This is a genomic window from Streptomyces sp. CNX435, assembly GCF_059570575.1.
The window spans coordinates 226023-283693 of sequence record NZ_JCANTA010000006.1; the positions used below are offsets into that span (position 1 = coordinate 226023).

46 protein-coding genes and 1 tRNA gene (2 of these 47 cut by a window edge) are annotated in these 57671 nt (G+C 73.4%); 21 read left to right on the forward strand and 26 right to left on the reverse strand.

From position 1 onward, the window contains the following. Nucleotides 1-1289, reverse strand: the 5' portion of a protein-coding gene (locus T328_RS13650) for an NsdA family TPR-like regulatory protein (protein WP_496496377.1). 34 nt of this gene lie to the left of the window's left edge; the window shows 1289 of its 1323 coding nt (coding positions 1-1289); its start codon is at nucleotides 1287-1289; its stop codon lies off the left edge, out of view. Nucleotides 1290-1593: 304 nt separating this feature from the next. On the opposite strand from T328_RS13650, the gene T328_RS13655 reads away from it, so the two are divergent. Both T328_RS13655 and T328_RS13660 read left to right on the forward strand, forming a co-directional pair. After that, nucleotides 1594-1968: a hypothetical protein gene (locus tag T328_RS13655; protein ID WP_496496270.1), complete on the forward strand. Its 375-nt coding sequence runs from the start codon at nucleotides 1594-1596 to the stop codon at nucleotides 1966-1968. Between the two features lie 132 nt (nucleotides 1969-2100). Continuing rightward, a complete protein-coding gene (locus tag T328_RS13660; RefSeq protein ID WP_496496271.1) occupies nucleotides 2101-2958 on the forward strand; it encodes a spermidine synthase in 858 nt (285 codons plus the stop codon). Nucleotides 2959-2979: 21 nt separating this feature from the next. Here the strand turns inward: T328_RS13660 and T328_RS13665 are convergent, their stop codons facing one another. Further along, nucleotides 2980-3585: a hypothetical protein gene (locus tag T328_RS13665; RefSeq protein WP_496496272.1), complete on the reverse strand. Its 606-nt coding sequence runs from the start codon at nucleotides 3583-3585 to the stop codon at nucleotides 2980-2982. Nucleotides 3586-3739: 154 nt separating this feature from the next. Here T328_RS13665 and T328_RS13670 point away from each other — a divergent pair, with 154 nt between their 5' ends. After that, nucleotides 3740-4441 carry a response regulator transcription factor gene (locus T328_RS13670; RefSeq protein WP_496496273.1) on the forward strand — a complete coding sequence of 234 codons (702 nt, stop codon included), beginning with the start codon at nucleotides 3740-3742 and terminating at the stop codon, nucleotides 4439-4441. A 7-nt stretch (nucleotides 4442-4448) separates the two neighbouring features. Beyond that, nucleotides 4449-6104, forward strand: a complete 1656-nt coding sequence (locus T328_RS13675; protein WP_496496274.1) for a HAMP domain-containing sensor histidine kinase — start codon at nucleotides 4449-4451, stop codon at nucleotides 6102-6104. Between the two features lie 296 nt (nucleotides 6105-6400). On the opposite strand, the gene T328_RS13680 is transcribed toward T328_RS13675, so the two are convergent. The 4 genes from T328_RS13680 to T328_RS13695 form a co-directional block, all read right to left on the reverse strand. Beyond that, a complete protein-coding gene (locus T328_RS13680) occupies nucleotides 6401-7819 on the reverse strand; it encodes a GH1 family beta-glucosidase (RefSeq protein WP_496496275.1) in 1419 nt (472 codons plus the stop codon). Between the two features lie 127 nt (nucleotides 7820-7946). After that, nucleotides 7947-8840 (reverse strand): carbohydrate ABC transporter permease, encoded by an 894-nt coding sequence (locus T328_RS13685; protein WP_496496276.1) that lies wholly within the window; start codon nucleotides 8838-8840, stop codon nucleotides 7947-7949. A 10-nt stretch (nucleotides 8841-8850) separates the two neighbouring features. Further along, nucleotides 8851-9852 carry a carbohydrate ABC transporter permease gene (locus tag T328_RS13690; RefSeq protein ID WP_496496277.1) on the reverse strand — a complete coding sequence of 334 codons (1002 nt, stop codon included), beginning with the start codon at nucleotides 9850-9852 and terminating at the stop codon, nucleotides 8851-8853. Between the two features lie 11 nt (nucleotides 9853-9863). Continuing rightward, nucleotides 9864-11036 (reverse strand): ABC transporter substrate-binding protein, encoded by a 1173-nt coding sequence (locus T328_RS13695; protein WP_496496378.1) that lies wholly within the window; start codon nucleotides 11034-11036, stop codon nucleotides 9864-9866. Nucleotides 11037-11480: 444 nt separating this feature from the next. Between T328_RS13695 and T328_RS13700 the strand changes: the two genes are divergently transcribed. Beyond that, the gene (locus T328_RS13700; protein WP_496496278.1) at nucleotides 11481-12536 is read left to right on the forward strand and encodes a LacI family DNA-binding transcriptional regulator; all 1056 of its coding nucleotides are present in this window, start codon (nucleotides 11481-11483) and stop codon (nucleotides 12534-12536) included. Between the two features lie 802 nt (nucleotides 12537-13338). After that, on the forward strand, nucleotides 13339-15645 hold the full coding sequence (locus tag T328_RS13705; protein WP_496496279.1) for a glycoside hydrolase family 9 protein: 2307 nt from the start codon (nucleotides 13339-13341) through the stop codon (nucleotides 15643-15645). Nucleotides 15646-15992: 347 nt separating this feature from the next. Here T328_RS13705 and T328_RS13710 read toward each other — a convergent pair whose 3' ends face one another. Next, a complete protein-coding gene (locus T328_RS13710) occupies nucleotides 15993-16166 on the reverse strand; it encodes a hypothetical protein (RefSeq protein WP_496496386.1) in 174 nt (57 codons plus the stop codon). 142 nt (nucleotides 16167-16308) lie between these two features. On the opposite strand from T328_RS13710, the gene T328_RS13715 reads away from it, so the two are divergent. After that, complete coding sequence (locus tag T328_RS13715) at nucleotides 16309-16566, forward strand: hypothetical protein (RefSeq protein ID WP_496496379.1); 258 nt, start codon at nucleotides 16309-16311, stop codon at nucleotides 16564-16566. A 39-nt stretch (nucleotides 16567-16605) separates the two neighbouring features. After that, nucleotides 16606-18420: a glutamine--fructose-6-phosphate transaminase (isomerizing) gene (glmS, locus tag T328_RS13720; protein WP_496496280.1), complete on the forward strand. Its 1815-nt coding sequence runs from the start codon at nucleotides 16606-16608 to the stop codon at nucleotides 18418-18420. A 457-nt stretch (nucleotides 18421-18877) separates the two neighbouring features. Here the strand turns inward: glmS and T328_RS13725 are convergent, their stop codons facing one another. Continuing rightward, on the reverse strand, nucleotides 18878-19399 hold the full coding sequence (locus T328_RS13725; protein ID WP_496496281.1) for a universal stress protein: 522 nt from the start codon (nucleotides 19397-19399) through the stop codon (nucleotides 18878-18880). 864 nt (nucleotides 19400-20263) lie between these two features. Here T328_RS13725 and T328_RS13730 point away from each other — a divergent pair. From T328_RS13730 to T328_RS13740, 3 genes are all read left to right on the forward strand, one after another. Then, complete coding sequence (locus T328_RS13730; RefSeq protein WP_496496282.1) at nucleotides 20264-21574, forward strand: helix-turn-helix domain-containing protein; 1311 nt, start codon at nucleotides 20264-20266, stop codon at nucleotides 21572-21574. A gap of 5 nt (nucleotides 21575-21579) precedes the next feature. Further along, nucleotides 21580-22188, forward strand: a complete 609-nt coding sequence (gene orn, locus T328_RS13735; RefSeq protein ID WP_496496283.1) for an oligoribonuclease — start codon at nucleotides 21580-21582, stop codon at nucleotides 22186-22188. A gap of 81 nt (nucleotides 22189-22269) precedes the next feature. Further along, nucleotides 22270-22342, forward strand: a tRNA-His gene (locus tag T328_RS13740). A gap of 144 nt (nucleotides 22343-22486) precedes the next feature. Here the strand turns inward: T328_RS13740 and T328_RS13745 are convergent. Together T328_RS13745 and T328_RS13750 are read right to left on the reverse strand one after the other, a co-directional pair. Next, nucleotides 22487-23245 carry a DUF899 family protein gene (locus T328_RS13745; protein WP_496496284.1) on the reverse strand — a complete coding sequence of 253 codons (759 nt, stop codon included), beginning with the start codon at nucleotides 23243-23245 and terminating at the stop codon, nucleotides 22487-22489. Between the two features lie 102 nt (nucleotides 23246-23347). Then, entirely contained in the window at nucleotides 23348-23920 is a 573-nt protein-coding gene (locus T328_RS13750) for a CGNR zinc finger domain-containing protein (RefSeq protein WP_496496285.1), read from the reverse strand. A gap of 80 nt (nucleotides 23921-24000) precedes the next feature. On the opposite strand from T328_RS13750, the gene T328_RS13755 reads away from it, so the two are divergent. Continuing rightward, nucleotides 24001-25305, forward strand: a complete 1305-nt coding sequence (locus T328_RS13755) for an MFS transporter (RefSeq protein WP_496496286.1) — start codon at nucleotides 24001-24003, stop codon at nucleotides 25303-25305. Between the two features lie 186 nt (nucleotides 25306-25491). On the opposite strand, the gene T328_RS13760 is transcribed toward T328_RS13755, so the two are convergent. From T328_RS13760 to glyA, 7 genes are all read right to left on the reverse strand, one after another. Continuing rightward, a complete protein-coding gene (locus tag T328_RS13760; RefSeq protein ID WP_496496287.1) occupies nucleotides 25492-27843 on the reverse strand; it encodes a GNAT family N-acetyltransferase in 2352 nt (783 codons plus the stop codon). Beyond that, nucleotides 27840-29186: a lysine N(6)-hydroxylase/L-ornithine N(5)-oxygenase family protein gene (locus T328_RS13765; protein WP_496496288.1), complete on the reverse strand. Its 1347-nt coding sequence runs from the start codon at nucleotides 29184-29186 to the stop codon at nucleotides 27840-27842. The genes T328_RS13760 and T328_RS13765 overlap by 4 nt, the downstream gene beginning before the upstream one ends. Beyond that, nucleotides 29107-30687, reverse strand: coding sequence for a pyridoxal phosphate-dependent decarboxylase family protein (locus T328_RS13770; protein WP_496496289.1), 1581 nt, complete (start codon nucleotides 30685-30687; stop codon nucleotides 29107-29109). The genes T328_RS13765 and T328_RS13770 overlap by 80 nt, the downstream gene beginning before the upstream one ends. 101 nt (nucleotides 30688-30788) lie before the next feature. After that, nucleotides 30789-31697 carry a siderophore-interacting protein gene (locus T328_RS13775; protein WP_496496290.1) on the reverse strand — a complete coding sequence of 303 codons (909 nt, stop codon included), beginning with the start codon at nucleotides 31695-31697 and terminating at the stop codon, nucleotides 30789-30791. Nucleotide 31698: 1 nt separating this feature from the next. Then, the gene (locus tag T328_RS13780) at nucleotides 31699-32739 is read right to left on the reverse strand and encodes an ABC transporter substrate-binding protein (protein ID WP_496496291.1); all 1041 of its coding nucleotides are present in this window, start codon (nucleotides 32737-32739) and stop codon (nucleotides 31699-31701) included. Nucleotides 32740-32853: 114 nt separating this feature from the next. Beyond that, nucleotides 32854-33813 carry a TAXI family TRAP transporter solute-binding subunit gene (locus T328_RS13785; RefSeq protein ID WP_496496292.1) on the reverse strand — a complete coding sequence of 320 codons (960 nt, stop codon included), beginning with the start codon at nucleotides 33811-33813 and terminating at the stop codon, nucleotides 32854-32856. Next, nucleotides 33806-35170, reverse strand: a complete 1365-nt coding sequence (glyA, locus tag T328_RS13790; protein WP_496496293.1) for a serine hydroxymethyltransferase — start codon at nucleotides 35168-35170, stop codon at nucleotides 33806-33808. Before glyA ends, T328_RS13785 begins: the two co-directional genes overlap by 8 nt. 186 nt (nucleotides 35171-35356) lie before the next feature. Here glyA and T328_RS13795 point away from each other — a divergent pair, with 186 nt between their 5' ends. Further along, a complete protein-coding gene (locus T328_RS13795) occupies nucleotides 35357-36607 on the forward strand; it encodes a PucR family transcriptional regulator (protein ID WP_496496294.1) in 1251 nt (416 codons plus the stop codon). Nucleotides 36608-36632: 25 nt separating this feature from the next. On the opposite strand, the gene T328_RS13800 is transcribed toward T328_RS13795, so the two are convergent. From T328_RS13800 to T328_RS13815, 4 genes are read right to left on the reverse strand one after another with little or no spacing between them, the layout of a single operon-like run. After that, entirely contained in the window at nucleotides 36633-37811 is a 1179-nt protein-coding gene (locus T328_RS13800) for an acyl-CoA dehydrogenase family protein (protein WP_496496295.1), read from the reverse strand. Nucleotides 37812-37817: 6 nt separating this feature from the next. Next, nucleotides 37818-38771 carry a hydroxymethylglutaryl-CoA lyase gene (locus T328_RS13805; protein ID WP_496496296.1) on the reverse strand — a complete coding sequence of 318 codons (954 nt, stop codon included), beginning with the start codon at nucleotides 38769-38771 and terminating at the stop codon, nucleotides 37818-37820. Beyond that, entirely contained in the window at nucleotides 38768-40858 is a 2091-nt protein-coding gene (locus T328_RS13810) for an acetyl/propionyl/methylcrotonyl-CoA carboxylase subunit alpha (protein WP_496496297.1), read from the reverse strand. The genes T328_RS13805 and T328_RS13810 overlap by 4 nt, the downstream gene beginning before the upstream one ends. Before the next feature lie 14 nt (nucleotides 40859-40872). After that, nucleotides 40873-42522 carry a carboxyl transferase domain-containing protein gene (locus tag T328_RS13815; protein WP_496496298.1) on the reverse strand — a complete coding sequence of 550 codons (1650 nt, stop codon included), beginning with the start codon at nucleotides 42520-42522 and terminating at the stop codon, nucleotides 40873-40875. 132 nt (nucleotides 42523-42654) lie between these two features. On the opposite strand from T328_RS13815, the gene T328_RS13820 reads away from it, so the two are divergent. The 4 genes from T328_RS13820 (at nucleotide 42655) to T328_RS13835 (ending at nucleotide 46130) form a co-directional block, all read left to right on the forward strand. Continuing rightward, nucleotides 42655-43257 (forward strand): SACE_7040 family transcriptional regulator, encoded by a 603-nt coding sequence (locus T328_RS13820; RefSeq protein WP_496496299.1) that lies wholly within the window; start codon nucleotides 42655-42657, stop codon nucleotides 43255-43257. A gap of 84 nt (nucleotides 43258-43341) precedes the next feature. Then, complete coding sequence (locus tag T328_RS13825) at nucleotides 43342-43947, forward strand: Uma2 family endonuclease (protein ID WP_496496300.1); 606 nt, start codon at nucleotides 43342-43344, stop codon at nucleotides 43945-43947. A gap of 101 nt (nucleotides 43948-44048) precedes the next feature. Continuing rightward, entirely contained in the window at nucleotides 44049-45206 is a 1158-nt protein-coding gene (locus T328_RS13830; RefSeq protein ID WP_496496301.1) for an acyl-CoA dehydrogenase family protein, read from the forward strand. A gap of 36 nt (nucleotides 45207-45242) precedes the next feature. Continuing rightward, nucleotides 45243-46130, forward strand: coding sequence for an acyl-CoA thioesterase (locus T328_RS13835; RefSeq protein ID WP_496496302.1), 888 nt, complete (start codon nucleotides 45243-45245; stop codon nucleotides 46128-46130). A gap of 35 nt (nucleotides 46131-46165) precedes the next feature. Here the strand turns inward: T328_RS13835 and T328_RS13840 are convergent, their stop codons facing one another. The 3 genes from T328_RS13840 to T328_RS13850 all read right to left on the reverse strand — a co-directional run bounded on the left by T328_RS13840 (nucleotide 46166) and on the right by T328_RS13850 (nucleotide 48424). Then, complete coding sequence (locus tag T328_RS13840) at nucleotides 46166-46987, reverse strand: phosphatase (RefSeq protein ID WP_496496303.1); 822 nt, start codon at nucleotides 46985-46987, stop codon at nucleotides 46166-46168. Between the two features lie 190 nt (nucleotides 46988-47177). Next, nucleotides 47178-48080: a Sco1979 family transcriptional regulator gene (locus tag T328_RS13845; RefSeq protein ID WP_496496304.1), complete on the reverse strand. Its 903-nt coding sequence runs from the start codon at nucleotides 48078-48080 to the stop codon at nucleotides 47178-47180. Nucleotides 48081-48163: 83 nt separating this feature from the next. Then, nucleotides 48164-48424 (reverse strand): DUF397 domain-containing protein, encoded by a 261-nt coding sequence (locus T328_RS13850; RefSeq protein WP_496496305.1) that lies wholly within the window; start codon nucleotides 48422-48424, stop codon nucleotides 48164-48166. Between the two features lie 150 nt (nucleotides 48425-48574). Here T328_RS13850 and T328_RS13855 point away from each other — a divergent pair, with 150 nt between their 5' ends. From T328_RS13855 to T328_RS13865, 3 genes are all read left to right on the forward strand, one after another. Continuing rightward, nucleotides 48575-49126 carry an ATP-binding protein gene (locus T328_RS13855; RefSeq protein ID WP_496496306.1) on the forward strand — a complete coding sequence of 184 codons (552 nt, stop codon included), beginning with the start codon at nucleotides 48575-48577 and terminating at the stop codon, nucleotides 49124-49126. 190 nt (nucleotides 49127-49316) lie between these two features. After that, complete coding sequence (locus T328_RS13860; RefSeq protein ID WP_496496380.1) at nucleotides 49317-53144, forward strand: ABC transporter ATP-binding protein; 3828 nt, start codon at nucleotides 49317-49319, stop codon at nucleotides 53142-53144. 236 nt (nucleotides 53145-53380) lie between these two features. Further along, a complete protein-coding gene (locus tag T328_RS13865; RefSeq protein WP_496496307.1) occupies nucleotides 53381-54793 on the forward strand; it encodes a S28 family serine protease in 1413 nt (470 codons plus the stop codon). Nucleotides 54794-54868: 75 nt separating this feature from the next. Here T328_RS13865 and T328_RS13870 read toward each other — a convergent pair whose 3' ends face one another. Beyond that, nucleotides 54869-55777: a LysR family transcriptional regulator gene (locus T328_RS13870; RefSeq protein ID WP_496496381.1), complete on the reverse strand. Its 909-nt coding sequence runs from the start codon at nucleotides 55775-55777 to the stop codon at nucleotides 54869-54871. Nucleotides 55778-55865: 88 nt separating this feature from the next. Here T328_RS13870 and T328_RS13875 point away from each other — a divergent pair, with 88 nt between their 5' ends. Further along, nucleotides 55866-56822: an EamA family transporter gene (locus tag T328_RS13875; protein ID WP_496496308.1), complete on the forward strand. Its 957-nt coding sequence runs from the start codon at nucleotides 55866-55868 to the stop codon at nucleotides 56820-56822. Between the two features lie 88 nt (nucleotides 56823-56910). Here T328_RS13875 and T328_RS13880 read toward each other — a convergent pair whose 3' ends face one another. Then, nucleotides 56911-57671, reverse strand: the 3' portion of a protein-coding gene (locus T328_RS13880; RefSeq protein WP_496496309.1) for a hypothetical protein. Its footprint extends 220 nt past the window's final position; only the last 761 of its 981 coding nucleotides appear in the window; the start codon falls outside the window, past its right edge — the gene reads right to left on this strand; it ends in the stop codon at nucleotides 56911-56913.

Here is a 57671-nt window from a genome sequence, read left to right on the forward strand (position 1 = left end):
GCGTCCACCTCGGAGCAGCCCGACCAGCGCCGCAGCCGGTCCGCTGTGCCGCCGAGCATGGCCCGTACGCGCGCCGACCGTACCGCGTCCAGGAGCGCGAGCGCCCGCCCGCTGGCCGTCGCCGCCTCGTCGGGCCGGCCGGCGGCGGCGAGGTTGGCGGCCAGCTCCGCGGTGAACAGGGCGGTGTTGCGGGCGAAGTGCGGGTCCTGCAGGAATACGGCGCCGCGGGCGCACTCGGCGGCGCGGCGGTGCTCGCCGAGCGCCGCCCAGCACTGCGCCTCCAGGCCGGTCAGCTCGGCTTCTCCGTAGAAGGACATCCACTCCGGCCCCTCGTCCGCCGCGCCCCGGGAGAACAGGTCGCGGGCGGCGGTCAGCGCCTCGTGGGTCGCGGCGCGGTCGCCGAGCAGCGCCCAGCCGCCGGCCTCGCGGGCGGCGAGCAGCGAGCGCAGCCGGTCGGAGCCAAGTTCGGCGGCGGCGCGGCGGCCGGCCTGGGCGGCGCGTACGGCCTCGTGCGGGCGGCCGGCGTCGCGGGCGAGGAAGGCGGTGTTGGAGAAGGCGTGTGCCTCCAGGGCCGGGTCGTCGGCGAGCCGGGCGGTGGCGAGGGCCTCGGCGTAGTGCGAGCGGGCGTCGGCGTAGCGGCCGGAGTCGTGCGCCAGCCAGCCGACGGAGAGGGCCAGTTCGCCCGCGGCGCTGTGCAGCCGGTCGGCGCCGGCGCCGGGGCGCAGGGCCGCCTCCGGGAGCAGGGCGCGGGCGGTGCGCAGCGTCCGGTCGGCGCGGACGTAGAGGTCGTCGGCGCCGTGCCGGTCGTCGTGCAGCCGGATGCGGCGCACGGCCTCGGCCACGGCGGCCTCGGGGAACCCGGGCGTACGGGCCGGGAGGGGCACGGGGGGCGGGAGAGCCGCGAGGGCGGGGAGAGGGCGGAGGGCCGGGGGCGTCGGCGGGTCGTCGGGCGGGGCCGGCGGCACGGGCTTCTCCGGGTCGCCGGAGGGCGTGGGGGGCATGGACGTGCGCGGGGGCGCACTGCCGGTGCCACGCGCCCTTCGGCCGCGTACCGCCTCCCGCGGCTCGAAGCCGAGATCCGCCAGCGAGCGGCCCGGGAACAGGTGCCGGAACACGCGCTCGTACGCGTAGTTGGGACACCGGATCTCGCCGGACTCGACGCGGCCGACGTAACGCGCGTCACAGGAGACCTGCTCGCCGATCTCCCGCGCGGCCCGCCGCACCGCGGCGGCGAACTCGCCCGGTGAACGGCTGCCGCGCAGTTCGCGGAAGGCGGTGTTGGGGCGCAATCGGCCGGATGGGGCGGCCACGTCCGCTGTCCCTCCCTCGTGTCGCTCTCTTGCTCGTCTCGCTTGTGTCGCTCTGTAACTACTGATCTGCAACTGCCCGGTGCCGCGCGGCGCGGCTCGACCGTACCCACGGTGCGTGCACCGCCACGGAGAGTCTGCCGACATGCGGGACCCGCCACCCCCGATCCGCTATAAACCGCCATCCTTTGCGGCGACCTCACGCCGTGCCGTTGACGCGGGCGGAGCGTTGGATGTGCAGAGGACGGGGGCACGACGAACGGGGACTGGATGAGGAGGGGTTCCTGTGCCGGACACCGGCGGGGAGACCACAGGCGGTACAAGGGCCGCCGCGGACCCGTGTGACCTGGTCACCGTCCCGGCCAGACACGGCCTCGAAGCGGTCGACATCCTCCGGCTGCGCACGGCCGTCGGGCCCGTGTTGCATGACGGCGGCGTCGACACCCTCGGCTTCCTCGTGCCGCCGGGGACGGCGGAGCGCTGGGACCTGCCGGGCAGCGCGTGCGCCCCGACGCTGCGCCGGGGGCCGTCCGTGCCGCCGGTGGCGGGGACGCACTGGCTGGTGCCGCCGGAGGAAGCGGCGCCGGTGACGGACCCGGTGCTGCTGGCGGCGGCGCTGTGCGAGGCGGCCCGCACGATCGAGGCCGCCGACCGCTTCTGAGCCGTCCGCGCCCGGGAAGCCCGCTGCTGGGCCGTCCTTCTGCACTGTCCTTTTTGCGCGGTCCGTTCCCGGGCAGCCCGCCGCCGCTCGACCCGCGCGGCGGGCCCGGCGGGCGCGGGGGATACTGGGCGGGTGGCCAGGCAGAGGTCGCGCGGCGGGCGCAGCCCCGTCGTGGTGGACGTGGACGGCGGCACCGCCGAGCTGCGCCCCGACCCCGACCGCCCGCGCGCCTGGATGCTGCTCCTCGACGGCGCCCCGCAGTCCCACGTCGACCTCGACGACCCGACGCACCTGGAGTTCGAGTACCAGCGCCGCCTCGGCCACGCCGTCGACCTCGTCGCGCCCGCCGGCCGCCCCGTGCACGTCCTGCACCTCGGCGGCGGCGCGCTGACCCTGCCGCGCTACGTCGCCGCCACCCGCCCCCGCTCCGTCCAGCAGGCCGTCGAGGTCGACGGCCGGCTCACCGCGCTGATACGCGCCGAACTGCCGCTGCCCGAGCGGGCCCGGATCCGGGTGCGGAACGGCGACGCCCGCGCGGTGCTCGCCAAGGTGCCGGACGGCTGGGCGGACCTGGTCGTCGGGGACGTCTTCCGCGTCGCGCGCACCCCCGCGCACCTGACCACCACGGAATTCCTCGGCGAGGTGCGCAGGGTGCTGCGCCCCGGCGGCGTCTACGCCGCGAACCTCGCCGACGGGCCGCCGCTCGCGTACCTGCGGGCGCAGACCGCCACCGCCGCCGCGGTCTTCCCCGAACTGTGCGCCATCGCCGCCCCGGCCGTCTGGCGCGGCCGGCGCTTCGGCAACGCCGTGCTCCTCGCCTCCGCCGTCCCGCTGCCGGTCGCCGAGCTGACCCGCCGGGCGGCCACCGACCCGCAGCCCGGCCGCGTCGAACACGGCCGCGGGCTCCGGGACTTCGCCGCCGGCGCCCGGCCGGTGACGGACGCCACGGCGACGGACTCTCCGGCGCCGCCGCCGGAGGTGTTCTCCTAAGGAGAAGGGCGAGCGCGTGCGTTACGTCGCGTACTCGTTCGTCTCCACCCGCGGTGCGCTGTCGTGCCAGGTGCAGATCACCGACGTCCGCCGGTCGCCCGCGAGGAAGTCGACGCGGATCCACGTCGTCTGCTCCCACGTCTGCATCTGCCACCCGGCCTCCGGCGTCGCCGACACCAACTCCGCCGAGCCCGCGGCCATCTCGAACGTCACCCGCCCGCCGGCCACCGGATACGTCCGCACGTCCCCCGTCGCGGTCTCCGCCGGCCGGTCCTGCTGTGCCGCGCCGCCCGCGGCGTCGTCGGAGCTGCCGGAGCTGCCGGAGCTGCCGGAGCTGCCGGAGCTGCCGGGATTGTCCGTACGCTCCGGCTCCGCCGAACTCTCCGTGGCCGGCGGGGCCTCCGACGCCCGTGTCGGCGAGGGCATCGGCCGCTCCGTGGCCGTGCCGACCCACGACGGCGGTTCCGACGACGACTCCCGCGCCGACGGCGCCCGCCCCGACAGCGGCACCGTGTGCGGCCGGTCGGAGGTGCTGTCCAGCACCAGCCGGACCCCGAACCACGACACCGTCACGGCCACCAGTGTCGTCAGGGTCCACGCGAGCGCGTGCACAAACCTTCGACGCATCGGTCATATCCTGCCGCACCCGCCCCCGCGGTGCCGCACGCCCGCCGGAACCGCTTGCCCGCGCGCCCCCCTCGGGTGCGCGCGCGCCCGCCCGACCGGTACCGCGTCGTCGACGGGGCGGCGGGCACCGCGCTTTTGGCGTACGTTGCCGGGCATGGCAAGCGTGCTCGTGGTGGAGGACGACCCGTTCGTGCGCTCCGCGCTGATCAGGCATCTGACGGAGGCCGACCACACCGTGCGCAGCGTGGGCACGGCGCTGGAGGCGCTCCGCGAGGTCGCGCACCACGGCTTCGACGTCGTGATCCTCGACCTCGGGCTGCCCGACCTCGACGGGGCCGAGGCGCTGAAGATGCTGCGCGGCATCACCGACGTGCCGGTGATCGTCGCCACCGCGCGGGACGACGAGTCCGAGACCGTACGCCTGCTCAACGACGGCGCCGATGACTACCTCGTCAAGCCCTTCTCCGTCGAGCACCTGCAGGCCCGCCTCGGCGCCGTGCTGCGCCGCGCCCACGGCCGCGCCGCCGCCCCGCCGCCGCGGGAGCTGCGCGTGGGCGGGCTCGCCATCGACCTGCGGCGGCGCCGGGCGGAGCTGGACGGCCGGGAACTGGACCTGACCCGGCGCGAGTTCGACATGCTGGCGTTCCTCGCCGAGCGGCCCGGCGTGGTCGTACCCCGCCGGGAGCTGCTGTCCGAGGTGTGGCGGCAGTCGTACGGCGACGACCAGACCATCGACGTCCATCTGTCCTGGCTGCGCCGCAAGCTGGGCGAGACCGCCGCCAACCCCTGCTATCTGCACACCCTGCGCGGCGTCGGCGTGAAGCTGGAGCCGCCGGCCGGGATACCGCAGTCATGAGGCAGCCATGAGGTGGGCGCTGGTCAAGGTGTGCCTGGCGGTCACGGTGATGGTCGTGGTCGCCTTCGCCGTGCCGCTCGGCCTCGTCGTCAGGGAGATGGCCCGCGACCGGGCGCTGACCAACGCCGAGCGGATCGCCGCCGGCATCGGCCCGGCGCTGGCGATCACCACCGACGCCGAGCAGCTGGAGCGCGCGGTCGGCAGCACCGAGGCCGGCGCGGACGGGCGGATCGCGGTGCACGTGCCGCGCGGCAGCGCGGCGGGCATGCCGGCGGTACGCCTCGGGCAGCCGCGCGCCGGCGCGGCCGATGTGGAGCGCGCCTCCGGCGCGGGCACGTCGTCGCTGGTGGCCGTCGATGGCGGGCACGCGCTGCTGCAGCCCATCGCCGTCGAGGGCGACCGGGTCGCCGTCGTGGAGGTGTTCGTGCCGGCGGGGGAGCTGACGGAGGGCGTGGCGCTGGCGTGGCTGGTGCTGGCGGGTGTCGGGCTGGCGCTGGTCGCGGGCTCCGTCGTGATCGCGGACCGGCTCGGCACCCGGATGGTACGGCCCGCGCGCCGGCTCGCGGGCGCCGCGCACGACCTGGGGGAGGGCAGACTCGGCGTACGGGTCGAGGAGTCGGGGCCGTCCGAACTGCGCTCGGCGGCCGTGGCGTTCAACTCGATGGCCGACCAGGTCGCGCTGCTGCTGGCCAACGAGCGCGAGCTGGCCGCCGACCTCTCCCACCGGCTGCGTACCCCGCTGACCGTGCTGCGGCTCAACGCCGCCTCCCTCGGCGACAGCGGCGCCGCCGAGCAGACCCGGCAGGCGGTGGCGCAACTGGAGCGCGAGATCGACCAGATCATCGCTACCGTGCGCGAGCAGCGCGGCCGGCCCGCCGGGCAGCAGGCGGCGGCGGTCGTCGGCTGCGACGTCTCCGCGGTCATCAGTGAGCGGATGGAGTTCTGGTCGGCGCTGGCCGAGGACGAGCGGCGGTCCGCGCGGCTGGCCGGGGCCGACCGGCCGGCGCAGGTGCCGGTGGCGCGCGCCGAGCTGGTCGCCGCGATCGACGCGCTCATCGGCAACGTCTTCCGGCACACCCCGGAGGGCACCGCCTTCTCCGTCGACGTGCACCACGCCGGCGACGCCGTCATCGTGCTCGCCTCGGACGCCGGCCCCGGCATCCCCGACCCCGAGGCGGCGCTGGCCCGCGGGCAGGGGCAGGGCGGGCCGGGGTCGACGGGGCTGGGCCTGGACATCGTGCGGCGGGTCGCGGAGTCGACGGGCGGGGACGTACGGATCGGCCGGTCGGTGCTGGGCGGCGCGGAGATCCGGCTCTGGCTGGCGCGGCGGACCGGGCCGGCCGCGGCCGGCGAGCGCCGCCGGCACCGGGTGGTGCGCCGGCGGCGCGGCCGGGCGGGGGCGGGCGCGGGAGCGCCGGGCGCGGGGGACGGGACGGGGGGCGCGGACGGGACGGCGGCCGCGGGGGACGGAGCCGGGACGGCGCGTGCGGGCGGGGGCACGAGTACGGCGAAGGCCAGGGGGACGGCGCAGGGCAGGGGCACGGCGAGGGACAAGGGCCGGGGGACCCGTACGGGCAAGGGGGCCACGGGGACGGATACGGGAGCCCCGGGGACGGGCACGGGGACCGCCGCGGACGCGAGCGCGGGTGCGCGACGCGCATAGCGCGGCGACGGCCCCCGCCCCCTGAAAGGCGCCGGCGCGCCGCGCCGGCCGCAGGCCCCCGCCCGTCACGCGGCGGCCTCCGTCCGGCCTGCGACGGCCGTTGCCCTCCCCGGTGGCGCCCACCGGGTCGCCGTCCGGTGGGCGCCGGTCTCTCGGGCACCCGTCTACCGGGTGCCGGTCTCGCGGGCGCGGTGCTGTCCTGCGTAGTGCTGCCCGGCCCGGGTCCGTCCGGCGGGGATCCGCCCGGCGCCGGTCCGCGGGGCGGCGCGGCGCGGCGCGGCGCGGTGCGGCGCCCGTCAGAGGTCGAGCGCCGGCAGCACCCCCGCGCGGATCAGGTCCGCGTACCAGTTCGCGCTGGACTTCGGCGTGCGCCGCTGCGTCGTGTAGTCCACGTGCACCGCGCCGAACCGCTTGGCGTAGCCGTACGCCCACTCGAAGTTGTCCATCAGCGACCACAGGAAGTAGCCCCGCACGTCCGCGCCCTCCCGCATGGCGCGGTGCACGGCGCCGATGTGCCCGTGCAGGTACGCGATGCGGTCCGGGTCGTGCACCGAGCCGTTGGGCTCCGGCTTGTCGTCGTACGCCGCGCCGTTCTCGGTGATGTACAGCGGCAGGTCCGGCGCGTCCGCCGTGAACCGCAGCAGCAGATCCGTCAGGCCCGTCGGGTCGACGGTCCAGCCCATCGCGGTGCGCTCACCCGGCGGCTGGTGGAAGGCGATGTGGTCCGCGGCCGGCCAGGGGGACTGCGCGCCGCCGCCGTGGCCGTCGGCGCGCTCGGGCTTGGCGTCGCCGGTGACCGCGGAGACGACGGTGGGCGTGTAGTAGTTGAGGCCGATCGAGTCCAGCGGCTGGTTGATGAGCGGCAGGTCCCCGTCCCGTACGAACGACCAGTCCGTCAGCCGCGCGGTGTCGTCGAGCAGGTCCGGCGGGTACGCGCCGTCGAGCATCGGGCCGGTGAAGATCCGGGTGGCGAGTGCGTCCACCTGGCGGGCCGCGTCCCGGTCCGTCTCGGAGTCCGTACGCGGGCGTACGACCGCGGGGTTGAGGCTCACGGAGATCTGGGCGCGGGCAGGCAGCTCGGCCCGCAGCGCGTCGGTGGCGAGCCCGTGGGCGAGGTTGAGGTGGTGCGCGGCGCGCAGGGCGGCGACGGGGTCGGTGCGGCCGGGGGCGTGCACCCCGGCGGCGTACCCGAGGAACGCGCTGCACCAGGGCTCGTTCAGCGTGGTCCACATCTCGACGCGGTCGCCGAGCGCGTCGCCGACGAGGCGGGCGTAGTCGGCGAACCGGTGCGCCGTGTCGCGCTCCGGCCAGCCGCCCGCGGTCTCCAGCTCCTGCGGCAGGTCCCAGTGGTAGAGGGTGAGGACGGGCTTGATGCCGGCGGCGAGCAGCTCGTCGGCGAGCCCGCGGTAGAAGTCGAGCCCGCGCTGCACGGCGGGGCCGCGGCCGGTGGGCTGGACGCGCGGCCACGACACCGAGAAGCGGTACGCCTTGACGCCGAGCCCGGCCATGAGGCGTACGTCCTCGGTGCGCCGGTGGTAGTGGTCGACGGCGACGTCTCCGGTGTCGCCGCCGGCGGTCTTCCCCGGGGTGTGCGAGAAGGTGTCCCAGATGGAGGGGGTGCGGCCGTGCTCCTGCGCGGCGCCCTCGATCTGGTACGCCGCGGTGGCGGTGCCCCACAGGAAGTCCTCGGGGAAGGTGGCGGTGGTATCAGACATCTGGGAGCGCTCCCAATCTCAGCAGTGAAGAACGTCGTGGACAAGGGGGTCGGTCGGGTCGCGAGGGTCCCTGACTGCGGTTGTGGGCGGTCCGGGCGAGGCGCGGGTATGGATGCTCAAAGCCGGCTCAGCCCTTGACCGCGCCCTGCATGATGCCGCCGACGATCTGCTTGCCGAACAGCAGCAGGAGCAGCAGCAGCGGCAGCGTACCCAGCAGGGCACCCGCCATGATCACGGACTGGTCCGGGTTGTGGCCGCGGGGCAGGCCGGTGAGCGCCACCTGCACGGTCGGATTCTCCTGGGTGAGCGCGATGATCGGCCAGAAGAACTCGTTCCATGCGAAGACGAAGGTGAGCATGCCGAGCACGGCCATGGCGGGCCGCGCCGCGGGGAAGACCACGTGCCAGATGACGCGCACGCTGCTCGCCCCGTCCACCCGGGCGGCCTCGATCAGCTCGGTCGGCAGCGCCTGGATCAGGTACTGCCGCATGAAGAACACGCCGAAGGCGCTGACCAGGAACGGCAGGATCACCGTCTGCAGCTGGTCGATCCAGCCGAGCTCCGCGATCGCCATGTACAGCGGCACCACACTCAGCTGCGGCGGCACCATCATGGTGCCGATCACGAGCAGCAGCAGCAGGTTCTTGAAGCGGAACCGCAGCTTGGCGAAGGCGAACCCGGCCAGGGTGCCGAAGAGCACGGTGCCCGCCGCGATCGTCCCGGCCACGATGGTGGTGTTCAGCAGCGCCAGGTCCATGTTGGCATCGGTCCAGGCGGTCTCCATGTTGGAGAAGAGGTTGCCGCCGAACCAGAGCGGCGGGGGCGTCTCCGCCAGCCGCGCGTTGGTACGGGAGGCCGCGATCGCGGTGTAGATGAGCGGGCCGATCGAGATGGCCGTGAAGAGCGCCAGGACGGCGTACGTCAGCTTGCCCGCCCGCTGGTGGCCGCCGGCCTCGCCGGCCCGCGGCCCGCGTCGGCGGCGCGTGGCCGCCGGGGGAGCTGTCGTCTTGAGCAGTGCCATGAGCTCTCCTTCAGCTCTTCCGCAGACGGCGCGCGATCAGGGCGTTGAGGGCGCCGATCACCACCAGGATCAGGAACATCACCCAGGCGATGGCCGCGGCCCGGCCCAGGTGCAGGTTGCGCCAGCCCTGTTCGTACAGGTACAGGCCCAGCGTCTGGAACTGGTGGTCGGCGCCGCCGGTGGCCCCCTTCGTCTCGTCGAACAGCAGCGGTTCGCCGAAGAGCTGTACGGAGCCGATCGTCGACACCACGATGGTGAACAGGATCGTGGGCCGCAGCGACGGGATCGTGACGTGGCGGAACTGCTGCCAGCGGGACGCCCCGTCGAGTGAGGCCGACTCGTACAGATCCTGTGGCACCGCCTGCATCGCGGCCAGGTAGATCAGGGTGTTGTAGCCGGTCCAGCGCCAGATCACGATGCTGGCGACGGCGATCCGCGAGGTCCAGTCACCGGCCTGCCAGTCGATCTCGTCGACGCCGAACAGGCCGAGCACCCAGTTGATCATCCCGTAGTCGCGGCCGTAGAGCATGGCGAACACCAGCGTCGCCGCCGCCACACTGGTGGCGTACGGCGCCAGCATCGCCACCCGGAAGAACGCGGAGGCGCGCATCTTGTAATTGAGCAGGTGCGCGAGGCCGAGCGCCATGAGCAGCTGCGGGACCGTGGAGAGCACGGCGAGGACGAAGGTGACCCACAGCGAGTTCCAGAAGAAGTCGTCTTCCAGCAGCCGGCTGTAGTTGTGCAGGCCGGCCCACTCCATGTCGGTGGGGGCGGTCAGCTCCACCCGGTGCAGCGACGCCCACGCGGTGTAGATCAGCGGAAAGAGCCCGAACGCGGCGAAGAACAGGAAGAACGGCGAGATGAAGGCGTAGGGGCTGAACTTGGCGTCCCACCGGTAGCGGCGGCTGCGCCACGTCTTCCGCGGGTCGCGGGCGGCGGCCCGCTTCGCGGGCGGGGCCGCTCCCCCCTCCGCGGAGGGGGGAGCGGCCGCGGTCGAACCTGTCTGCGTCATGGATTCTTGTCTCACTGGTCCAGCGCGTTGTCCACGGCGTCGACCGTGGAGTCCCAGGCGCCGTCGGCGTCTTCCTTGCCCTGCTCGACCAGCCGCAGCCCGTTGGCGATGTTCTCGGCGATGACCTGGTCCTTCGGGCCGATCGTCTGCACCGGAGTGCCCTCGGCGGCGGCCGAGAAGATCTCGCCGATCGGGGCGTCACCGAAGTAGTCGTTCTTGGCGCTCTTGACCGTGTCCATCTCGTACGCGGCCGGGGTGCTGGGGAAGCTGCCGCGCTTCTCGAAGAGCGTCGCCTGCTGCTCGGGTGCGAACAGCCAGGCGACGAACTTGGCCGCCTCCTCCTTGTTCTCCGCCGCCTCGGGGACGCCGAAGAAGGAGCCGCCCCAGTTGCCGGGGACGGGCGCCTGGGCGACGTCCCACTTGCCCTTGGCGTTCTCGCCGCCCTTGTCGGCGATGTAGCCGAGCATCCACGGCGGGCAGGAGATGGTGGCGAAGTCGCCGTTGCTCATCGCCTGGTCCCAGCCCTTGGTGAACTGCTGGAGGTTGCCCGTCAGCTTCTCCTCCGCGGCCGTCGAGGCGATGTCCCAGGAGTCCTGCACGCCCTGGCTGTCCTTGTAGATGACCTCGCCGTCCTCGTCGTAGTAACGGCTCTCGGTGGAGGACACGGCCGCGTTGTACACGCCGCCGGCGGCGTCGGCCCAGGCGACGCCCTCGGGGGCGTTCTTCTGGAAGTCGCGGCCGGCGTCGAGGTACTTCTGCCAGTCGCCCTCCCACAGCTTCGAGACCTCGTCGCGGTCGGTGGGCAGCCCGGCCGCCTTGAAGTGGTCCTTGCGGTAGCAGACGGCCATCGGGCCGATGTCGGAGTCCAGGCCGACGAGCTTGCCGTCGGCGGCGGAGCCCTGCTGCCACTTCCAGGGGAGGTAGTCGTCCTCGGAGACGCCCTCCACCTCGGAGAGGTCCATGAACTTGTCGGCCTGGGTGTCGACGATCTCGGCGATGTTGGCGACCTCGATCGCCTGGACGTCCGCCAGGCCGCTGTTGCTGGTGAGATGGTTCAGCAACTGCGGGTAATAATTCTCGTTCCGCTCGATCACCGTCTCCTTGATGGTGATGTCCGGATTGAGCTTCTGGTACTCCTCGTAGAGCCCGGCCTCCTTGAAGCCGAAGGTGCCGAAGAGCCCCATGGTGATGGTGGTCTTTCCGCCACTTCCGTCCCCGGAGCCGGATTCCGAGCCGCCGTCTTCTTCATCGCTCGCGCACGCGCTGAGCAACCCGGTTCCCAGAGCGGCTGCGGCCAGCAGGCTCACGGCCCGTCGCGTGGTGCGGTAACTGCGCACTGCATCCTCCTTGCGCCCTGACGCGTGCCGCATCTGCCGGAGGTGTGCGAGGGGGAAAGGCGCCGGCGGCTCGGGCGGGCTTGTCGTGCGGGTTCTCTATGGGTCGAGTAGAGTGGGAGCGCTCCCATAAGTGATTGGTTGAAGGGTGGCCCGTCGGCGATGGGGGTGTCAAGTGACCGGACATCTCGACTGCGCGCCGTTACGCGGCTGTTAGCTTCGGCGCAGGCCGCGGACGGTGGCCGGGGGCGAGAATCGGACAGGCAGCAGACAGCCATAACGCGGGAGGGTGGAATGGCGGTCAGGGATCGGCGTACGCCGGTGGCGCGCGGCGGGCGCGGCGGGAGGCCGACGCTGGAGCAGGTCGCCGCGCGAGCCGGGGTGGGCAGGGGGACGGTGTCCCGGGTGATCAACGGATCGGACCAGGTCAGCGAGCAGGCGCGGACGGCCGTCGAGCGAGCGGTCGCGGAGCTGGGGTACGTGCCCAACCGCGCGGCGCGGGCGCTGGCGGCCGGCAGCGCGGACGCGGTCGCGCTGGTGATCCCGGAGCCGGAGACCCGGCTGTTCTCCGAGCCGTACTTCTCGGACATCGTCCGCGGGGTGAGCGCGGAGCTGGCGGAGACGGACAAGCAGCTGCTGCTGACGCTCATCCGCTCGCCGCGGGAGCGGGAGCGGCTGGCGGCGTATCTGAGCGCCGACCGGGTCGACGGCGTGCTGCTCGTCTCCGTGCACGAGGGCGACCCGCTGCCGGAGATGCTGGCGGCCATGGGGCTGCCGGCGGTGCTCAACGGCCGCCGGGCGGCGAGCGAGGCCGTGCCGTACGTCGACTCGGACAACACCGGCGGCGCTCAAGCAGCCGTCGAGCACCTGATAGGGCGCGGGCGCGAGGCGATCGCGACCATTACCGGCCCTTCTGACATGTACGTCGCCAGCTGCCGGCTGGCGGGCTACCGTCAGGCGTTGAAGGCGGCCGACCGGGACGAGGACCCCGGGCTGGTCGCCGTCGGCGACTTCACCGAGGAGGGCGGCCGGCGGGCGATGGCGGAGCTGCTGGAGCGGCGGCCGGCGCTGGACGCGGTCTTCGCCGCCTCCGACGTGATGGCGGCGGGTGCGCTGCAGGTGCTGCGCGCCGCGGGCCGCGCGGTGCCGGACGAGGTGGCGGTCGTCGGCTTCGAGGACTCGCCGGTCGCCCGGCACACCGACCCGGCGCTCACCAGCGTCCGGCAGCCCACCGAGGAGATGGGCCGGGCCATGGTGCGGGTGCTGCTGGAGGGCATCGACGCCAAGGACGGCGCGGAGGGGCGGCACGTGGTGCTGCCGACCGAGCTGGTGGTACGCGCCTCGGGCTGAGGCGGCGGCCCTCCGCCGGGGCCGAAACGGACGGGGCGGGCCCGGTTGTTGGGCCCGCCCCGTACGCGTGCGCGGGCGGCCGGTCCTCGGGCCGGCACCGGGCAACCGCCCCGTCCGCGGGCCGACTTCTGTCCGAAGCCTTGACAGGTGCGGAACCCTTCGGGAAATTGGGAGCGCTCCCACACTTCAAGACTTGCACCTCCCTCCCGCGAGGCGAGGACGGGGTCGTACCACCAGCCCACCCCCGTCCGGTCTGCTCAGCCGGGTCGGGCGCACAAAGGCCCCGTGCGTCCGGCCCGGCTGTCCCCCCACGCATGCCCCTCGCGCGACCGCACGCCCGAACACCTGCCCGCACCAGGAGGATTCGTGCACGCACCCCCCACACCCGACCCGCCCGCACGGCGGTCGCGGAGACCGTTTCCCACCGCCACCACCACCGGCACGTACAGCGACGCTCCGCCCGCCGTCGCGTACGCCGCCGGGCGGCCGGTGCGGGGCGCGCAGCCCTGACGCCGGCGCGCGTCCGGTGCGTACGCAGGAGTCCTCCGTCCCGTACGCACCGGACGCGGCACGACCGCGGGTTGAACCCGCCTCCGAGGGGCGCGGCCGTGACCACGAGGGGTGCGGCCGCGCCCCGCTCGCCCCCCACAAACCCCTTGCGCGAGTTCCCGGACGGACTTAGTCGTGATCGTGTCGGCACTTTGCGCCACCGGCGCACTGATGCGGCAGAACACCGTTTCCGCTGGTCCGGGATCCGATTCCGCCCCGTCCTGAATGACTGGGCATCCCCGAAAGGGCTGAGATGAAACGGCACCTACCCCGTGCCCTCGCCGCCGCACTGGTCGCCGGAGCGCTCGCCGCGCCCGGCGGCGCCGCCGCGGTGGCCGACGAGGGCCCCGAGCTGATCGTCAACGGCGACTTCGCCGCCGGCGCCGAGCCCTGGTGGTGGACACCGGAGAGCCCCGGCGCCGTGGTCGACGGGCGGCTCTGCGCCGACGTGCCCGCCGGCACCACCAACCCGTGGGACGCCATCGTCGGCCAGAACGACCTGCCGATCGCCGCCGGTGAGACGTACGCCCTGCGGTACACCGCGACCTCCACCGCACCCGTGACCATCCGCACCAACATCCAGCAGGCCGTGGATCCGTGGGCCCAGTTCTTCTCCTCCCCGGACCAGGTGACCGACACCGCGCAGACCTTCGAGCACATCTTCACCGCCACCGCCGCGGACGCCGCCGCCCAGCTCGCCTTCCAGGTCGGTGGCGGTGACGACACGGCGTACACCTTCTGCGTCGACGACGTCTCGCTGCGCGGCGGCGCGGAACAGCCCCCGTACGACCCGGACACCGGCTCGCCGGTGCGCGTCAACCAGGTCGGCTACCTCACCGGGGGGCCGAAGAACGGCACCTTCGTCACGGAGGCCACCGAGCCGCTCGACTGGACGCTGAGCACCGCCGACGGCACCGAGAAGGCGAGCGGTACCACCGTGCCCGCGGGCACCGACCCGACCTCGCTCAAGAACGTGCACACCTTCGCCTTCGGCGACTTCACCGAGGCCGGCGAGGGCTACACCGTCACGATCGACGGCGAGACCAGCGAGCCGTTCGCCATCGGCGACGACCTCTACGGCACGTTGCGCACCGACGCGCTCGCGTACTTTTACCACAACCGCAGCGGCATCGAGATCGACGCCGCCCTGGTCGGCGAGGAGTACGCCCGGCCTGCCGGGCACGTCGGCGTCGCGCCCAACCAGGGCGACGACGACGTCCCGTGCCAGCCGGAGGTCTGCGACTACACCCTGGACGCCGCGGGCGGCTGGTACGACGCGGGCGACCACGGCAAGTACGTCGTCAACGGCGGCATCGCCGCCGCGCAGGTGATGAGCGCGTACGAGCGCACGCTGACCACCGAGGGCGCCGACGGCGAGCCGATCGGCGACGGCAAGCTGGCCGTGCCCGAGCGCGGCAACGGCGTGCCCGACGTGCTCGACGAGGCGCGCTGGCAGCTGGAGTTCCTGCTCAGCATGCAGGTGCCGGCGGGCGAGGAACTGGCCGGCATGGCGCACCACAAGCTGCACGACGACCAGTGGACCGGTCTGCCCCTGCTGCCGCACGAGGACCCGCAGCTGCGCGAGCTGCACCCGCCGTCCACCGCCGCGACGCTCAACCTCGCCGCCACCGGCGCGCAGTGCGCGCGGTTGTACGCGGGCTATGACGAGACGGCTGCGTTCGCCGACCAGTGCCTGGCCGCCGCCCGCACCGCGTACGACGCCGCCGAGGCGCACCCGGACATGCTGGCCGACCCCAACGACGGGACCGGCGGCGGCGCGTACAGCGACGGCGAGGTGAGCGACGAGTTCTACTGGGCCGCCGCCGAGCTGTACCTGTCCACCGGTGAGGACGCCTATCTGCAGGACGTGCTCGGCTCGCCCCTGCACGGCGACGCCGCGGCGGTCTTCCCCGGCGGCGGCATGTCGTGGGGCGCCACCGCCGGGCTCGGCGCGCTGGACCTGGCCACCGTCGACAGCGGGCTGACGGACGCGCAGCTGGGTGTCGTACGCGGCATGGTCACCGACGCCGCCGACGGCTACGCGGCCGACGCCGCGAGCGCCGCCTACGGCGTCCCGTACGCCCCCGACGGGGGGCGTTACGTCTGGGGCTCCAACAGCCAGGTGCTCAACAACATGGTCGTCCTGGCCACCGCGCACGGCCTCACCGGCGAAGCGGGCTACCGCGACGCCGTCCTCACCGGCCTGGACTACCTGCTGGGCCGCAACCCGCTGAACCAGTCGTACGTCACCGGCCACGGCGAGCGCGCCTCGAAGAACCAGCACCACCGGCACTGGGCCAACCAGCTCGACCCGAGCCTGCCGAACCCGCCCGCGGGCGCGCTGGCCGGCGGCCCGGACTCGCAGCTGGAGGACCCGGTGGCGCAGCGGGAGCTGACCGGCTGCCCGCCGGCGATGTGCTACATCGACGACATCGAGTCGTACTCGACCAACGAGGTCACGATCAACTGGAACGCCCCGCTCGCCTGGATCGCCGGCTACGCCGACGACCTCGGCGCCGGAGGCGGCGGCGCCTCGAAGGAGGTGAAGCCCCGCGGCTGACGGCACCTGATCCGCGCCCACGCAGAGTCCGTGCGCCGCCGGGGTGGTTCCTCCCGCCCCGGCGGCGCACGTGTGGGGTCGCGCGGATTAAGCGCCTCCGATGCGTTCCTCAAGAGAGCCTTAAGCCTGGCGCCCGGCGTCCCTATTGGGCGCATTGCCCGAGTCGAGGTCACTAGCGTGCGTAGCGTTCCTCGGGACGGCGCGGAGGCTTACGGTCTCCAGCCGTGCCGAGCGGTGCGGGCCGTCCCCCCACCGCCTCCCCTCCGCGGTCTCCGCGGCCAGCCGCGGACCGGCAGCCGCCGAGGGGAGGCGGGCCCGTGCTCCCCGTTCAGGGGTTCACTCCCGCGTCACTCCCAGGGCACCTGGGCCGAGCGGTAGAAGTCGATCCCCATCGCCTCCCACCGCGGGCCCTGTCCCACCAGCCGGTCCCGGTAGCCGTCCCAGCCGAGCTTCGCGGCCGGGACCAGCCCAGTTCGGCGGCGCCCGCGGCGCGGGGGAGTCCGCAGGCGGTGACGTCTCACGGTGGTCCCTTGCAGGCTGATGACATGGACATTCCAAACGCGGCAAGGCGTGTAGAGCAATCTGGCGGAGGAAAGGAGTGATCCCTGCCCGATTCCGGGCAGATTTCTTGCGTAAGTGATGATCATCAAGCACTATCTACGGATGCACGACGACCTGATCGACCACCTGATACGCAGTGCGCCGCTCAGCCGCGGCGAAGCCGCGCGGGTCGTCCAGGACGTCCTCGCCTACTTCGACGAGACGACGCCCGCGTTCGTCCGCCGCCGCCACCGCGAGCTGCGGGCGGACGGCCTGGTGAACGACGCGATCTTCGACCGGATCGCCCGGGAGCTGGCGCACCGCGCGGTCGCGCCGCCCGAGCTGACCCGGCGTCAACTGCGCCGCATCGTCTACGGCTGACCCTCCCTCCCCCGGTCCACGCGACAGGAAGCGAACGATATGTGCGGAATCGTCGGTTACATCGGCAAGCGTGACGCGGCACCCCTGCTCCTCGAAGGGCTCCAGCGGCTGGAGTACCGGGGCTACGACTCCGCCGGGGTGGCCATCGCCGCCCGCTCCGGCGCGCTCAAGACCGTCAAGGCCAAGGGCCGGGTACGGGACCTGGAGGCCCGGCTGCCCAAGCGCTTCGCCGGCGCGACGGGCATCGCGCACACCCGCTGGGCCACCCACGGCGCCCCCAGCGACGCCAACGCACACCCGCACCTGGACGAGTCCGGCAAGGTCGCCGTCGTCCACAACGGCATCATCGACAACGCCGCCGACCTGCGCGCCAAGCTGGCCGCCGACGGCGTCGAGCTGGCCTCCGAGACCGACACCGAGGTCCTGGCCCACCTCATCGCCCGCTCCGCCGCCGGCACCCTGGAGGAGGCTGTCCGCGAGACGCTGCGGCTGCTGGAGGGCACGTACGGCATCGCCGTGCTGCACGCCGACCACCCCGACCGCATCGTCGTCGCCCGCAACGGCTCGCCGGTGGTCCTGGGCATCGGCGAGCGGGAGATGTTCGTCGCCTCCGACGTCGCCGCGCTGGTCTCGCACACCCGCCAGGTCGTCACCCTCGGCGACGGCGAGATGGCCACCATCAAGGCCGACGACTACCGCACGTACACCACCGAGGGCTCGCGCACGTCGTCCTCGCCGGAGACGGTGGAGTGGTCGCCCGAGTCGTACGACATGGCCGGCCACGACACGTACATGCACAAGGAGATCTGCGAACAGGCCGACGCCGTCGACCGGGTGCTGCGCGGGCGCATCGAGGACCGGTTCTCCACCGTCCACCTCGGCGGCCTCAACCTGGACGCGCGCGAGGCGCGCGCGGTGCGCCGGGTGAAGATCCTGGGCTGCGGCACCTCGTACCACGCGGGCATGATCGGCGCGCAGCTGATCGAGGAGCTGGCGCGGGTGCCCGCGGACGCCGAACCGGCCAGCGAGTTCCGCTACCGCAACCCGGTCGTCGACCCCGACACGCTGTACGTCGCGGTCTCCCAGTCCGGTGAGACGTACGACGTGCTGGCCGCCGTGCAGGAGCTGAAGCGCAAGGGCGCGCGGGTCCTCGGCGTCGTCAACGTCGTCGGCTCGGCCATCGCCCGCGAGACGGACGGCGGCATCTACGTGCACGCGGGGCCGGAGATCTGCGTGGTCTCCACCAAGTGCTTCACCAACACCGTCGTCGCCTTCGCCCTGCTCGCCCTCCACCTCGGCCGCATCCGCGACCTGTCGGTCGCCGACGGCCGCCGCGTCATCGAGGGGCTGCACCGGCTGCCGGACCAGATCGCGGAGATGCTGCGCGGCGAGGACGAGATCCGGGCGCTGGCGAAGGAGTACGCGCACGCCAGGTCGATGATGTTCATCGGCCGGGTCCGCGGCTATCCGGTGGCCAGGGAGGCGGCGCTGAAGCTGAAGGAGGTCAGCTACATCCACGCCGAGGCGTACCCGGCCTCCGAGCTGAAGCACGGCCCGCTGGCGCTGATCGAGCCGGAGGTGCCGACGGTGGCGATCGTGCCGGACGACGAGCTGCTGGAGAAGAACCGCGCGGCGCTGGAGGAGATCAAGGCCCGCGAGGGCCGCATCCTCGCGGTCGCCCACCGCCGCCAGGAGAAGGCGGACCACACGATCGTGGTACCCCGCAGCGAACCGGAGCTGGACCCCATCCTGATGGGCATCCCGCTCCAACTCCTCGCGTACCACACGGCCCTGGAGCTGGAACGCGACATCGACAAGCCCCGCAACCTGGCGAAGTCGGTGACGGTGGAGTAGCCCATGAACGCCCGGTGTTGACGAAGCCGCGCCCCGCGGCGCAGCCGCGGGACCTCGGTTGCAAGGTGAGGAGTCGGCGTGACCGGAGCGAGCGCACCCGCAACCCCGCAACGCCGGCGAAGCCCCGAACACCCGCGAACCCCCGGCGCACAGCGAGGAACCGGCGCCACCCGACCCCGCGCCGCCCCGCCGCCCCTCAGCGGGAGGCGAAAGAGCGGCCCTCTGCGCGTGCCACCACGTCGCGCAGAGGGCCGCCTCCCCTGTGCCGGCGTCGCCCAATACGCCGGCGGTGCCGCTGCCGTGCCGGGGACCGTCACCTCCCGGTGGGCAGCGCGTCGTGTCCCCTATATGCCCCTCACAAATTCACAACCCACATCTACCAGCGAGTAAATTTCTCCCGCCGTACGGGACCGCACCCGCACCCGGCGCCACCGGCGCGAACACGCGCCCGGGGCGGCTACGGCACCACGACGACCGGCCGTTGGGCCCGGCGGGCGAGGCGGCCGGCGACGGAGCCGAAGATGCGGCCCACGATGCCCTGGGTGGAGCCGACCACGATGGCGTCGGCCTCGTACTCCCGGCCGACCTCCTCCAGTTCGTGGCAGATGTCGCCGCCGCGCTCGACCAGGATCCACGGCACGTCGGAGAGGTAGTCGGCACAGGCGAGTTCCAGCCCGAGTACCTCGGTGCGGTGGTCCGGTACGTCCACGAAGACGGGCGGCTCGCAGCCGGCCCAGACGGTGGTGGGCAGCCGGTTGGCCACGTGCACGATGATCAGGCCGCAGCCCAGGCGCCGGGCCATCCCGACCGCGTAGGCGAGGGCGCGTTCGCTGGAGGTGGAGCCGTCGAAGCCGCAGACGACGCCGTGCTTGAACGCCGGATCGCAACCCTGGCGCGGCTCGGCCGCCGCTTCCAGGTCCGCCAGTGGATCGGCGACCGGCTTGCGGTCCGCGGGTTCGGGGATTTCGTGACCGGCCATCGGTGTCTCGGCGTAGGGAATCCTCGTGACTGGAGGGACTCGGATGCTGTGTCCGGGAATCATCTTCCCAATCCCGTACATCAAGGGTACGGCGACACTACCTCCCTTGCCCAGGCTCGGGCGGCAGTATGCCGGGTGGCCCCGGCGCACGGTTCACAGGAGCATGCCCGAGTGCGGCGCCCCGCGCAATGCCGGCCCGGGCCGGGCGGCGGCCCGGCGATCGGCCGCGGGCGCGGCAAGGGGGCGCACGGGCCCGGCGCTCACGGATCCGGAGTCCGGCCTTCGTGCCGCCCCCCACGCTTCCGTGCGCTCTCACCGCGCCCCCGGGTGCGTCGTCGCCGCCGCGAACGCGAACGGGCCGTCCGCGCCGGGGACGCGCCGCAGGACACGGCCGGGCCGAGGCGCTCACCGGCGGTTTCGCGACTCCGTCCGGTCTCCGGTCCGGGCCCGCGCGGAGAACCGCCGGTAACCCGATCTTTTCGGCCAACTTCCCTTCTGCACACTGGAGTTGCGAGACTCAAGGCTGGAACGTTCCGGGCTCGGGGGGCTGGGGGCGCAGTCGGGGCGCAGGAGCCGTGCACGTCGGAGAACCGGAGGGGGTGGCCTTCCCTGTTGCGTGAACCGGTGACACCGTTCGGGATCGAATGCTTCACGCCAAGTTTCCATGTCGACATAGAGGTAGGGCCGAACCTGTCCCGCGTGTCACACAAGACACGCTTTACCTGTCGATATAGATGCGGGGCTGAACCTGTCTGGTCCGACGTGCAGGACACAGTAGATTTGATCTTGGCCGAGAGACCGAGATCGTCTCGGGGGTGTAGGTGCGGGACGCAGAGGGAGAGAGAAGCGAGGGGGCTTAGCGTCATGAGCCAGGACTCCACCGGAGCGGGCGCAACGATCCGGTCCGGCGGGCCACACGCACCCGAGGCGGCGGGCGCCGCGGCACGCGGTGAGGCACCACGCCCGCCGCGCCGGCGACGAGAAGTCGTCGCCGTGCTGCTGTTCAGCGGTGGCCCCGTCTTCGAGAACTCCATTCCCCTCTCCGTCTTCGGAGTCGACCGCCAGGACGCCGGCACCCCCCGGTACCGGCTGCTGGTCTGCGCCGGTGAGGACGGCCCGCTGCGCACCACCGGCGGCCTGGAGCTCTCCGCCCCGTACGGGCTGGAAGCGCTGGCCCGGGCCGGCACCGTCGTCGTACCGGCGTGGCGCTCGATCACCCAGCCGCCGCCCGCCGCCGCGCTGGAGGCGCTGCGCCGGGCGCACGAGGACGGCGCCCGCGTCGTCGGGCTGTGCACCGGGGCGTTCGCGCTCGCCGCGGCCGGGCTGCTCGACGGCCGCCCCGCGACCACGCACTGGATGTACGCGCCGACGCTGGCCAAGCGCTACCCGTCGGTCCACATGGACCCGCGCGAGCTGTTCGTCGACGACGGCGACATCCTCACCTCGGCGAGCACGGCCGCGGGCATCGACCTCTGCCTGCACCTGGTGCGCCAGGACCACGGTGCGGAGGCCGCCGCGGCGCTCTCCCGGAGGCTGGTGGTGCCCGCGCGGCGCAGTGCCGGCCAGGAGCGCTACCTCGACAGGTCTTTACCCGAGGAGATCGGCGGAGACCCGCTGGCGGAGGTCGTGGCCTGGGCGCTGGAGAACCTGCACGAGCAGTTCGACGTGGAGATTCTCGCCGCCCGTGCGTACATGAGCCGACGCACGTTCGACCGGCGGTTCCGCACGCTCACCGGCAGCGCCCCGCTGCAGTGGCTGATCACCCAGCGGGTGCTTCAGGCGCAGCGGCTGCTGGAGACGTCGGACTTCTCCGTGGACGAAGTGGCAGGGCGGTGCGGTTTCCGCTCGCCCGTCGCGCTGCGCGGGCACTTCCGCCGCCAGCTCGGCTCCTCCCCGGCCGCGTACCGGGCCGCCTACCGCGCCCGTAACCCCCAGGCCGTACCGCCGCCGGAGCCGCCGACGGTGCCCGCGCCACGGCGCCCGCAACCGCCGCCCGGCGGCGGCGCGGGCGGGGGCACCGCGGGCGGGGTCGTGGGCGGCGGCGTGGACGGCGCCGAGAAGCCGCAGTCCGACGCGTACGCCCCCGGGCACCCTGAGCCGCACCCGCAGCGGCACCGGGGCGCACTTGCGCGGCGCGCGACCGTGCCGGGGCAGCGTGACCGGCACGTAGGGTGAGGGCCATGAACGATCGGATGGTCTGGATCGACTGTGAGATGACCGGCCTCTCGCTGGTCGACGACGCGCTCGTCGAGGTGGCCGCGCTCGTCACCGACTCGGAGCTGAACGTGCTCGGCGACGGCGTCGACATCGTCATCCGGCCACCCGCGGAGGCCCTCACCTCCATGCCGGAGGTGGTACGCGCCATGCACACCGCCTCCGGCCTGCTCGACGAGCTGGCCGGCGGCACGACGCTGGCGGACGCGGAGCGGCAGGTGCTCGACTACGTACGCGCCTACGTACCCGAGCCCGGCCGCGCCCCGCTCTGCGGCAATTCCGTCGCCACCGACCGCGGCTTCCTCAACCGGGACATGCCGGACCTGGAGGGCCACCTGCACTACCGCATCGTGGACGTCTCGTCCGTCAAGGAGCTGGCCCGCCGCTGGTACCCGCGGGCGTACTTCAACAGCCCCGAGAAGGCGGGCAACCACCGGGCGCTGGCGGACATCAAGGAGAGCATCGCCGAGCTGCGCTACTACCGTGAGGCGGTCTTCGTGGCCCCGCCGGGCCCCGATTCCGACACCGCGAAGGCCATCGCCGCCCGGCACACGCCGGCGGCGGACGGGTCGTAGCACGACGGGGAAAGCCGGCGGCGGGCACCGTCGGCGACCCTGTACACTTCTAGTCGGCCGGTGCGGAAGCATCAGCTCACGGTGGGTGTAGCTCAGCTGGTAGAGCACCTGGTTGTGGTCCAGGTGGCCGCGGGTTCAAGTCCCGTCACTCACCCTCAGGGAAACGCAGGTCAGGCCCGGTACTCCGATGCGGAGTACCGGGCCTGACGGCTGTGTGGGAACGGTTGGGGGAGTGACAGGGGAGTGGATCCAGGATTCTGCTCCCGGTCCGCTCCTCGCGACGGCCGCCAGGCAGGGTTCACGTGCAGCAACCAGAGCCGCCCGCGCCCGCTTGATCGCTGTGAAGAGCGTCGTCATGGCCGGCGGCGATCCGTGCCCACTGCGCGGTCGGCCGTCCGTCGTGGCGGAACTGCTCGCCGAGCGTGGCGTACGGCTGCGGCCATCCTGCCGGCGAGTCCTCCCAGGTCTCCTGTCTGCCGTAGATGGTCATGTCGAGGATGCCGTAGGACGGCGCCATGGGTTCGACGCCCCGGCCCGTGGTCCAGTACGTCTCAAAGACCCGATCGCCGTCGCGGAGGTAACACGCCTTCATGCCGAAGTGCCGGCCGGCGACGAGCGGCTTGAGCGACTCCTCGGGCACGGAGTACCAGGGCATGTCCCAGCCCATGAAGCGGCGATAGTCGTCAGATTCTTCGAACGGGCCTTGGCAGAAGGCGGCGAAGGTGACGTCACGCTGGTGCAGATAGGACAGCTCACGGACCTGCCCGGTGAAGAAGGTGCAACCCTCGCACTGCTCGGCCGCCGGGTGCCCGTCGTGCCACATGTGGTACGAGGCGAACAGTTGGGTACGGCCTTCGAAGACGTCGATCAGGGGTACGGGCCCGTCGGCTCCGACGAGTGGGGCGGACGGGTCCACCTCGGTCATGGGCAGCCGCCGGCGGGCGGCGGCGATCGCGTCGCCCTCGCGGGTGTGGGCCTTCTCCCGGGCACGCAGGGCCTCGATGCCGGCCAGCCACTCCTGGCGAGGAACGGTGGGCGGTGTGTTCTCGGTAGTCATGCCCGTACCGACCCGGCGGCCTGCGAGAACTCATCGGTGCCGGCGAAACTGGAGCAGCGGTCTGACTGCCGCGGTGGCATGGCGGAGGAGCGCCACCCGTGCTCAGCCGGAGGACGCGGCGCGGCGGGCGGCGTAGGCGCGGGCCTTGGCGCGGTTGCCGCAGCCCTGCATCGAGCACCAGCGCTTGCTGCGGTTCTTCGATACGTCCCAGAACACCTCGTGGCAGGTGTGCTCCGCGCAGCGCTTGAGCCGGGCGTCGTCGCCGGTGACCGCCAGGGTGCTCCAGGCGATGGCCAGCTCCGCCACTGCCCGCTCGGCGCCCGTCGGGCCGGCGGTGGGGGCGAGGGTGCCGTCGGCGGTGATGCGTACCGGGAAGCGGGCCAGTGCCGCGTCGGCGGCCGCTGTGACGGTGCGGTCGGGGGTGTCGCCGACGTGGGTGCCGAGGTGTTCGCGGATGCCGGCGCGGAGGGCGACGCAGTCCGCGTGCAGGGCGGCGTCGACGGAGCCGTCGAGCGTGGCGTCGAGGGGGGTGGGGGCGGCTGGGGCGAGCAGGTCGCGGGCCGTCAGCCAGGCGGCCAGGTTCGCCGGGGTGCGCAGCACGTCCGTGCCGGCGTGGATGTCGAGGGTGTTGGCGAAGTCGGCCACCAGCTCGGCGGCCCGGGGCGGTGCGCGCATACGGACCACTTTACCGGCTATCGCGTTTGGTGGTAACTTCACCTCACCAGTAAACAGCTTTGGTGGTTAGGGGTGGGGTCATGGCGGACGCGTCCGCGGTGCTGGAGGGCGGCCGGGCACGGACGGCCCGGGATCCGGGGCGCCGCAACACCGCCGTGCTCGTCGCCTTCACCGCCGTGACGAACCTCGCCGACGGCGTCGTCAAGATGGCGCTGCCGCTGCTCGCCGTCCGTGCCGGCGGCTCCCCGGCGCAGGTCACCGGGGTAGCGCTGGCGATCTCGCTGCCGTGGCTGCTCGTCGCCCTGCACGCGGGCGTGCTCGTCGACCGCGTCGACCGGCGGCGGCTGCTGTGGGTGGTCAACGTGCTGCGGCTGCTCGCGATGGTGCCGCTGCTCGCCGCCGCCGCGAGCGGCGGGCTGTCCATCGGGCTGCTGGCCGCCGCCGGGGCGGCCATCGGCGTCGCCGATGTCGTCGCCTCCACGGCGGCCACCGCGCTGGTCCCCGCCGCCGTGCCGCCCGCCGGGCGAGACCGGGCGAACGCCTGGATGGCGGGGGCGGAGACGGTGTTCAGCGAGTTCGCCGGGCCGTTCGTCGGCGGGCTGCTCATCGCGCTCGGCGCGGGGTACGCGCTGGGCGCGACCTGGGTGGCGTACGCCGCCGCGGCGCTCGTCCTGCTGCTGCTCGTCGGGCGGTTCCGGGCGGGCTCCGTAGCGTACGAAGGGAAGGAAGCGGCGTACGAAGGGAAGGGAGGGGGCGCAGGGGCGGCGCCTTCGGCCACCACCGTCAACGGGCAGATCGCCGAGGGGCTGCGCTACCTCTGGCGGCATCGTCTGCTGCGCTCCCTCTCCCTCATCCTCACCGTGCTCTCCGGCACCTGGGGCGCCTGGCTCGCGCTCATCCCGCTGTACGCCACCCGCGACATGGGCCTCACCCCCGGCGCGTACGGGGTCCTGCTCAGCGCGCTCGGCATCGGCGGACTCCTCGCCGCCGTCGCCGTCACCCGGCTGAACCGGCTGCTGGGCCGCCGCCGCGTGATGCTCGCCGACCTCTTCGGCACCGCCGCGATGGCCGCCGTTCCGGCGCTCACCGCCGACGCGCGCGCCGTCGCCGCGGCGGCGTTCCTCGGCGGGCTCGGCGGCACGCTGTGGACCGTCAACAGCCGCACGGTCATCCAGCGGGCGGTGCCGGATGCGATGCTCGGCCGGTTCAGCTCCGCGAACCGGATGTTCGCCTGGGGCGCGATGCCGCTGGGCGCCGGGCTGGCGGGGCTGCTCGCCGAACTCGACGGAGCGCGGGCGGCGTTCGGTTTCTTCGCGGTGGCCTCGGCGCTGACGGTGCCGTTCTTCCTGCGGGCGGCGGCCCGGGGCGCGGACGCGCTGCGCTGAGCGCGTCCGCGGCGGGGGTGCCTGCGCTGACCGCTGTGGCGGCCCGGGTTGCCGTGCTGAGCGTTGCGGGCCGCCGGCTACCGGGGGTCTGTCGGTGGTGCGACGTACCCTGGGGCGGGTGTGCGGGGAGCAGGGGCGGGAGCAGGGGGGCGCTTCCGCGGCCCGCGGCTTTGTCGGTGCGGCGGCCTACCCTGGGGCGGGGGTGCGGGGAGCGTGGGGGGCCAGGGGGTTTCGCAGGGTGCCCACCAGCTGCAGCGCCCCCGACGGGTCGGTCAGGTCGACCATCTGCCGGTTGTCGCGCAGTTGCAGCCGGTTGAGGCACGACAGCGCGAACTCCGGCGCGAACAGGTCGTGCCGCGCGAACCGGTCCGCGAGATCCGGCACCGCCGCCCGGTAGTCCCGCGCGCACTCCGCGACCGTCCGCCAGAAGTCCTCCTCGCCCAGCACCCCGGCCTCGTCCAGCAGCGGCGCCAGGAAGCGGAAGAAGCAGTCGAAGACATCCGTGAAGACCGACAGCAGCTGCATGTCGTCGGGCACCTCGGCCCGGATGCGCTCCGCCGCCGGCGGCAGCGGCAGGTCCGGATCCATGACCACGACCTCCTCCGCGATGTCCTTGAACAGCGCGCGCTCCACCGCCCCCGCCTCGTCGAGGACGAGGATCACGTTCTCGCCGTGCGGCATGAACGCCAGCCCGTACGCGTAGAAGGCGTGCAGCAGCGGCGTCAGGTACGCGTCGAGGTAGCGGCGCAGCCACACCCGCGGCGCCAGGCCCGAGCCCTTGATCAGCGCCGCCGCCAGCGGCCGGCCGGCCCGGTCGGTGTGCAGCAGCGCGGCCATCGTGGCGAGCCGCCGCCCCTCGGCGAGCCGCGGCACCGGGCTCTCCCGCCACAGCGCGGCGAGCATCTTGCGGTACGGCGACCCGGGGGCGGTGGCGGCCTCGTACGCCTCGTGGCGGTAGCCGACGGCGGCCAGCTCGCGCAGGATCTCCAGGCCCGTGCCGCGCAGCACCTCGTCCTGCTCCACCAGCCCGGCGACCCAGTCGTTGATCGCCGGCGTGGCCTCCATGTACGCGGCCGACAGCCCGCGCATGAAGCCCATGTTGAGTACGGACAGCGCCGTCTTGACGTAGTGCCGCGCGGGCGCGGAGGTGTTGAAGAAGGTACGTATCGACTGCTGCGGCTGGTACGTGTCCGCGCTCTCGCCGAGGTACACCAGCCGGCGGGCGGCGACCTCGCCCGCGAAGGTGACGGAGAGCTTGTGCTCCCACTGCCAGGGGTGCGCGGGCATCAGGAGATAGTCGTCCGGGTCCAGGCCCAGTGCGCGGAGGCGGGCCGCGAAGCCGGCGAGCACGGCGGGACCCAGCTCCGCGCGCAGCAGCGTGTCGTAGTCGAGGTCGGCGGCGCAGGTGAAGGTGGCCCGGTCGCGGTGGGCGGCGAGCCAGACGAGGCGGGTGCGGGCGCCGGTCTCGGGGGCGTACGCGCGGTAGTCCGCGGCGCCCAGGCCCAGGCGGCCGTTGTTGGCGACGAAGCAGGGGTGGCCCTCGGTCATTCCCGCCTCGATCGCCTGGAAGTCCGCGGTCGCCAGGTCGTCGTCCTCCGGCCGGTCGAGCTTGTACGCGGTGCTCGCCAGCGTGGAGGTGATCTCCTCCAGATAGACGGGCAGCACGTCGGCGCTGAGCCCCAGCGGCTCCCGGAGTTCGGTGAAGAACCGCAGCGCGTCGAGCCGGGAGCCGCCGGGCGGGTCGCCGGGCGCGTGGCGGGTGACGGTGTGCGGGTCGACGCGCCAGTGGTCCAGCGCGTAGCGGCGGGCCTCGAAGCGGTATTCGGCGTCCCCGGCCCGTAGCGCGTACGAGCCGACCCCCCGCGGCTCGGGCGTCAGCAGCCGCTCGTGGGTGAACTCGCCGATGGCCTTGGCCAGCAGCCGTCGGGTGGCCTCCGCCCAGCGGTCGGGCGTGAGGTGTCCGGTGGCGTCGAGGGCCACGGGTGGCACGGGGGCCTGCGCGGCGGCGAACTGCTCGCGGGTGCAGAAGCTCAGCAGCACCTCCCTGGCCGGCTTCCCCGGCTCGCCCCGCTCGCCCGGCGTCCGCGCCCGGCGCGCCACGCGGAAGCCCACGGCCTCGTTGAGCGCGTGCACGGCGGTGTTGCGCACGTCGGGCTCGACCACGACCCGGCGCACCGCCGGGTCGGTGAACAGCCACTCCATCACCGCCGTGATCACCGCCCGGGTGAAGCCGGGCACGGGGGTATCGGCCGGCGCGGTAAGGAAGTGCATCCCGACGTCGCCGTCCTCGGCGTCGTAGACGCCGACTAGCTCGCGGTGCGCCGGGTCGTAGCGCTCGGCGAGGAAGGCGGGAACGCCGTCGGCGAGCCCGAGGAAGGCGTCGTGGTGCGGATCCGCGGCGATCCGCGCGTACTCCTTCTCGACCTCCTCCGGCGTGCACCCCTGCATCAGCCAGAACGCGGCCTTGGGGTGGGTGACCCAGGTGTGCAGCAGCGGCGCGTCCCGGACCGGGTCGAGGGGGCGCAGGGTGAGTTTCATCGGGCCGGCGCTCCGAACTCCTGGAAGGCGATGGACTTCTCGATCGGGTAGACCTCGCGGCCGGCCATCTCCCGGATGATGCAGGAGTTGCGGTACGCGGCCATGCCGAGGTCGGGGGCGGCGTGGCCGTGGGTGTGCAGCTCGGCGTTCTGCACGAACACCTCCCGGCCCGCGTGGTCGACGGTGTAGTTGCGGGCGACCGCGAAGCGGCCCCGCTCATCGCGCGCGAGGCGGTCGGCGATGCCGGCGAGGAACGCCGGCTCCGCGTAGCGGTAGCCGGTGGCCAGCACCAGCCCCTGAGTGGCCAGCTCGAAGTCCCGGCCCTGCTCCTCCTGGCGCAGTCCCAGGGTGTACGTGCCGTCCGCGTACCCGGCGGAGACGAGGGCGGTGTTGGTGAGCAGCCGGGTCGGCACCGGGCCGCGGCGGGACTTGACGTAGAGGAGATCGAAGATCGCGTCGATCAGCTCGGTGTTGATGCCCTTGTAGAGGTTCTTCTGCGCCGGGCCGAGCCGGTCGCGTACGGGCGGGGGCAGCGCGTGGAAGTAGTCGACGTACTCGGGCGAGGTCATCTCCAGTGTCAGCTTGGTGTACTCCAGCGGGAAGAACCGCGGCGAGCGGGTCACCCAGGTGAGGTGGCAGCCGTCGGGGGTGATGTCCTGCAGCAGGTCGTAGTAGATCTCGGCGGCGCTCTGCCCGCTGCCGACGATCGTGACGGACTCCTTGGCCTGCAGCCGCTCCTTGTGCTCCAGATACCGGCTGTTGTGCAGGACGTCGCCGCCGAGGCCGCGGCACGGCTCGGGCACGTACGGCGGCGTGCCGGTGCCCAGCACCAGCCGGCGCCCGCGGTACTCGCCGCGCGGGGTGCGGACGACGTACGTGCCGTCCGCCGCGTCGCGTTCGACGGCGGTGACCTCCTCGCCGAAGCGGACGCCGGGGAGTTTGGCGGCGGCCCAGCGGCAGTAGTCGTTGAACTCCTCGCGCAGCGGATAGAAGCTCTCACGGATATAGAACGAGTACAGCCGCCCGGTCTCCTTCAAGTAGTTGAGGAAGGAGTACGGGGACGTGGGGTCGGCCAGCGTGACCAGGTCCGACATGAACGGCGTCTGCAGCGTGCTGCCCTCGATGAACATCCCGGAGTGCCAGTCGAAGTCGGGCTTGCGCTCCAGGAAGACGCCGTCGAGGCCGTCGACGGGCTCGGCGAGGCAGGCCAGGCCCAGGTTGAACGGGCCGAGTCCGACGGCGACGAAGTCGTGGACGCGGCGCTCAGCGGGCGGGGACTGCCGGGGCTGCCGGGGCTGCCGGGGCTGCGGGGGCTGCGGGGGATGCGGGGACGTCGGGGGCAAGGGATTCTCCCGTGTAGGCGGCGGCGTGCTCGGCTATGAGGTCGAGGACGGCGGTGAGGTCCTCGGTCGTGGTCTCGGGGTTGAGCAGCGTGAACTTCAGGTAGTGCCGGCCGTCGACCTTGGTGCCCGCGACGAGCGCGGCGCCGGAGGCGGCGAGTTGCTCGCGGGCGTGCAGGTTGGCGGCGTCGCTGAGCGCGGCTGCGGCGTGCGCGGCTTCGGCGTGCGCGGCGTCGGTGCCGGTCGTGCCGCCCGGGACGTAGCGGAAGACCAGCGTGGAGAGCTGCGGCCGGACGACGACCTCGAAGCGGGGGTCCGCGTCCAGCAGCCGCCAGCCGGCTTCGGCGAGGTCGCAGACCTCGTCGAAGAGCCGGCCGACCCCGTCGGCGCCCATGACGCGCAGCGTCAGCCACAGCTTCAGCGCGTCGAACCGGCGGGTGGTCTGCAGGGACTTGTCGACCTGGTTGGGGATCCGCTCGGCGGCCATGCGCTCGGGGTTGAGGTAGTCGGCGTGGTACGTCGCGTGCCGCAGGGTGGCCCGGTCCCGTACCAGCACGGCCGAGGAGCTGACCGGCTGGAAGAAGGACTTGTGGAAGTCGACGGTCACCGAGTCGGCGCGCTCGATGCCGGCGAGCAGATGCCGGCGGCGGCCGGAGACCAGCAGACCGCAGCCGTATGCCGCGTCCACGTGTAGCCACACGCCGGCCCCGGCGCACAGCCCGGCGATCTGCGGCAGCGGGTCGACGCCGCCGAAGTCGGTGGTGCCGGCGGTGGCGACCACGGCCATGGGGACGAGGCCGTCGCGCTGCAGCTCCGCGAGCGCCGCGGCCAGCGCGGTGGGCCGCATCCGGCGCTCGGCGTCGCACGCCACCTCGACCACGGCCTCCTCGCCGAGGCCGAGCAGCGCGGCGGCCTTGCGGACGCTGAAGTGGCCGTGCGCGGAGGCGAGGATGCGCAGCCGGGGCAGGATCTCGGCGGTGCGCAGCTCGGCGCCCCGCCGTTTGCGTACGCCGTCGCACGCCTCCTCGCGGGCGAGCAGCAGCGCGTGCAGGTTGGACTGGGTGCCGCCGGAGGTGAACACGCCGTCCGCGGCCGGGCCGAGGCCGATGCGGGCGGCGGTCCAGTCGACGAGGCGGCGCTCGATGAGGGTGGCGCCGGCGGACTGGTCCCAGGTGTCGAGGGAGGAGTTGACGGCGGAGAGCACCGCCTCGCCGAGGACGGCGGGGATGACGACGGGGCAGTTGAGGTGGGCGAGGTAGCGCGGGTGGTGGAAGTAGACGGCGTCGCGCAGGTAGAGCCGGTCCAGCTCGGCCAGCGCGGCGCCGGCGTCGCCGAGGGGGAGGTCGAGGTCGACGGCGTCGACGACGGGGGCGAGGGCGGGGGGTGTGATGCCCGTGAACGGGCGGTCTGCATGGGCCAGTCGGGCCGCGATGTGCTCGACGCCTGCGGTGACCGTACGTCGGTAGGTGCCGGCGGTGCGGTCGTTGAGCAGGTGGGACCTCATGGATGCTGTCCTCACGACGGGGGCCAGGAACTTAGGGAAGCCTAACCTAAGTTATTGGTCCCGGGATCTCCGCCCCCGTCGCTTCGGCCACTCCCGCCGGCTCACCCCTCCGCGGCTGCGTCCGCGGCTGCGTCCTCGGCGGTCTCCGGCTCGTAGCGGAACTGGTCCTCGGAGGCGCCGCGGCGCCAGTATCCGGTGAAGGCGACCGCGCGGCGGTCGAACTTCCGCTCCCGTACGAGCTGTCGGCGCAGTTCCCGCACCATCCCCGCCTCACCCGCGAGCCAGGCGTACGGCGTCCCCTCGGGCAGCTCCGCGGCGCGCAGCGCGTCGACCACGCCGGCGGTGTCCCCGGTGAGCCAGGTGATCTCCACGTCCGCGGCGGTGTGCAGCTTCAGCGCGTCGTCGGCGTGCGGCACCCGGATCCACGCCTTCGCCGGCAGCCCCGCGGGCAGCGACTCCAGGATCGCCGCGGCGGCGGGCAGCGCGGTCTCGTCTGCGGCCACGACGACGAAGTCCGCGTCCGCGGGCAGCCGGAAGCGCACGCCGGTGTTGTCCGGCACGGCCGGACCGAGCGCGATGATCCAGTCGCCGGGCTCGGCCTCGCCCGCCCACTGCGCGGCGGGGCCCGCGGGGTCGGTGTGCAGTACGAAGTCGATGTCGACCTCGCCGGGGCGCTGCGCGCGCACCGTGTACGAGCGCAGCACGGCCCGCACGCCGGGGTCGAGCGCGCGGTACTCGTTGAACCAGTCGGGGCCCGTGGGCATCACCGGCTCGGCCTGGCCGGGGTGCGGCAGGAACAGCGACAGGCTCTGGTCGCGTCCGCCGGAGGCGAAGCCGTCGAGGTCGCCGGGACCGCCGTCGCCGTCGCCGTCGCCGCCGAAGGTGACGCGCAGGAGCGTGGGGCTGAGCCGCTCGGTGCGGGCGACTTCGAGGCGGAAGAAGCGGAACGGCTCTTCGGCGGCGGCGTCCGCCGCCGGCTCCTCCGTCTGCGCGGTCTGTTCCGTGGTCACGTCAGCTCACCTTCCTGGCGTTTTCGAGGGCGCCGGCCAGGTCCTCCAGGACCGGCGCGCACTTGTCGTACGAGTAGACGGGCTCGGTGACGCGGGAGACGACCTGGCCCGCCTCGACCGCGGGCAGCCGCGCCCAGGCGGGCTTGGCCGCCAGCGCGTCCTGCTGGAGCGTGGCGGTGCGGTTGTCCAGCATGATCAGGTCGGCGTCGTGCTTGTCGGCGTTCTCCCAGCTCAGCTCCTCGAACCAGCCGCCGCTGTTCTTCTTGGCCGACTCCGGCGGCTCGACGAAGTTCACCCCGAGCTGCTTGAAGTACTCCAGGTCTGCGGAGAGGTTCGTGCCGGAGACGTAGAAGAGGTCGGCGCTGCCGGAGCCGACGAGGACCCTGATGTCCTTCTTGCCCTTCGCCGCCTGCCGCAGCCGCTCGGCGGCGTCCTCGAAGCGCTTCCTGGCCGCCCTGATCTCCGCGGACCCGGTGTCGGCGCCGAGCGCCCCGGCGAGCTGCAGCGTGCGCTCCAGCGGCTCGGTCATGGGCCGGTCGTAGACGCTGACAGCCACGCTGGGCGCCAGCTGCAGGATCTTGTCGGCGGACTCCTCCGGTACGTACCAGAGGGTGCCCGCGTCGTCGAAGGTCGGGGCGACGATCAGCTCGGGTGCGAGGGCCGCGTACTTCTCGACGCTGAACTGGCCCCAGGCGTTGCCGAGTATCTCGACCCGGTCGACGTCCAGGTCGCCGGCCTGTACGTCCGGGTTGCCGTCCTTGGTCCTGGTCGGGCCGAAGACCCCGGCGCACTCGACGCCGTAGTCGTGCAGCGCGGCGGCCGTGCCGGTGAACGCCACGATCGTCCGCGGCGTTCCGTCCGCCTTCGCCGTCTCGCCGCGGTCGTCCTTGAACGACCAGGCGCCGCCTTTCGCGTCGCCTCCGGAGCCGGAGCCCGAGCCGCTGTCGTCGCCGCAGGCGGCGAGGAACGCCGCGAGACCGGTGGCGCCGCCGGCGGCCAGCAGGCCGCGGCGGGAGAGGGGGCGGGCACGGGGGTGGGGCATGGCGGATCTCTTTCGTGCGTACGGGCCCTGCCGGGCTGACGAACGCAGCTTAGGCTAACCTAACTTAATCGCCCTTCCCAGGGGGCCGCCGGGTCTCCCGCCGCGGCGCCGGAATCAGGCCATGAACCCCGCCTCCCGGTACGCGCGCGCGGCGCCCGGGTGCAGCGGCGCCGAGACGTTGCGCCAGGCGGTCGCCGGGTTGAAGCCGGCCAGCGACGGGTGCACTCCGGGCAGCCGGCCGAGGTCGCCGAGCAGCAGGCGGGTCAGCGCGTACGCCGTGTCGTCCGCCAGCTCCGCGGAGACTACGAGGACGGTCCCGGCGAAGCACGTCGCCACGTCCCCGGTGTGCAGGCCCGGATACGTACCGGCCGGGATCACGCCGGGGGTGCAGCCGTAGCGGCGGGCGAGGTGGTCGACGAGGTCCGCGGGCAGCGGGGCGAGTTCGAGCCGCCGCGGGCCGCCGGCCGCGGCGGCGATGCTGGGGGCCGGGAGTGTCGTCGCGCCGAAGACGTGGTCGACTTCGCCCGCGTGGAGGGCGCGGACCAGGGCGTCGTAGCCGTCGAGGAGCACCCGGCCGCCGCGGGCGCGGATGTCGTCGTACGTGGTGCCGTAACGGGCGACGACGCTGCGGAACATCAGCTCGTCCGTGGTGTCCTCCGGCGGCGCGCCGAACCGCCCGCCGCGCGGCCCCGCTATCGCCTCACCGAACCCGGCACCGGCGGCGGCGTCCGCCGCGCGCAGCAGGTTGTACGGCAGCGCGGACCAGCCGGTGCCGAGGACGCGCAGGCCGGCCATCGGGGCGTCGAAGGGCGGCCCGCCGTTGTACGCCGCGGCCACCACGACGTCCGTGCTCATGCCGAGGTGACCCGCGCCGTCCCGGATCCGGGTCAGGTTCTCCTGCCCGCCCCCGGCGGCCAGCGACAACCGCAGCGCCGGGTCACGGCCGTCGAGGAGGCGGATCAGCCCTTCGGTCATCTCATACCAGCCGTCGCCCGGGTTGCCGCCCAGCCAGGTCAGCTCCAGGGGCGCCACGGGCCCGCGCGTCCGCTCCGTACGCTCCGTACGCTCAGCCATCTGTGTCCGCCTCTCCGGGGGTGGGGTGGTCCGCGGTGAAGTGCACGCCGGAGAACCCGGCGCGCCAGCCCGCCACTTCGGCCGCGACGGCGGCCGGGTCGATGTCCTCGTCGAGCCCGCGGGCGACCAGGTACGCGAGCGCCGGCATGTCCCGTTCGGCCATGCCCAGCCGCGCGACCTCCGGGGTGCCGAGCCGCAGCCCGTTCGGCTCGGCCCCACCGAGCGGCGCGGCGGGCAGCCCGATCCCGCAGGCCAGCAGCCCGGCCGCGCGGAGCCGGCGGGCAGCGCGCTGCCCGCCGCCGTAGCGCCGCGCCTCGACCGCGAACTGGTGCGAGCGCGTGCCGCCGCGGCCGGCCGCGAACACCGGCACGTCCAGCGCCCGCAGCTCCGCCGCCAGCCGCCGCGCCGTGCCGGTCATCGCCCGCCCGTACGCGCTCCCCGCCGCCTTCCAGTCGAGCAGGGTGACCGCCAGCGCCGCGGTCCTGGCGGCGTCGAAGTTGGCGGTCAGCCCCGGGTGGGCGATGGCGTCCAGGCGCTCCGCCAGTCCGGCATCGTCGGTGACCACCAGCCCGCCGGCCGGGCCGCCGAGACTCTTGTACGTGCTCATGGTCATCAGGTGCGCGCCCTCGGCCAACGGGTGCGGCCACACCCCCGCCGCGATCGGCCCGCACAGGTGCGCCGCGTCGAACAGCAGCCGCGCGCCCACCTCGTCGGCGATCTCGCGGAGGGCGGCCACCGGGTGCGGGAACAGGTTGAGGCTGCCGCCGACCGTGATCAGCGCCGGCCGCTCCCGGCGTGCCAGGGTGCGCAGGGCGTCGGCGTCGACGGTGTAGCCGACCGGGTCGACCGGCGCGGGCACGGTACGCAGCCCGTAGCGGCCGGCGGCGCCCGCGGCGTGGTGGGTGACGTGTCCGCCGACGGCGGCGGGCGGCGCGATGACCGTGTCGCCGGGGCGGCACGTCGCCATGAAGGCGTACAGGTTGGCCAGCGCGCCGGAGCCCACACGGACCTCGGCGTAGCGCGCGCCGAACACCTCCGCGGCCAGCTCGGCGGCGATGATCTCGATCCGCTCGACGGCCTCCAGACCCGTCTCGTACTTCGCGCCCGGGTGGCCCAGTGACGGCCGGCTGCTCAGCCCGGACGACAGCAGCGCCTCGGCCCGCGGGGACATGACGTTCGACGCCGGGTCGAGGTTGACCGTGTCGCGCTCGTGGATACGCCGGTGCGCCGCCACCAGCCGGTCGATCTCGGCGAGCGTGGCGCGCGGCGGTTGGCGGAGTACCGGGGCGGCGACCGTACGGACCAGCCGTTCGCCGGCGTCGGGCAGCCAGGGCCGGGCCGCCAGGGCGTGCGTCATCGACCGCCTCCTCGTCGGGGCGTGCGGGGGACCGGACATGCCGTCCGGCCCGGGTCGGCGCCCGGGCCGGGGGCGATCACCACGCTAGGCCGGGCCCGGTCGCGGGCACATCGGACGGGCGACGGGACCCCACGGCCCGCTCTCCTACACTTGTCGGAACCCAGCGGTACGTCGAGGGAGGGTCCCGTGGCCCGCACCGGCAGCCTGCAGCGGCAACTCGACGCGCTCGCCGACGAACTGGGGCACAGCCTGTCCGTGGACGCCCCTGACGGCCGCCTCCTCGCCTACAGCGCCCAGGGCGCCGACGCCGACCCCGCGCGGATCGCGGCCATCCTGTCCCGGCGCACGGCCCCGGCGGTCCTGGAGTGGGAGCTGCGGCACGGCATCGCGGAGGCGACCGGGCCCGTCGCGGTGCCGGCCAACCCCGGGCTCGGCATGACCGCCCGGCTGTGCGTGCCGATCCGGCGGGGGCGCGGCTGCCTCGGCTACCTCTGGGTGCTCGACGCCCGCACGGCGCTGGACGACGGGGCGAAGGCCACGGCCGTACGGGCCGCGCGCGCCATGGCCCCGGTGCTCGATCCGCGCCCGCCCGCCGCGGCCGTGCCGCCGGCACACCGGGAGACCGACGAGCTGATCCGCGCCCTGCTCGGCGAGGCGCCGGGCCCGGAGATCCTGGACCGCCTCGCCGCGGCGGCACCCAGCCTGCTCGGGTCGCGGATCCGGGTGTACGCGGTGGTGCCCGCGGCGCTGGGGCACAGCGGCGCGGTGCCGTTCGGCGGCGGCGAGTTCCGGCGGCTGGGCGGGGCGTTGCCGGCGGGGCTGCGCGCGTACGGCGGGTACGTCGGGTCGTTCGTCGGCGCGAGCCACGCGGTGGTGCTGGCGAGGGACGCGGCGGGGGAGGCCATCGCGTCGGGGATCGACCGGATAGCCAACCCGGCGGGGACGGCGCGCGGCGGAGGCCCGTCCCGTGGCGGCGCGGCGGACCCCGCCGTCGTCGTCGGGGCCGGCGCCGCTGCGCTGTTCGCGCTCGACGCCGTCCGCACCGCCTACGCCCAGGCGCTGGCCGCCGCCGAACTCGCCGCGCTGGACCCCGCGTTGCCCACCCCGCTCACCTGGCACGACCTCGGCCCGTACCGCACGCTGCTGCACTCCGCCCCGCCACCGCCCGCCGACGACGTCCTCGCCCCGCTCGACGGCGCCGGTGCCTCCGCGCCCATGCTCCTGCGCACCCTGGAGACGTACCTCGACCTCGGCGGCGACGCCGCCCGCACCGCCGCCCGCCTCCACCTGCACCGCACCAGCCTCTACTACCGGCTGGGCCGCATCGCCGCGCTGCTCGGCGCCGACCTCGCCGACGGCCTCGTCCGGCTGGACCTGCACCTCGCGCTCAAGCACCGCCGCCTCGCCCGCCGCACCCTGGGACGAGGGCCGGCCTGAGGCCGGCGGGCGGCGGCCGGCGGCCTCAGGCCGTGGGCGGCAGGCCCAGCTCGCGGGCGATCAGCATGCGCTGCACCTCGCTCGTGCCCTCGCCGATCTCCAGGATCTTCGAGTCCCGCCACATCCGCGCCACCGGGTACTCGTTCATGAAGCCGTACCCGCCGTGGATCTGCGTCGCCTCCCGCGCGTTGTCCACCGCCACCGTCGAGGTGTGCAGCTTCGCCAGCGCCGCCGCCTTCTTGAACGGCTCGCCGTGCACCAGCCGCGACGCCGCGTCCCGCCAGGAGAGGCGGGCGGTGTGGGCGCGTAGCTCCATGTCGGCCAGCTTGAACTGGATGGCCTGGTTGGCGCCGATCGGCCGGCCGAAGGCGTGGCGCTGCTCCGCGTACGCCAGCGACTCGTCGACGCAGCCCTGCGCCAGGCCGGTGGCCAGCGCGGCGATCGCGATGCGGCCCTCGTCCAGGATCCGCAGGAACTGGGCGTAGCCGCAGCCGCGTTCGCCGAGGAGGTTCGCCGCCGGGACGCGGACGTCGGCGAAGGACAGCTCGCGGGTGTCGGAGGCGTTCCAGCCGACCTTGGAGTACGGGGCGGCGACCGTGAAGCCGGGGGTGCCGGACGGCACGATGATCGTGGAGATCTCCGGCTTGCCCGACTCGCTCCGGCCGGTGACGGCGGTGACGGTGACCAGGCCGGTGATGTCCGTGCCGGAGTTGGTGATGAAGCACTTCGTCCCGTTGATCACCCACTCGCCGGTGGCCTCGTCGAGGTGCGCCGTGGTGCGCGTGCCGCCCGCGTCCGAGCCGGACTCCGGCTCGGTCAGCCCGAACGCGCCCAGCATCTCGCCGGAGGACAGCTTCGGCAGCCAGGTGCGCTTCTGCTCCTCCGTGCCGAACTGGTGGACCGGCATCGCGCCCAGCGAGCAGGCCGCCTCCAGGGTGATGGCCACCGAGGAGTCGACGCGCGCCAGCTCCTCCAGCACGACGCCGAGCGCCAGGTAGTCGCCGCCCATGCCGCCGTACTCCTCCGGGAACGGCAGGCCGAAGAGGCCCATGCGGCCCATCTCGCGCACGATGTCGTACGGGAACTCGTGCCGCTCGTAGTACTCGCCGATCTTCGGCGCCACGACGTCGTGCGCGAACTCCTCGACCGTGCGGCGGAGCTGCTCAAGCTCGGGGGACAGGCGGTGGTCGAGACTCGGCGTCATCGGGGGTCACTCCTTGTGGGAGAGGGCGGTCACGGTGCGGGACGGGCTCGGACGGCCGAGGTGGTCGGCCATCCAGACGCTGGTGGCGACGAGCCGGTCGAGGTCGACGCCGGTGTCGACGCCGAGCCCCTGCAGCATCCACACGAGGTCTTCGGTGGCGAGGTTGCCGGTCGCGCTCTTCGCGAACGGGCAGCCGCCGAGGCCGCCGGCGGAGGCGTCGACGGTGGTGACGCCGTGCTGCAGCGCGGCGAGGGTGTTGGCCAGGGCCTGGCCGTACGTGTCGTGGAAGTGGACCCCGAGGCGGTCCACTCCGAGGCCGGCGTCTTCGGTCAGGGCGGCGAGCAGCGCGGAGACGTGGCCGGGGGTGGCGACGCCGATGGTGTCGCCGAGGCTCAGCTCGTCGCAGCCCATGTCGGCGAGCGCGCGGGCGGTGCGTACCACCTGGGCGAGGGGGACCCGCCCCTCCCAGGGGTCGCCGAAGCACATCGACAGATAGCCGCGGACGTGCAGGCCCTCCTGCTTGGCCCGCGCGACGACCGGGGCGAACATCGCCAGCGACTCGTCGACGGTGCGGTTGAGGTTGCGGCGGGCGAAGGTCTCGGTGGCGCTGGCGAAGACGGCGACGCGGCGGGCGCCGAGGGCGGTGGCGCGCTCCAGGCCGCGGGTGTTGGGGACGAGGACGGGGAGGTGGACGTCGCCGGTGTCGTTCAGGTCGGCGAGCCGGGGGAAGAGGTCCTCGGCGTCGGCGAGCTGCGGCACCCACTTCGGGTGCACGAAGCTGGTCGCCTCGACGGTGGTGAGGCCGGCGGCGGCGAGGCGGTGCACGAACTCGGCCTTGACGTCGGTGGGGACGGTGGCCTTCTCGTTCTGCAGCCCGTCGCGTGGCCCGACCTCGTGGATACGGACCCGGGCGGGCAGCCCGGCGGCGGGGACGCGCATGGGGAGGGGGAAGTCGGTCATCGCGGGTCCTCCGTGGCGTCGTCCGTGGCGTCGTGCCGGGCGTCGTCCTGGGGGGCGTCCGGGACGACGATCGCGAGCACCTGGTCCATGGCCACGGTCCCGCCGGCGACGACGTCCAGCTCGGCGACGGTGCCGGCGTGCGGGGCGGCGATGACGTGCTCCATCTTCATCGCCTCGACGACGAGCAGGCTCTGCCCGGCGGCGACGCGGTCGCCGACGGCCGCCTTGACGACGGTCACGGTGCCGGGCATGGGCGCGGTGAGCGCGTCGGCCCCCGCGGCGAGGGCGCCACCGCGCAGGGCGGCGTCGACGGGGTCGTGGGCGACGAGGTGCCAGACGTCGCCGTCGCGGCCGAGCCAGACGCCGTCGGGGGAGGAGGCGACGGAGAACCGGTGGGTGACCCCGTCGAGTTCGAGGGCGACGGAGCCGCTTTCGCCCTGCCACAGCCCGGCTCGGACCGGTGTCGCGTCGTCGCCGGTCCACACCTCGGCGTCGGCCGCCAGCCCTCGTACCCGTACCGCCACCGGATCCCGCCCCGCCGCGCGGAACCACCGCGCCGTCCACGCCGGCGGGCCGCCCGCCCGCCAGCCCGACGGCTCCGCGAACGGGTCCGTCCAGCCGCCCGGGCCCGCCGGTCCCCGCGCCGCCGACTCCAGCGCCGACTGCGCCAGCAGCCCGGCCGCCGCGTACGCCTCGGCCGGCACCGGGGCCGCCGCCAGGCGCGCCGCGTCGCGGTCCACCAGGCCCGTGTCCAGGTCTCCCGCGGTGACCGCCGGGTGCGCCAGCAGCCGCCGCAGGAAGCCCGTGTTCGTGTCCAGGCCCAGCACCACCGTGTCGGCCAGCGCCGCCCGCAGCCGCCGCAGCGCCGAACCGCGGTCCGGGCCCCAGGCGATGACCTTGGCCAGCATCGGGTCGTACGCCGTACCGACCTCCGTGCCCTCCGACAGACCCGAGTCGACCCGCACGCCCGGCCCCGACGGCTCGCGCAGCAGCCGCACCCGGCCCGCCGACGGCAGGAAGTCGACCCGCTCACCGTCCGCCGCCACCCGCGCCGTCTCCGCGCAGATCCGCGCCTCCACGGCGTGCCCGCTCAGCGGCACCTCGGCCGACGTGAACGGCAGCCGCTCACCGGCCGCGACCCGCAGCTGCCACTCCACCAGGTCGAGGTCGGTGACCAGCTCCGTGACCGGGTGCTCGACCTGCAGCCGCGTGTTCATCTCCATGAAGTAGTACGAAACGGGCCCGGACCCGCCGCCGGCGTCCCTGCCCGGCACGATGAACTCCACCGTCCCCGCGCCCGTGTACCCGCACGACCGCGCCGCCTCCACCGCCGCCGCGCCCATCGCCGCCCGCGTCGCCTCGTCCAGCAGCGGCGACGGCGCCTCCTCGACGATCTTCTGGTGCCGCCGCTGCAGCGAGCACTCCCGCTCCGCGAGGTGCACCACGTTCCCGTGGCCGTCCGCCAGCACCTGGATCTCGATGTGCCGCGGCCGGTCGATCCACCGCTCCACCAGCAGCGTGTCGTCACCGAACGAGCCCCGCGCCTCGCGCCGCGCGCCCGCGATCTCGTCCGCCAGCGCGCCCTCGTCCCGTACCAGCCGCATGCCCTTGCCGCCGCCGCCCGCCGAGGGCTTCAGCAGCACCGGCATGCCGATCTTCCGTGCCGCCGCCGCCAGTTCGGCGTCCGGCAGCCCGCTGCCCGACGAGCCCGGCACCACCGGCACGCCCGCCGCCCGTACCGTCTCCTTCGCGCGGATCTTGTCGCCCATCAGCTCGATCGCCCCGGCCGGCGGGCCGACGAAGACCAGCCCCGCCGCCGTGCAGGCGCGCGCGAACTCCGCGTTCTCGGCGAGGAACCCGTACCCCGGGTGCACCGCCTCCGCGCCCGTCTCGCGCGCCGCGCGCAACTGCTCGTCGACGGACAGATAGCTCTCGATCCGTACGGCGGTGTCGGCGTCGCGCACGTGCCGGGCTTCCGCGTCCGCGTCGGTGAACACCGCCGCGGAGCGGACGCCGAGCGCGCGCAGCGTACGGATGACCCGTACGGCGATCTCACCCCGGTTGGCCAGCAGAACGGTCTCGAACACAGCCACCCTCCCCCTCACATCCGGAAGACGCCGAAGCCCTGCGCCGCGCCGTCCCTGGCGGGCAGCGGCGCGTGGGCGCAGGCGGTCAGCGCGAGACCCAGCACTCGGCGGGTGTCCAGCGGGTCGATGACGCCGTCGTCCCACAGCCGGGCCGTCGCGTAGTAGGCATTGCCCTGCGTCCCGTACTGCTCGCGGATCGGCGCCTTGAACTCCGCCTCCGCCGCCGCGGACCACTCCTCCCCGCGCGCCTCCAGCTGGTCGCGCTTGACGGTCGCGAGGACGGAGGCGGCCTGCTCGCCGCCCATGACGGAGATCTTCGCGTTGGGCCACATCCACAGGAAGCGGGGGGAGTAGGCCCGGCCGCACATCGAGTAGTTGCCGGCGCCGTACGAGCCGCCGATGACGACCGTCAGCTTCGGCACCCGCGTGCAGGCCACGGCGGTCACCATCTTGGCGCCGTGCTTGGCGATGCCGCCGGCCTCGTAGGCGCGGCCGACCATGAAGCCGGAGATGTTCTGCAGGAACAGCAGCGGGATGCCGCGCTGGTCGCACAGCTCGATGAAGTGGGCGCCCTTCTGGGCGGATTCGGAGAACAGGATGCCGTTGTTGGCGACGATGCCGACGGCGTGGCCGTGGATGCGGGCGAAGCCGGTGACCAGCGTCGTGCCGTACTCGGCCTTGAACTCCTGGAAGCGCGAGCCGTCGACGACCCGGGCGATGACCTCGCGCACGTCGTACGGGGTCCGCGAGTCGACCGGCACGACGCCGTACAGCCCGGCGGGGTCGTGCTTCGGCTCCGCGGCGGCGCGTACGGACCAGGGGGGCGGGCCGGGCTCCGGGAGGGTGTCGACGATGCCGCGGACGAGGCGCAGCGCGTGCGGGTCGTCCTCGGCGAGGTGGTCGGTGACGCCGGAGGTGCGGGAGTGCACCTCTCCGCCGCCCAGCTCCTCGGCGGTCACGACCTCGCCGGTGGCGGCCTTCACCAGGGGCGGGCCGCCGAGGAAGATCGTGCCCTGGTTGCGGACGATGACGGCCTCGTCGCTCATGGCCGGGACGTACGCGCCGCCGGCGGTGCAGGAGCCGAGGACGGCGGCGATCTGCGGGATGCCGGCGCCGGACATGCGGGCCTGGTTGTAGAAGATCCGGCCGAAGTGCTCGCGGTCGGGGAAGACCTCGTCCTGCATGGGCAGGAAGGCGCCGCCGGAGTCGACGAGGTACACGCAGGGCAGCCGGTTTTCGAGGGCGACCTCCTGGGCGCGCAGGTGCTTCTTGACCGTCATCGGGTAGTACGTGCCGCCCTTGACGGTGGCGTCGTTGGCGATGATCATGCAGGCCCGCCCGCTGACCCGGCCGATGCCGGCGATGACGCCGGCGGCGGGTGCGTCATTGCCGTCGGGGCCGTACATGCCCTCGGCGGCGAGCGGCGCCAGCTCCAGGAACGGCGAACCGGGGTCGAGCAGGCCGTCCACGCGGTCGCGGGGGAGCAGCTTGCCGCGGGCGGTGTGCCGGGCGCGCGCCTTCTCGCCGCCGCCGGCGCGGGCGCGGGCGAGCCGGTCGTGCAGCTCGTCGGCGAGCGCGCGGTGCGCCGCCTCGTTCGTACGCCAGGCGGCGCCGCCCGGGCCGGCGGGGTCCGCGGCGGTCGTCAGCACGGGTGCGTGGTCCACAGGCCGCGCCCTTCCCTCGGTGGAGCCGTCGGTGAGCCGTTCGGCCGGACAGGACGACAAGCAGGTTAGCTGTCGTTAACGCCGTATGCCCAAGGTTAACGCTCACTAACCGGGCTGTCTACAATGGCCTCCATGAGCACCCAGGCCCCCACCCCCACCAGGCGTGAGCAGATCCTGAAGGAGGCCGCGCGCCTCTTCGCGGACCGCGGCTTCCACGGGGTCGGCGTGGACGAGATAGGCGCGGCGGTCGGCATCAGCGGCCCCGGCCTGTACCGGCACTTCGCGGGCAAGGACGCCATGCTCGCGGAGCTGCTGGTCGGCATCAGCGAGCGGCTGCTCGACGCGGGCCGGGCGCGGGCGGAGGTGCGCGGGGCCGGCCCGGACGCGCCGCTCGACGCGCTGATCAGCGGCCACATCGACTTCGCGCTCGACGACCGGCCGCTGATCACCCTGCACGACCGCGAGCTGGACCGGCTGCGCGACGAGGACCGCAAGCTGGTGCGGCAGCTGCAGCGGCAGTACGTCGAGCTGTGGGTCGACGTCGTACGGGAGGTGTACCCGTCGCTGGCGGAGGGTGCGGCCCGTACCGCCGTGCACGCGGTCTTCGGCCTGCTGAACTCCACCCCCCACCTCGGCACCCGCGGCACCCTCCCGGACCGCACCGCCACCGCGGCCCTGCTGCACCGGCTGGCCCGCGGCGCCTTCGCGGCGGCGCCGGCGTCAACGTCGAGCTGATGTGCCACCCGTTCGTGTGCCGATTGCTCGTTCCTCGTGGGTACGCTCATTCCTGAGACGAGAATCCCGGCCATGGGAGCAACGATGACCGCTGAACCACGGGCGAAGCAGAAGGCGTCGTCCAGCCGGTGGCCGATCCCGCCCGAGGAGGGCTGGACTGCGGACGACCTGGACCGGATCCCGGACCTCCCGCCCCACACGGAGCTGATCGACGGGAGCCTCGTCTTCGTGAGTCCGCAGAAGTACTTCCATTCGCTGGTGATCGACCTGCTGGTTCATGGTCTGAGGTCGCAGTCGTCTCACGAGTACAAGGTGGCTCGCGAGATGACCGTCACGCTCGGCAAGAAGAACCGGCCCGAACCCGACATCGTGGTCCTGCGCGCCGATGCCGTGACCGTCGACGCCGGCGAGACGAGCTACGCACCCGAGGACGTTCTCCTGGCCGTCGAGGTGGTCTCGCCCGACTCGGAGGACCGGGACCGTAAGGTCAAGCCCGCCAAGTACGCCGAGGCGGGCATCCCGAACTTCTGGCGGGTGGAGCAGGGCGAGGGAAGGCGCCCGGTCGTCCACGTCTTCCGCCTCGACCCGGTCACCGCGCAGTACGGGCTGGTGAGCATCCACGAGGAGCGCCTCACCAGCAAGTTGCCCTTCGAGATCGACATCGACCTCACCGAGATCGACAACCTCTGAGCCGGCCGGAACGCCCTGGACAGATTCGCTGACCCGCGGGTAACTTCGATGACAGCGTGCTGAGCAAGCGCTTAGTCGGAGTGCCCCGGGAGGCGAGGACCATGCGGCGGACGGTGTTCAACGAGGACCACGAGGCGTTCCGCGAGACCATCCGGGACTTCATCGCCGCCGAGGTCGTGCCGTACTACCACGACTGGATGGAGGCCGGCGCCGTCCCCCGCGAGCTGTACAAGAAGCTCGGCGAGCTGGGCGTCTTCGGCATCGAGGTGCCCGAGGAGTACGGCGGCGCGGGCGAGCGCAGCTTCAAGTTCAACGCCGTCATCAGCGAGGAGTGCGCCCGCGCCGGCGTCTCCTTCGGCGGCTCCTCCGTCCACACCGCCCTCTGCCTGCCGTACCTGCTCACGTACGGCAGCGAGGAGCAGAAGCGCCGCTGGCTGCCCGCCTTCGTCTCCGGCGACATGATGACCGCCATCGCCATGACCGAGCCGGGCACCGGCTCCGACCTCGCCGGCATGAAGACCACCGCGAAGCTCTCCGACGACGGCACGCACTACGTCCTCAACGGCGCCAAGACCTTCATCACCGGCGGCGTCCAGGCCGACCGCGTCCTCGTCTGCGCCCGCACCGCCCCGCCGCCCCCCGAGGACCGCCGCGGTGGCATCTCCATCCTCGTCGTCGACACCTCCTCCGCCGGGTACGCCGTCGGGCGCAAGCTCGACAAGCTGGGGCTGAAGTCCTCCGACACCGCGGAGCTGAGCTTCACCGACGTCAAGGTGCCCGTCGCCGACCTGCTCGGCGAGGAGGGCAAGGCGTTCACGTACCTCACCCACAACCTCCCGCAGGAGCGCCTCGGCATCGCCGTCGGCGCGTACGCCCAGGCCGCGGCGGCCGTGCGGTTCGCGGTGGAGTACGTCAAGGAGCGCACCGTCTTCGGCCGGACCGTGGCGGAGTTCCAGAACACCAAGTTCGTGCTCGCTGACTGCAGGGCCGAGGTCGACGCCATGCAGGCGTACGTAGACCGCGCGCTGGACGCGCACGACGCCGGCGAGCTGGGCGTCGCCGACGCCGCCGCCGTCAAGCTCTTCTGCACCGAGCGCGCGGCCGTCGTCATCGACAAGTGCCTGCAGCTGCACGGCGGCTACGGCTACATGAACGAGTACCCCATCTCCCGCCTCTACGCCGACACCCGCGTCACCCGTATCTACGGCGGCACCAGCGAGGTCATGCGCTCCATCGTCGCCAAGGCGATGGGTCTGTAGGGGCCCGCGGGCCGCGGCTCTGCGAGACTCGATCACATGGACGACGCTGCACTCACCGACCTGGTCGCGCTGCTGGATCTGGAGCAGATCGAGCAGGACATCTACCGCGGCCACTCCCGCACCGCCGTCGTCCCGCGCGTCTTCGGCGGGCAGGTCGCCGCGCAGGCACTGGTCGCCGCGGGCCGTACCGTGCCCGCCGACCGGCCGCCGCACTCGCTGCACGCCTACTTCCTGCGCACCGGCGACCCCGGCGCCCCCATCGTCTACACCGTCGACCGCATCCGCGACGGCCGCTCCTTCACCACCCGCCGGGTCGTCGCCGTCCAGCACGGCCAGCCGGTCTTCCACCTCTCGGCGTCCTTCCAGACGCACGAGGAGGGCCTGGAGCACCAGGTGCCGATGCCGTCGGCACCCGACCCGGAGACCCTGCCCACCCCCGAGGAGTCGCTGCCGCGCTACGCCGCCAACTTCCGCGACCCCGCGCTCGTACGCCGGCTGCTGGAGGCGCGCGCGGCGGTCGACCTGCGGTACGCGGCGCCGCCGCCGTGGGGCGAGGTCGGGGCGCCGCGGGAGCCGCGCTCGCAGGTGTGGTTCCGTACGAACGGCAAGCTCGCCGGGGCCGTCGACACCCCGCTGCTGCACGTCTGCCTCATGACGTACGTCTCGGACATGACCCTGCTCGACTCGGTGCTGCTCGCGCACGGCCGCGGCGGCTGGGCCGTCGGGGACGTCGTGGGTGCCAGCCTGGACCACGCGATGTGGTTCCACCGGCCGTTCCGGGCAGACGAGTGGCTGCTGTACGACCAGGAGTCGCCGACGTCGCAGGGCGGGCGCGGGCTGAGCACGGGGCGGATCTTCACCCGCGACGGGCGGCTGGCGGCGTCGGTGATCCAGGAGGGCGTGATCCGCGTCCCGCGCGACTGACCGCGGGCCGCCGCGCTACGCCGCGGGCCGCCGCGCTACGGCAGGTCCAGCCCCGCCGCCGCCAGCAGGTACGCCGTCAGCAGCCGGTACGCCCCCGGGTCGGTGACGTGATCGTCCAACGGCACCGCCACCGCCAGCGTGCCCTCGGCCTCGCCGAGGAACAGCGCCGGGTCGTTGCAGTCCGCGTACCCCACGGCGTGCACGCCGCGCTGCGCCGCGCCGCCCGCCCAGCCGTGGTCGGCGACCACCAGGTCCGGCGGCGGCTCGCCGGCCCGCTCCAGCGCGTCGAGGATCTGCCGCACCGGCTGCGGCGCGTGCGTGTGCCACAGCGTCGCGCCCTTCTCCAGCACGGCCACGTCGCAGAACTGCTGGACGTTGCCGTACGAGTCGTCGTCGCCCCCCTCCACGCGCAGCCCCGGCGGCACCGTGACGATGTCGCAGCCGGCCGCGCGCAGCGCCGCCGCCGTCCTGCTGTGCACCTCCAGCAGCCCGCCGGGGTGGCCGGTCGCCAGCAGCACCCGCTGCCGGCCCGCGGCTGCCTTGCGCAGCTCGGCCGCCATCCGGTCCAGCCCGTCCACGGTCAGCTCGGGGTCGATGCGGTCCTGGCCGTGGGTATGCGCGGGGTCGGCGACGACGCCGACGCGCTCGGCCATGACGGCCAGCACGTCCTTCTCGTCGGTCCAGCGGTCGCCGAGGTCGAGGCCGAGCCAGTAGCGCAGGTTGCCCCGGCTCAGCTCGCGGTAGTGGCGCAGGTTCCCCTCGCGGGGCGTGGCGACGTCGCCCGCGATGCGGGTGCGTACGAGGTGGTCGACGAGGTCGGGGCGGCTGGGTGCGTCAGGCAGGGGCATGAGGGCCATGGTGTCATTGTCACCCGGACACATGTGCGGTGGCGCAGGTGTCCCTTCTGTACAGCGGCACCCGCGCTGCCCTGCGCATATCGTCGGCGGGGGTCGCAGGAGGTCGCACGGGGTCGGAGGAGAGGGGCTGGGCACGACGGATCAGGCGCCGTAGCGCCTGATCCTCTGATGGTGTGTGCGCCGGGGTCCGTCAGAACTCGTCGGCGAGCCGCTCCAGTATCCGCATGCTGCCCGCGTGCGTCTCGGCCGTGGCGCAGAGCCGGTCCATGACCAGCTTGTAGTTCTCCACCTCGTCCGGCTTGTCCAGGTAGAGCGCGCTGGTCAGCTGCTCCAGGTACACCACGTCGGGCAGGTCCGGCTCGGTGAAGCGCATGATGTGTATCGGCCCGCCGGCCGCCGCGAGGCCGCCGATGTCGAAGGGCGCGATCTGGATCGTGATGTTCTTGCGGTTGCCCATCTCCAGCAGGTGGCTGACCTGGCCCCGCATGACGTCCGCCCCGCCGAGCGGGCGGCGCAGCGCGGCTTCGTCCACGACGACCCACAGCTTCGGCGCGTCCGGCCGGTCCAGCACCTGCTGGCGGCGCAGCCGCACGTCGACCTTGCGCTGGATCTCATGCTCGGGCGCGCCCGCGTTGGCCAGCAGCGTGACGGCGCGGGCGTAGTCCGCGGTCTGCAGCAGGCCGGGAACGAACTGGACCTGGTAGTTACGGATCAGCCCCGCGGCCTCCTCCAGGCCGAGCAGCGTCTCGAACCAGCCCGGCAGCACGTCGCCGTACTTCTGCCACCAGCCCGCCGAGCTGGCGCGGCGGGCGAGGGCCAGGAACTCGGAGCGCTCCTGCTCGTCCGTGACACCGTAGAGGGTGAGGAGGTCGGAGACGTCGCGGTCCTTGTACCCCACCCGGCCGAGTTCCAGGCGGCTGATCTTGGCGTGCGAGGCCCGGATCGCATCACCGGCGGCCTCGCGCGAGACGCCGGCCGCCTCCCGGAGCCGACGCAGGTGTGTGCCCAGCAGGATGCGAAGAACCGTGGGCCCTCCGTGCTGCTGAGAGAGTGCCCTGCGTACCGATGACGTCTGCTCCGGTGACGCTGACATCTGGCCTGCCCCTGTCCCGCGGTATGTGATTCGACCGCTCAGTCTCTCACTGTGAAGTGTTCGGTGTATAGCTACTGCGGAGTTCAACCGGGGTCTCTCGCCGCGCCGTTGACGATCAGATCGTCGAACTGGCCGTCCTTCGCGCCGAGCAGGAAGGCGGTGATCTCCGCTCGTGTGTAGATGAGGGCCGGTCCGCCCGGATCGCGTGAGTTGCGCATGGCGATGTCCCCGCCGGGGAGCCCGGCGACCTCCACGCACTCACCGTTCGGATTGCTGAACCGGCTCTTCCGCCAGGCGATTCCGGCCAGTTGATCCGCCGGTACACCGTTCGTGACCTGCTGCATCCTGTCTCCTTCTGTGAGCGCGACACCAATGTACGTGCACCTGTTCTTGCGAATGAAATTGCATCCGTACTTGCAGCGGCAAGTGCACATCGATCACTATGGCATCGCAACCTGTTTCATCAACGTGCACGTGAGACTGGGGAGTTGGAGATGACCGCACCAACTGAAGGGTGGGTGACAGCCTCCGAGTTCGCAGCGTGCACGCTCGAGGACGACCCCCGGTCCATATCCATCGCCCGCAACGTCGCCCGCGCGACGCTCCGCGGGTGGCTGCTGGAAGAGCTGGTCGACGACGTCGCCTCCGTCGCCTCCGAGCTGGTGGCCAACGCGCTGCGGCACGGTCTCCGCGAACCGTCCTGGAGCCAGGCCCCCCACCCCGTCGTGCTCAGCCTGCTGCGGCGCGGACCGGAGGTCGTGTGCGCGGTCTTCGACCCCGGGACCGGCGTGCCACGGGTGTGCGTCGCGGACCCGTTGGCCGAGTCGGGCCGCGGGATGCAGATCGTGGAGTGCCTCAGCGACAGCTGGGGCTGGAGCGAGCCGGGCCCCTACGGCAAGGCCGTCTGGGCCCGCTTCTCCGCGGGCGGCAGACCCGCGGTGCCGGCGGACGAGTTCGGCGGCGTCGAGCAGCCCCTGACCCGGTTGCTGATACTGGTCGAGGTGCTCACCGGCAGCAGCCCGCCGCAGCTGCAGGCGGTGGCCTGACCTGCTCCCGAGCGCCCGCGGCCGGCCGCGGGCAACATTCCGTACGCACCCGTGAAACAAATCCCGGCGCCCGCAGGTTGTCGATCCTGGACCAGGACCATCGACACGGAGGCGGAGGCGACCGGTGGCGGAACCATCGGGGAAGATCCCAGCCGGGCAGAGTCCCACGGGGGAGAACCCAGCGGAGCAGATCCCTTCGCGTAGCGGACCCGACGGCTGGGCGCGGCGGCTGCTCCGCCACTGTCTGCGTTATCGCCGCAACGTCCTGCTCTCCCTCGGCGCCTCCCTCGCCGGGATGGCCATCATGGCCCTTGTTCCGCTCATCCCCAAGCTGATCATCGACGACGTGATCGTCTCCGGCGACCGGCCCCTCGCGCCGTGGGCCGCCCTGATGGTCCTCGCCGCCCTCGCCGTCTACGGCCTCACCTATGTCCGGCGCTACTACGGCGGCCGGCTCGCCCTCGACGTGCAGCACGACCTGCGCACCGAGATGTACGACGCCATCGTCCGGCTCGACGGCCGCCGCCAGGACGAGCTGTCCACCGGCCAGGTCGTCGGCCGCGGCACCACCGACCTGCAGCTCGTCCAGGGCCTGCTCTTCATGGTCCCGATGATGATCGGCAACATACTGCTCTTCGCGGTCTCCCTGGTCGTCATGGTCGTGCTGTCCCCGCTGCTCACCCTCGTCGCCCTCGGCGTCGCCCCCGCTCTGTGGTGGATCGCCAACCGCAGCCGCACCCGCCTGTTCCCCGCCACCTGGTATGCCCAGCAGCAGGCCGGCACCGTCGCGTCCGTCGTGGACGGCGCCGTCGGCGGCGTCCGTGTCGTCAAGGGCTTCGGCCAGGAGGAACAGGAGACCGGCAAGCTCCGCGCCATCAGCCGCAAGCTCTACGCCGCCCGGCTGCGCACCGTCCGCATGAACGCCCGCTACACCCCCGCCCTCCAGGCCGTGCCCTCCCTCGGTCAGGTCGGCATGCTCGCGCTCGGCGGGTGGATGGCCACCCGCGGGCAGATCACGCTCGGCACCTTCGTCGCCTTCTCCACCTATCTGGCCCAGCTCGTCGGCCCGGTCCGGATGCTCGCGATGATGCTCACCGTGGGGCAGCAGGCCCGCGCGGGCGTGGAGCGGGTCTACGAGCTGATCGACACCGAACCGGAGCTGTCCGACCGGCCCGGCGCCCACGAGCTGCCGGCCGACGCCCCCGCCGACGTCGAGTTCGACGACGTCACCTTCGGCTACGACCCCGACCACCCGGTGCTCGACCGGCTGTCGCTGCGCGTCGAGCCCGGCGAGACGATGGCCGTCGTCGGTGCCTCCGGCAGCGGCAAGTCCACCCTGTCGATGCTGATACCCCGCTACTACGACGTCTCGGCGGGCCCGGGCGCGGGGAACGGCGGCGCCGTCCGGGTCGGCGGCCACGACGTACGCGACCTGACCCTGCCGTCCCTGCGCGCGGCCATCGGGCTCGTCCCCGAGAACAGCTTCCTCTTCTCCGAGTCCATACGGGACAACATCGCCTACGGCCATCCCGACGCGACCGACGAGGAGATCCGCGCCGCCGCCCGCGCCGCCCAGGCCGACGGCTTCATCACGGAGCTGGGCAACGGCGTCGGCGACACCGGCGACACCGGTGGCGCCGCCGGGCTCCCGGAGGGCTACGACACCGTCGTCGGCGAACAGGGCATGACCCTCTCCGGCGGCCAGCGCCAGCGCATCGCGCTGGCCCGCGCGATCCTCACCGACCCCCGGCTGCTGCTCCTGGACGACGCGACCTCCGCGGTCGACGCCCGCGTCGAGCACGAGATCCATGAGGCGCTGGGGAGCGTCATGGCCGGCCGCACCACCCTGCTCATCGCCCACCGCCGGTCCACCCTGGCGCTCGCCGACCGCATCGCCGTCCTCGACGGTGGCCGGCTGGTCGACGTCGGTACCCACGAGGAGCTGCAGGCCCGCTGCGCGCTGTACCGCCGGCTGCTGACCGACCCGGACGAGCTGGCCGACCGCGAGCGCGACCCGGCCGGCCAGGTCGCCGCCGACACCCACGCCAGCGTCGACGGGATCACCCCCGGCCTGTGGGTGCGCAAGGAGACCGGCGAGAAGAGCGCCGCCGCCGGCGGCAACTCCACGGCCTCCGCCGGCGACCCCTCCGGCTTCGCCGGCATGCTCGCCGGCTCGCCCGGCAGCCCCGAGCTGCTGGCCAAGGTCGCCGCCCTGCCGCCCGCCACCGACGCGCCCGAGGTGGACGAGGCCCGCGCCGAGGCGGCGGAGGAGTCGTACGGGCTGCGCCGCCTGCTGCGCGGCTTCGGCGCCCCGCTCGCCGTCGCACTGCTCTTCGTCGCCGGCGACGCGATCGCCGGACTGCTGCTGCCCATCCTCATCCGGCACGGCATCGACGACGGCGTCCAGCGGCTCTCGCTCGGCGCCGTGTGGACCGCCGCGGGCCTCGCGCTCGCGGTCGTGCTCGGCCAGTGGGCCGCCCAGGTCGGCGCCACCCGGCTCACCGGCCGCACCGGCGAGCGGGTTCTCTACGCGCTGCGGGTCAAGATATTCGCCCAGCTCCAGCGACTCGGCCTCGACTACTACGAGCGCCATCTGACCGGCAAGATCATGACCCGGATGACCACGGACGTGGACGCCCTGTCCACGTTCTTGCAGACCGGACTGGTCACCGCCGTCGTCTCGCTGCTCACCTTCTTCGGCATCCTGGTCGCGCTGCTGGTCATCGACCTCCAGCTGGCCCTGATCGTCTTCGCCACCCTCCCGCCGCTCATCGTCGGCACGTTCTTCTTCCGCCGGCAGAGCGTCAAGGCGTACGAGCTGGCGCGCGAGCGCGTCAGTGTCGTCAACGGCGACCTGCAGGAGTCGGTCGCCGGGCTGCGCATCGTGCAGGCGTTCCGCCGCGAGGACGGCGGGGCGGCGCGCTTCGCCGAGCGCAGCGACGGCTACCGCCGGGCGCGGGTGCGCGGCCAGTGGCTCATCTCGGTCTACTTCCCCTTCGTGCAGCTCCTCGCCTCGTTCGCCACCGTCGGCGTGCTGTGGGTCGGCTCGGACCGGGTGGCCGCGGGCACGCTCACCGCGGGCGCGCTCGTGGCGTACCTGCTGTACATCGATCTGTTCTTCGCTCCCGTGCAGCAGCTCTCTCAGGTGTTCGACGGCTACCAGCAGGCGGCCGTGGCGCTCGGCCGCATCCGGGAACTCCTGCACGAGGAGCCCGCCACCCCGCCGCCCGCCAAGCCGCGGCCGGTCGGGCGGCTGCGCGGCGAGATCGCCTTCGACGGCGTGCACTTCGCGTACGACGGCCAGGCCGACGGCGCCGCCGGGGCGGCGCTGACCGGGCTCGACCTCACGATCCCGCCCGGCCAGACCGTCGCGTTCGTCGGCGAGACCGGCGCCGGCAAGTCGACCCTGGTCAAGCTGGCCGCCCGGTTCTACGACCCGACCCGCGGCGCCGTCCGCGTCGACGGCACCGACCTGCGCGAACTCGACCTCACCGGCTACCGCCACCGACTCGGCCTCGTCCCGCAGGAGTCGTACCTTTTCTCCGGCACCGTGCGCGACGCCATCGCCTACGGCCGCCCCGGCGCCACCGACGCCCAGGTCGAGGCCGCCGCGCGGGCCGTCGGCGCGCACGACATGATCGCCTCGCTGCCCGGCGGCTACCTCCACGACGTCGCCGAACGGGGCCGCAACCTCTCCGCCGGCCAGCGCCAGCTCATCGCCCTGGCCCGCGCCGAGCTGGTCGACCCCGACATCCTGCTCCTCGACGAGGCCACCGCCGCGCTCGACCTCGCCACCGAGGCCGCGGTCAACAGCGCCACCGACCGCCTCGCCCGCCGCCGCACGACCCTCGTCGTCGCCCACCGGCTGACGACGGCCGCCCGCGCCGACCGCGTCGTGCTCCTCGACCACGGCCGGGCCGCCGAGGACGGCACCCACGAGGAACTGCTCGCCCGCGGCGGCCGGTACGCGGAGCTGTGGCGGACCTACGTGGGCTCGGTGGAACCCGCGGCGGCGTAGCCGGCGAAGCCGTCGCCGCAGCCGCCGCAGCCGGTGAAGCAGCCGACGGAATCCCCCCGGGTGGTGCTGTGTCATCGCTCGGCCCGCCTTTCCCGCCCCGCACGTCCATTTCCGCTACTCAGCGTAATCGAAGCAGCGCAATCCGTGGAAGTTATCCACAGGTGGGCTCGGCGTTCTGGTCCGGCGTGGCCAACGCGGCTAGGTTCCGAGGGTCATTGTGAACCCGGGGAGGGAAGATGCGCAGGACGCTCGGATGGCTGCTGAGTCTGGCCGTGCTCACCGGCACGGTGGGGCTGGGCAGTTCACCGGCCGGCGCCGCTACCGCGGACGAGACCGACATCAAGGACCGGCTCCTCTCGATCCAGGGCATGAGCCTGATCGAGGAGAAGCCGGCCGACGGCTACCGCTATTTCGTACTGAACTACACGCAGCCCGTCGACCACCGGAAGCCGGACGGCCAGACCTTCCAGCAGCGGCTCACCGTGCTGCACAAGGACACCGACCGGCCCACCGTCTTCTCCACCGGCGGCTACAGCGTCTCCACCACGCCGTCGCGCAGCGAGCCCACGCAGATCGTGGACGGCAACCAGGTCTCCATGGAGTACCGGTTCTTCACCCCGTCCCGGCCTGACCCCGCGGACTGGAAGAAGCTCGACATCTGGCAGGCGGCCAGCGACCAGCACCGCCTCTTCCGGGCGCTGAACGACGTCTACGGCGAGAACTGGCTCGCCACCGGCGGCAGCAAGGGCGGCATGACCGCCACGTACTACGAGCGCTTCTACCCGCGCGACATGGACGGCGTCGTCGCGTACGTCGCGCCGAACGACGTGGTGAACAAGGAGGACGCGGCCTACGACCGGTTCTTCGAGCGGGTCGGGACGAAGGAGTGCCGGGACGCGCTGAACGCCGTGCAGCGCGAGGCGCTGGTGCGGCGGGACGCGCTGTCCGAGAAGTACGCGGCGTGGGCCGCGGAGTCGGGCGCCACCTTCACCACGATCGGCAGCCTGGACAAGGCGTTCGAGGCGACCGTCCTCGACCTCGTGTGGGGCTTCTGGCAGTACGGCTCGGCCGCCGACTGCGCCGACGTGCCGGACGCCGCCACCGTCTCCGACCAGGGGCTCTACGACTACGTCGACGCCATCGCCGGCTGGTCCTTCTACACCGACCAGGGGCTCACGCCGTACACCCCGTACTACTACCAGGCGGGCACCGAGCTGGGCGCGCCCACCATCCAGCTGCCGCACCTCACGGACCTGAGCCGCTACGGCTACCAGCCGCCGCGGAACTTCGTGCCGCGCGACATCGACATGCGCTTCAAGCCGCGGGTGATGAGCGACGTCGACACGTGGGTGCGCGAGAACGCCCGGCAGATGCTCTTCGTCTACGGCGAGAACGACCCGTGGGGCGCCGAGCCCTTCCGCCTCGGGCGGGGCGCGCGGGACTCGTACGTCTACACCGCGCCCGGTGCGAACCACGGCGCGCGGGTCAGCCAGCTGCCGGAGGCGCAGCGCGCCAACGCGACGGAGCGGATCCTCGACTGGGCCGGTGCCGAGGCCAGCACCGCGAAGGCGAAGCCGCTGGCCACGTACGACAGCGGGCTGGACAAGGTGACGAGGAAGGAGCTGCGGGAGCAGTCGCTCCGGCCGTGAGCCGGGGCCGCTGAGCAGCGAACGCCGCGCCCGCGGGTACCACCTCCCGCGGGTGCGGCCGTACGCCGCCTCGCCTCAGCCGCCGACCCGCTCCTTCCACTCCCGCTGCAGCAGCCGCACGGCCTCCCGGATCGCCGGCCGCCGCGCGGCCCCCGTACGCCACACCGCATAGACCCGCCGCACCGGCACCGGCTCCAGCGGCACCGCGACCACCCCTTCCGGCAGCGGCCCGCGGCCCAGCCGCGGCACGAGCGCGATGCCGAGCCCGGCCGCCACCAGCGCGAGCTGCGAGGCGTACTCGGCGACCTGGTAGGCGAGATCCGGCTCGTGACCGGAGGTGCGCAGGGTGCGTACGAGCCAGTCGTGGCACGTCGAGCCCGGCGGCTGGCAGATCCAGCGCTCGCCCACGAGGTCCGCACGGACGAGCGCGGCGCGCCGGGCGAAGGGGTGCCCGGCCGGGACGCAGATGTCGCACAGGTCGTCGCCGATGGGCGCCAGCTCCATCCCCTCGGGGGTGGGCAGCGGGGCGATGTCCCAGTCGTGGGCGACGGCGAGGTCGGCCACGCCGCGGGCCACCAGGCCGGGGGAGAGGTGCGGGTCGGCCTCCAGCATGCGGGTGTCCAGCGCCGGGTGCTCGGCGGCCAGCGCGGCCAGCGCGGCGGGCAGCAACCCGCGGGCGGCGCTCGCGAAGCAGGCCACCGTCAGCCGGCCCGTGGGCCGGCCGCGGCGCTCCTCCAGCGTGGTCTCGGCCTCCTCGACGAGGGCGAGCAACTGCTCCGCGGTGACGGCGAGGTGCTGGGCGGCGTCGGTGAGCGTCACGCCGCGGCCGCGGCGCTCCAGCAGCGGCGTACGGGTCTCGCGCTCCAGCTTGGCGATCTGCTGGGAGACGGCGGACGGGGTGTAGCCGAGGGCCGCGGCGGCGGCACCGACGGAGCCGTGGACGGCCACGGCGTGCAGCGCGCGGAGCCGGGACAGATCGAGCATGGTCACCCCCAGGATTCAGTGCTGCTACATCCAATCATGAAGTAATACGTGCTGGTGCTTTACGGTTGCCGGGGCCGATCCTGGGTGCATGCGCCCGCTGCACATCGCACTCGCCGTCCTGGTCGCCTTCTTCTGGGGCCTGAACTTCGTCGTCATCGAGGTGGGTCTCGACCACTTCCCGCCGCTGCTGTTCACCGCGCTGCGCTTCCTGGTGGCGGCGCTGCCGGCGGTGTTCCTCGTCGGCCGGCCGCAGGTGGCGTTCAAGTGGATCCTGGCGGTCGGGCTGGTGCTGGGGACGGCGAAGTTCGGGCTGCTGTTCATCGGCATGGAGCGGGGGATGCCGGCGGGGCTGTCGTCACTGGTGCTGCAGATCCAGGCGGTGTTCACCGCGGGCATCGCGGCGGCGGTGCTGGGGGAGCGGCCGGGGCGGGTGCGGCTGGCGGGCATGGGGGTGGCGCTGTGCGGGGTGGCGCTGGCCGCGGTGGACGAGGGGGGCTCGGGGCCGCTGGGGGCGTTCGTGATCGTGCTGGCGGCGGCGTTCTGCTGGGGCGTCTCGAACGTCATCATGCGCAAGGCCGCGCCGCCGGACGGGCTGCGCTTCATGGTGTGGGTCTCCTGCGTGCCCGTGCTGCCGCTGCTTGCGCTGTCGCTGGTCTTCGAGGGGCCGGAGCGGGACTGGGCGGCGCTGAGGTCGCTGGACTGGGCGGGCGTGGGTGCGGTGGTCTACATCGCGTGGATCGTCACGATCTTCGGCTTCGGCGTCTGGGGCTATCTGCTGCGGACGTACGACGCCTCGACGGTGGCGCCGTTCTCGCTGCTGGTGCCGGTCGCGGGGATGTCCTCGGCGGCGGTGTTCCTGGGCGAGGAGATCACGGGGCTGCGCTGGGCGGCGGCGCTGCTGCTGGTCGGCGGGGTGGCGGTGACGTCGCTGGGCGGCGGTGCGGGCCGCGGCCGGCGGGGCGGGGTCCGCTCCGGCCGGCGCCGGGGCGGCGGCCCGCGCCCGCCGCGGGACGACGTCAGGCCGGCGCGGGTGCCGGCCGGTTGACGGGCGCGCGTCGCGGTAACAACGAGCCCGGCTCGCACCGGCGAAGGCACACCGCCGTCCGCTCTCCCCGGGCTCTCCTCGGGATCGTCTAGCGCACGACTGTCTGGATCTCCTTGACGGTCACCGGGATCTCGGTGGTCGACTGGCCGTCGGGGAAGTCCTCGTTCACGGGCGCGCCGTCCGGGCTCTCGGTGGGATTCCAGTTGACGTTCCAGGTGAGCGACGCTTCCAGCTCGTACGTGCCGTCGCCTGAGGACCTGCGGTACGTGATGTTGCAGCCGGCGTCCTCGGTGTCCACGGCGAAGCCGCCGCCCCTGCGGACGAGGTCGTACTCGCAGACGTCGGGGTCCGCGTACTCGGTGCCGGCCTCCAGCCGCAGCCGCAGCGGGGTGGCCACGGTGGTGGCGGCGATCCGGTCCGCGCCCGGCGGGTCGATGAAGGCGGTGGTCCAGACGCGCTGCAGCTCGGCCGGGTCGAGCACGGCGTGCGTCTCCAGGTTCACGACCTGGCGGTCGGGGTTGGGCTTCAGGTCCACCGGCGGGGCGGGCAGCTCGGTCTCGTTGTACGCGAGCGCCGCCAGGGTCTCCGGGTCGACCACGTCGGTGTTGGGCTCCGCGGGCTCCTCGGGGCCGACGAACATGAAGGACTTCGTCGCCGAGCAGGCCTCGGCCGTCACGCCGTCGTCCTGGTAGACGAGCTGCCACCAGAGCCCTTCCTTGTCCTTGCGGAGGTCGAAGGTGCTGTCCTCGGTGACGAGTTCGGAGATGGCCGAGGTCGCGTTGTGCTCGGCCATGTAGGTCTCGTGGACGTACTTGTCCATCTGCTCCGGCGTGTACCTCGGCTCGTACC

Coding starts and splice junctions, on each gene's coding strand:
- T328_RS13800 (WP_496496295.1), bottom strand. CDS start 37,811: ATGACGCCGAGTCTCGACCACCGCCTGTCCCCCGAGCTTGAGCAGCTC.
- T328_RS13670 (WP_496496273.1), top strand. CDS start 3,740: ATGGCAAGCGTGCTCGTGGTGGAGGACGACCCGTTCGTGCGCTCCGCG.
- T328_RS13675 (WP_496496274.1), top strand. CDS start 4,449: ATGAGGTGGGCGCTGGTCAAGGTGTGCCTGGCGGTCACGGTGATGGTC.
- T328_RS13825 (WP_496496300.1), top strand. CDS start 43,342: ATGACCGCTGAACCACGGGCGAAGCAGAAGGCGTCGTCCAGCCGGTGG.
- T328_RS13715 (WP_496496379.1), top strand. CDS start 16,309: ATGCACGACGACCTGATCGACCACCTGATACGCAGTGCGCCGCTCAGC.
- T328_RS13820 (WP_496496299.1), top strand. CDS start 42,655: ATGAGCACCCAGGCCCCCACCCCCACCAGGCGTGAGCAGATCCTGAAG.
- T328_RS13855 (WP_496496306.1), top strand. CDS start 48,575: ATGACCGCACCAACTGAAGGGTGGGTGACAGCCTCCGAGTTCGCAGCG.
- T328_RS13690 (WP_496496277.1), bottom strand. CDS start 9,852: ATGACGCAGACAGGTTCGACCGCGGCCGCTCCCCCCTCCGCGGAGGGG.
- T328_RS13760 (WP_496496287.1), bottom strand. CDS start 27,843: ATGAAACTCACCCTGCGCCCCCTCGACCCGGTCCGGGACGCGCCGCTG.
- glmS (WP_496496280.1), top strand. CDS start 16,606: ATGTGCGGAATCGTCGGTTACATCGGCAAGCGTGACGCGGCACCCCTG.
- glyA (WP_496496293.1), bottom strand. CDS start 35,170: ATGACGCACGCCCTGGCGGCCCGGCCCTGGCTGCCCGACGCCGGCGAA.
- T328_RS13870 (WP_496496381.1), bottom strand. CDS start 55,777: ATGCTCGATCTGTCCCGGCTCCGCGCGCTGCACGCCGTGGCCGTCCAC.
- T328_RS13745 (WP_496496284.1), bottom strand. CDS start 23,245: ATGACTACCGAGAACACACCGCCCACCGTTCCTCGCCAGGAGTGGCTG.
- T328_RS13685 (WP_496496276.1), bottom strand. CDS start 8,840: ATGGCACTGCTCAAGACGACAGCTCCCCCGGCGGCCACGCGCCGCCGA.
- T328_RS13705 (WP_496496279.1), top strand. CDS start 13,339: ATGAAACGGCACCTACCCCGTGCCCTCGCCGCCGCACTGGTCGCCGGA.
- orn (WP_496496283.1), top strand. CDS start 21,580: ATGAACGATCGGATGGTCTGGATCGACTGTGAGATGACCGGCCTCTCG.
- T328_RS13875 (WP_496496308.1), top strand. CDS start 55,866: ATGCGCCCGCTGCACATCGCACTCGCCGTCCTGGTCGCCTTCTTCTGG.
- T328_RS13835 (WP_496496302.1), top strand. CDS start 45,243: ATGGACGACGCTGCACTCACCGACCTGGTCGCGCTGCTGGATCTGGAG.
- T328_RS13750 (WP_496496285.1), bottom strand. CDS start 23,920: ATGCGCGCACCGCCCCGGGCCGCCGAGCTGGTGGCCGACTTCGCCAAC.
- T328_RS13770 (WP_496496289.1), bottom strand. CDS start 30,687: ATGAGGTCCCACCTGCTCAACGACCGCACCGCCGGCACCTACCGACGT.
- T328_RS13665 (WP_496496272.1), bottom strand. CDS start 3,585: ATGCGTCGAAGGTTTGTGCACGCGCTCGCGTGGACCCTGACGACACTG.
- T328_RS13780 (WP_496496291.1), bottom strand. CDS start 32,739: ATGCCCCACCCCCGTGCCCGCCCCCTCTCCCGCCGCGGCCTGCTGGCC.
- T328_RS13695 (WP_496496378.1), bottom strand. CDS start 11,036: ATGGGGCTCTTCGGCACCTTCGGCTTCAAGGAGGCCGGGCTCTACGAG.
- T328_RS13730 (WP_496496282.1), top strand. CDS start 20,264: ATGAGCCAGGACTCCACCGGAGCGGGCGCAACGATCCGGTCCGGCGGG.
- T328_RS13680 (WP_496496275.1), bottom strand. CDS start 7,819: ATGTCTGATACCACCGCCACCTTCCCCGAGGACTTCCTGTGGGGCACC.
- T328_RS13725 (WP_496496281.1), bottom strand. CDS start 19,399: ATGGCCGGTCACGAAATCCCCGAACCCGCGGACCGCAAGCCGGTCGCC.
- T328_RS13785 (WP_496496292.1), bottom strand. CDS start 33,813: ATGGCTGAGCGTACGGAGCGTACGGAGCGGACGCGCGGGCCCGTGGCG.
- T328_RS13700 (WP_496496278.1), top strand. CDS start 11,481: ATGGCGGTCAGGGATCGGCGTACGCCGGTGGCGCGCGGCGGGCGCGGC.
- T328_RS13830 (WP_496496301.1), top strand. CDS start 44,049: ATGCGGCGGACGGTGTTCAACGAGGACCACGAGGCGTTCCGCGAGACC.
- T328_RS13845 (WP_496496304.1), bottom strand. CDS start 48,080: ATGTCAGCGTCACCGGAGCAGACGTCATCGGTACGCAGGGCACTCTCT.
- T328_RS13805 (WP_496496296.1), bottom strand. CDS start 38,771: ATGACCGACTTCCCCCTCCCCATGCGCGTCCCCGCCGCCGGGCTGCCC.
- T328_RS13865 (WP_496496307.1), top strand. CDS start 53,381: ATGCGCAGGACGCTCGGATGGCTGCTGAGTCTGGCCGTGCTCACCGGC.
- T328_RS13755 (WP_496496286.1), top strand. CDS start 24,001: ATGGCGGACGCGTCCGCGGTGCTGGAGGGCGGCCGGGCACGGACGGCC.
- T328_RS13840 (WP_496496303.1), bottom strand. CDS start 46,987: ATGGCCCTCATGCCCCTGCCTGACGCACCCAGCCGCCCCGACCTCGTC.
- T328_RS13850 (WP_496496305.1), bottom strand. CDS start 48,424: ATGCAGCAGGTCACGAACGGTGTACCGGCGGATCAACTGGCCGGAATC.